This window comes from Nocardia sp. PLKS1-43 (assembly GCF_059510335.1).
Genome location: NZ_JCAJZQ010000015.1, coordinates 172,347 through 213,844, shown reverse-complemented (window position 1 = coordinate 213,844; position 41,498 = coordinate 172,347). Strand labels below are relative to the sequence as shown.

Below are 41,498 nucleotides of genomic sequence, written 5' to 3'. Positions count from 1 at the left end.
GCTGCACAGGTTCAAGGCTTACTTCGGCATGGTTCCGCTCGAGGAGTACGAGGACGACTATGTCGACGACCGCGGGCCGCGGGGGATGGATGATCGGCCCGCGCGCCGGCCACGGGAATTCGCCGAGCCGCGCTACGAGGGCGCCGGGCGTTCGCGTTTCGACGACGACCGCTACGAGCCCGAGCCGAGCTATCCGGAGCCCGCGTACAAGGCGCCGTATCAGCCGGGGTACACCGTGTCCCGCCGCAGCGAGTTCGCCGACGACGCGTATTCCGACGACCGTTACGAGCCGACTCGTCGGCCCACCCGGATCGAGTCCGCGCCATCGGGGCGCTCGCGCGGCCTCGGCGGCGGGCCGTCGATGATCCGCGGTACCACGCACGGCGCGCTGGCGGTCGACCCGGAGGTCGAGCGCAGGATGGAAGAGCGGCGGCTGGAGGAGCGGGCCCGTTTCGAGCCGGCTCCGCGCCGCTCGCCGGTCTTCGAGGACGGAGGCCCGTTGTCCAAGATCACGACGCTGCGGCCGCGCACCTTCACCGAGGCGGCCATCATCGGCGAGCGGTTCCGTGACGGCACTCCGGTGATCATGGACCTGGTGGAGATGAGCAACGCCGACGCGCGGCGTCTGGTCGACTTCGCCGCGGGCCTGGCGTTCGCGCTGCGCGGCTCGTTCGACAAGGTCGCAACCAAGGTGTTCCTGCTCTCACCGGCCGATGTGGACGTATCGGCCGAGGAGCGCCGCCGCATCGCCGAAACCGGCTTCTACAACCAGAAATAACGTTCGAAACGGACGTCGTGCCGCGGCCGTCTTCGGGCCGGCGCGCGACGCGCGGGGGATGCCGCGCCGTCCCGAGACGGCGCGGGGAGTTTGCAGGACACCGAATCTGAGGCAGAGTGGGCGGGTGGCCCTGTTCAGTGTGTTGAACTACCTGCTGTTCGTCTTCTGGTTGCTGCTCATCAGCCGGATCATCGTCGAGTTCATCCGTAGCATCGCTCGGGACTGGCATCCGCGCGGTGCGGTCGCCATCGTGCTCGAGGTGATCTTCACGATCACCGATCCGCCGGTGAAACTGCTGAGGCGGTTGATACCCCCGGTCAACTTGGGGGGAATTCGACTGGATCTGTCGATTATGGTGTTGATATTCATCGTGTTCATCTTGATGACGGTCACGGGCGGGCTCGGGCAGGCGCACGCGCCGGTGTGACAGAATGGGTCGTGAAGAATAGCTTGCAAGATCTACCGCTAGACCTCCGTACGAAGCGTGAAGGGATCCTTCCATGCCGCTGACCCCAGCCGATGTGCACAACGTCGCGTTCAGCAAACCGCCGATCGGGAAGCGCGGCTACAACGAGGACGAGGTCGATGCCTTCCTCGATCTGGTCGAGCAGGAGCTCTCACGTCTGATCGAGGAGAATGCGGATCTGCGCCAGCGGGTTGCCGAGCTGGATGCCGAGCTGTCCGACGCGAAGGCGGCCCCCCGCCCGATGCCGCAAGCGGTGAAACCGGCTCCGCCGCAGCCCGAACCGCCCAAGCCCGCTCCGGTGCCGCCGTCGGCCCCGATGCCGATCGCCGCGCCCGCCGCGATGAAGGACCCGAGCGCCGCGGACGCCAACCTGCAGGCCGCCAAGGTCCTGAGCCTGGCCCAGGAGATGGCCGACCGGCTCACCACCGATGCCAAGGCCGAGGCCGAGACGCTGCTGTCCAACGCCCGAGCGAATTCCGAGCGACTGGTCACCGAGGCCCGCACGCGCTCCGACGGCATGGTCGCCGAGGCCCGGCAGAAGGCCGAGTCCCTGCTGTCCGACGCGCAGAGCCGTTCGGACAACCAGTTGCGCCAGGCCAAGGAGAAGGCCGACGCCCTGCAGGCCGACGCCGAGCGCAAGCACACCGAGATCATGGCCACCATCACCCAGCAGCGCAGCGTACTGGAGAGCCGCATCGAGCAGCTCAAGACGTTCGAGCGCGAGTACCGGGTGCGGTTGAAGTCCTATCTGGAGTCGCAGCTCGAGGAACTCGAGAACCGCGGTTCGGCGGTACCCGTCGATGGTGGTGAGGCCTTCGATGGCGCCAACAACAGCCACGCCTCTGCGTCATTCGCCAAGGGCGGCAAGTAATTTCGCTTCGGCTGCCCGGCGCTCCCGGCAACTCGGGTTCGGTACGCGCAGCCGCGGTCGTGGTCGGAAGTTCGTCGAGCCAGTAGGCCCGCCTAGGGGGTGACCATGCTCGTCCTGACACTTGTTCTCGCGGCTATCGGATTCGGCCTCCTGGTCGCCGCACTGACCACCGGCTCGGTGGTGTGGGCCTGGGGATGCATCGTCGTGTGCGTCATCGGCGCGGTTCTGCTGCTGGTGAGTGCCCTGTCGATGCGCGAGTCCGACGATGACACCCAGACGCGTCCCGGCCGGCACGTGAAACGGTGAGCACCGTAGCCGCTCGATGCGAACCCAACCGCGGTCGGAAATAGTTTTGACCGTAGTGGCTACAATCAAACCTGTAACTACGGCACTGATCCGGCAATCACCGGGGAGCCTTCGGAAGAACGGCCGCGCGGCCTCGAGCCGCGACGCCCAGTAGAACCGAACGGGTGAGCCCGTCACAGCTCGCAACGAGAGGTCCGGCGTTATCGCCCTCACGCCGGGCAAGCGGGGTGGTACCGCGGTTTCGGCGCACCGGCGCCGATATTCGTCCCCGTGCCCACGACTGCGCCACGGCGCATACGGCACGAGGAGAGACGTCCCGACATGGCGGACGAGACAACTTCCCGCAAGGCAGAGCCCAGCGATGTCCGGGACACCTATCCGCGCGTCGATCTGGGCGCCGGGGGACAGGTTTCCTTCCCGGAGCTGGAGCAGCGCGTCCTGGACTACTGGGCCGCCGACGACACCTTCCGCGCCAGCATCGACAACCGTTCGGGCAGTGCGGAGTTCGTCTTCTACGACGGCCCGCCGTTCGCCAACGGTTTGCCACACTACGGCCATCTGCTGACCGGATACGTCAAGGATTTGATCCCGCGTTTTCAGACCATGCGCGGTAAGAAGGTCGATCGGCGATTCGGCTGGGACTGCCACGGGCTGCCCGCGGAACTCGAGGCGGAGAAGCAGCTCGGTATCACGGATAAATCACAGATCGAACGGATGGGCCTCGCGGAATTCAATACCGCGGTCAAATCCTCCGTGCTTCGCTACACCGGTGAGTGGCGCGATTATGTGACCCGTCAGGCACGGTGGGTCGATTTCGACAACGACTACAAAACCCTGGATCTCGACTTCATGGAGTCGGTGATGTGGGCATTCAAAACCTTGTACGACAAGGGGCTGGTGTACCAGGGATTCCGGGTGCTGCCCTACAGCTGGTACGAGCAGACACCGCTGTCCAATCAGGAGACCCGGCTCGACGACGCGTACAAGATGCGTCAGGACCCGGCGGTCACGGTGGACATGCCGCTGCGAGTGCCCGCGGACCACCCGCTGCACGATCTGGACGGCGCCAACGCGCTGATCTGGACCACCACCCCCTGGACACTGCCGTCCAACCTGGCGATCGCGGTCCACCCGGACGTGACCTACGTCCAGGTGCGCGGGCAGCACGGGAAGCGTTATCTGCTGGCCGCCGAACGGGTCTCGCAGTATGCCCGCGAATTCGGCGAGGAACCCGAGGTGCTCGGCGAGTACGCGGGCGCGGCCCTGGCCGATCTGCGGTACGACCCGCCGTTCGACTTCTTCCTCGGCCATCCGAACGCGCACCGCGTGCTGAACGCGGACTACGTCACCACCGAATCCGGTACCGGGATCGTGCATCTCGCGCCCGCGTTCGGTGAGGAGGATATGGACGTGGCCTCCGCGCACGGGATCGAGCTGGTCCAGCCGCTGGATCCGGGCGGGCGGTTCACCTCGATGGTGCCGCCGTACGAGGGCATGATGGTGTTCGACGCCAACCCGGTGATCATCAAGGATCTCAAGGCGTCCGGAAAGCTGCTGCGGCACGAGACGATCGAGCACTCCTACCCGCACAGCTGGCGCTCCGGGCAGCCGCTGATCTACATGGCGGTGCCGTCCTGGTTCGTCGCGGTGACCGAATTCCGGGACCGGATGGTGGAGCTGAATCAGCAGATCACCTGGGTGCCCGAGCACATCCGCGACGGGCAGTTCGGTAAGTGGCTCGAGGGCGCCCGGGACTGGAACATCAGCCGGAACCGCTACTGGGGCAGCCCGATCCCGGTGTGGCTGTCGGACGATCCGGCCTATCCGCGCATCGACGTCTACGGTTCGCTGGACGAACTCGAGCGGGACTTCGGCGTGCGCCCGGATGATCTGCACCGGCCCGGCATCGACCAGCTGACCCGGCCCAATCCGGACGACCCGACCGGCAAGTCCACGATGCGCCGGGTGCCGGAGGTGCTGGACTGCTGGTTCGACTCCGGATCGATGCCGTTCGCGCAGGTGCACTACCCGTTCGAGAACAAGGAATGGTTCGACGGCACGGCCGGTGAGCTGGGCCACAACCCGGCCGACTTCATCGTCGAGTACATCGGTCAGACCCGCGGCTGGTTCTACCAGATGCACGTGCTCGCGACCGCGCTGTTCGACCGGCCGGCGTTCAAAACCGTTGCCGCGCACGGCATCGTGCTGGGCGACGACGGCCTGAAGATGTCCAAGTCCAAGGGAAACTACCCGAACGTCAACGAGGTGTTCGACCGCGACGGCTCCGATGCCATGCGCTGGTTCCTGATGAGTTCGCCGATCCTGCGCGGCGGCAATCTCATCGTCACCGAGCGCGGCATCCGCGAGGGCGTGAGCCATGCGCTGCGGCCGCTGTGGAACGCCTGGACGTTCCTGCAGCTGTACGCCTCCAAGCCGGGCGCCTGGCGCACCGATTCGCCGCACGTGCTGGATCGGTACATCCTGGCCAAGTTGGCGCGCACCCGCGACGTGATCACCGAGGCGCTGGACGTCTACGACATCGCCGGGGCTTGTGACGAGTTGCGCGCCTTCGCCGACGCGCTCACCAACTGGTATGTGCGCCGCTCGCGTTCGCGGTTCTGGGAAGAGGACAACGACGCCATCGACACGCTGCACACGGTGCTCGAGGTGACCACTCGCCTGGCCGCCCCGCTGCTGCCGCTGGTGTCCGAGGTGATCTGGCGCGGCCTGACCGGCGGCCGCTCGGTGCATCTGACCGACTGGCCCGAGGCCGGGGATCTGCCCGCGGATGCCGAGCTGGTCTCGGCGATGGACGAGGTGCGGACGGTGTGTTCGACGGTGCTGAGCCTGCGCAAGGCGCAGAACCTGCGGGTGCGGCTGCCGCTGTCCGAGTTGACCATCGCGGCCGCGGACGCGGAGCGGCTGCGGCCGTTCACCGATATCGTCGCCGACGAGGTGAACGTCAAGCGGGTCGACCTGACCGCCGACGTCGCCGCGCACGGCCGGTTCGAACTCGTGGTCAACGCTCGCGCCGCCGGTCCGCGCCTGGGCAAGCAGGTGCAGACGGTGATCAAGGCGGTCAAGGCCGGTGACTGGTCCGAGGACGAAAGCGGAGTGGTCACCGCCGCCGGTGTGGAGCTGCTCCCCGAGGAGTACACCCAGCGCCTGGTCGCCGCCGAGCCCGAATCCACCGCCGCCCTGCCCGGCAATGCGGGTCTGGTGGTGCTGAATTCGGAGGTCACCGAGGAACTGGAGGCCGAGGGCTGGGCCCGCGACCTCATCCGCGATCTGCAGGAAACCCGCAAATCGCTGGGCCTGGACGTCTCGGACCGCATTACCGTCGTCCTCGAGGTTCCCGCCGACCACGCCGCCTGGGCCCGGACCCACCGCGACCTGATCGCCGGTGAAATCCTCGCCACCACACTCACTTTCGGAGAGGCGGGTCCCGACGCCGCCGAGGTCGTCGGCGGAGTCCGGGTGTCGGTCACCAAGGCCTGAGCGCCGCGACCGGGGCCGGTGCGTCCGTAGGGGTCCTGAGATCCTTACGGGCGCAGCGGGTTGCGGTGTCGTCGCCAACATGCGACCGATCCCCTTCGGTGCGGCGGTACGCCTCCGAATGGGCGCTCTCGGCATCGTCGCGTCGTGTCGGCACGAAATGCCCGGCAGCCGTGGGTCCACGCCCACTGCGGCATGCCGAGCGCGCTCGGTCGGTCCGTGCTCCGGCCGCGTCGACCGCTCACGGGTTCAGGCGGTTGTTCGCGCTGCCGGTGCCGATACAGCTGGTGCCGGCAGTCTTGTGATGGAGAGATTTCGTCGCTGCGGGCACCGGCATCCGCGTCGGTCGAATTGTGAAGCCGCCGTGCGGATACGACCACTCGGCCGAGTCGGTGGGGCGAGGCCGGCCGATGCGGCGGTCCATCGAGGCGGCGGACGTCTCGAGCGGGCGGTTTCGGTGTCGTGGTCCGCATGTGTGCGTGGGAGCTACCCGGCGGCTTGGGGCGGTTTCGGTGTCGTGGTGCTCATCCGGCGCGGTCTCGAGCGGGCCGGGCGAGGGAGTCGGTGGCGGGCGACGGGACGTCCGAAACAGGATCACGCGGAACGCGGGTACTCGGTTCGTCGGAAAACCGCTGGTCGGCGCGCATGGAGATGAGTAGCCTGCGGGTATGGACGATCGGCTGCTCAATGTCGTGGATGTGGAGGCCACGTGCTGGGCGGGAGCGAGTCCCGGCGGGCAGCCGAACGAGATCATCGAGATCGGGGTGTGCGTACTGGATCTGGGGACGCTCGAACGAGTGGGGCGGGACAGCATCCTGGTGCGGCCCGAGCGGTCCTCGGTGAGTGAATTCTGTACGCGGCTCACCACACTCACGGCGGAACAGGTTGCGCAGGGGGTCGATTTCGCGACCGCCTGTGCGCTGCTGGGATCGCGCCATCGCGCTGCGGAGCGGCCGTGGGCGAGTTGGGGAGATTACGACCGCAGGCAGTTCGAACGGCAGTGTGCCGCGAGCGGTGTGGCGTATCCGTTCGGTGACCGGCATACCAACGCCAAGCGGGCGTTCTCCGAATCTCGTGATACCACAGAGCGTTCGGGATGGATGCGGCGTTGCGGGTCGCGGGTCTGCCGCTGGAGGGCACGCATCACCGTGGCGATGACGACGCGTGGAATATCGCCGCGCTCATCATCGATATGTCCCGGCGCCGGCGGTGGCCGGCGAGCGGCGGATGACCGCGTTCGCCGGCGGCTCAGTCCCGTATTCCGGCCGGGGACGCGCCGGACCACCGGTGCACCGCGAGCTGGATCTCGAGCAGAAGCCGGTCGGGGGCCGAGTCCAGGTCCAGGCCCAGCAATTGGGTGGCTCGGCGGACGCGGTAGCGCAGCGTGTTGGGATGGATGCTGAGATCCGTTGCGGCCGTGCGGAAATCGCCACGGCGGGTCAGGTAGGCGTCCAGGCTCGCGAGCAGATCGGCGGAGTACTTCGCGTCGTACTCCATCAGCGTGTCCAGCCGCGGATCGCGCAGCTGGGGCTGATCGGCGATCAGGGTGAGGATCTCGGCGAGCAGGACCGTCGTGCGCGAGCCGGCCAGGGTGGTGACCGCATCCGCGCCGGGCAGATCGGCGGTCCGGTCCAGGACCCGGTCGACCTCGGCGCGGGCGCGGGCAGCGTCGGCGAGTCCGTCCACGGGGGAGGCGATGGCCGCGCGCAGGCGCAGCCCGGATCGCTCGGCGAGCTGCTCGATCACCTGTCTGGTCCACGACGTCACCCGATCGGCCGAATGGTGTTCGGGGAATAGCACATACAGTCGTTCGCCGATCACCGTGGTGACACAGTCCTGCCGAAAGGCGCTGGCGTGCAGCCGAAGTGCCGCCGCGCCGCGGTGCACGGCCTCCAGCGCGCGCTGGGTGTGCTCCTGCTCGTCGGCGTGCCGGGCGAAACCGACGACGGCCGCGTGCCCGGCCACCGCGACGCCGAACGTCTCGGCGAACGCGGACACGTCGACGTCGCCGCCGTGCGCACCGAGCAGACGCTGAACCAGTAGCGCATCGGTGGTGGGTGCGTGCCGGGTGCGCCAGATGACCCGGGCGGCAATGGCAGCCGCGCCGCGCAACACCCGCGGACTGTCCGACCGCAGCGGCTCCGCGCCCTCCTGCACCCAGATCGTGCCCAGTACCGTGCGCGGCCGGATACCCGGCGCGCCCGGCTCTCGAATGCCGATGGCGATGCGGCGCTTGGTCTCCCATTCCCGCTGCGCCGGAACCTCCACGGTGTCACCGGTATTGCGCAGCCGATCGAAGATGCCCTCGCGTTGGAGCCAGTGCAGATATCCCGGCGGCCCCTGCCGGCCCAGCACCGACAGCCGCCGCACCGCGTCGGCGCAGGCGCTGCTGTCCGCCGAATAGGCCAGCACTCGGGACTGGTCGTCCTCGATGGTGACCAGCCCGTGCGTGGACTCGGCCACCGATGCCGCGAGTCCGAACAGATCGGTGTCCAGCGCGGGAGCCGACGTCGCGGCCAGCGGTCCGCCGCCCTGTCCGATCAGCCGCCCGACGAGCGCGTGCACCATCTCCCAGCGCGCGTGCGGATGCACCGCCACCAGCGCGAGCCCCGCCTCGGAAGCGGCCTCGCGCAGCTCCTCGGCGCCCTTGGAGAACACCACGCGCGGGCGATACCGCGCCGGACAGTGCCGGGCGAGTTCGCGCAGCCAGTGCGCCGCATCCGTGTTCGAGACGCCGACCTGCAGATACAGCTCCGGCAGGCGCTGGGCGGGCGTTGTTTCCGGGCCCGGATCGTCCGGGTCCAGGAAGGCCACCGACCCGATGACCACATCCTCGCCCTCGGGCGCGTCCACCAGCGTGACAACCGAGCTGGTCAGCGCCGACAACAGTTCGGGCAGTGGTATGAGCTGGTTCACACTCTTCATTCAATCCGACCAAAAAGTATCTGGCAATTCGTCCGATCGGACAACGGAGAGTCGGTCCTTCCGGTGTTTATTTCCAGCTATGGACGCGATCACCACGGTCCCCGCACCGACCAACGAACCCGTGCACTCCTATGCGCCCGGCACCCCCGAGCGCACCCGTCTGCGCGCCGCCCTGAACGAGCTGGCCGCGAATCCCACCGAGATCTGCCACGTGATCGACGGCAGGCACCGCGCCGGTACCGGAGCCGCGGTGAATGTGGTTCAGCCGCACCGGCACGCGGCGGTGCTGGGCACACTGCACCTGGCCGAGGCGGCCGAGGCGCATGATGCGGTGGCCGCCGCGACCGATGCCGCATCCGATTGGCGCGCAATGCCTTTCGACGAACGCGCCGCGGTCTTCCTGCGCGCGGCCGACCTGCTCGCCGGTCCCTGGCGCGAACATATCGCGGCGGCGACGATGCTCGGTCAATCCAAGACCTGCTACCAGGCCGAGATCGACGCCCCGTGTGAGCTGGTCGACTTCTGGCGCTTCAACGTGCATTTCGCCCGGGAGATCCTGGCCGGTCAGCCGGCCTCCTCGCCCGGGGTGTGGAACCGTACCGACTACCGCCCGCTGGAGGGCTTCGTCTACGCGATCACCCCGTTCAACTTCAGCGCGATCGCGGGCAACCTGCCCACCGCCCCCGCGCTGATGGGTAATACCGTGATCTGGAAGCCCTCGCCGACCCAGGCCGTGGCGGCCTATCACACGATGCGGCTGCTCGAGGCGGCCGGACTGCCGCCCGGTGTGATCAACCTGGTGCACGGGTACGGGCCCGAGATATCCGATGTGCTGCTGGCCGACTCCCGCCTGGCGGGCATCCATTTCACCGGATCCACGCGTACCTTCCAGCATCTGTGGCGGGAGGTGGGCAGCCGGATCGATCGCTATCGCGGCTACCCGCGACTGGTCGGCGAGACCGGCGGCAAGGATTTCGTGCTCGCGCATTCCTCGGCCGATCCGGATGTGCTGACCACGGCGCTGATCCGCGGCGCGTTCGAGTACCAGGGGCAGAAGTGCTCGGCGGCCGCACGGGCATTCGTGCCCCGTTCGGTATGGGCGCGGATGGGGGCGGAGCTGATCGACAAGGTGAGCGCGCTGCGCTACGGCGACGTCACCGATTTCGCGAACTTCGGTGGCGCGGTGATCGATCGGCGGGCGTTCGACCGGCTCGCGGGCGTGCTGGATCGGGCGAAGTCGACCCCGAGCCTGACCGTCGCGGCGGGCGGTACCTGTGACGACAGCGTCGGCTACTTCGTCGCACCGACCCTGTTGCTCGGCGACGACCCGGCTGACGAGGCGTTCCGCACCGAGTATTTCGGCCCGATCCTGGCGGTGCACGTCTACGACGACACGCGTCCCGGCGCGTTCGAGGACGTACTGGATCTGGTCGATTCGGGTTCGCCGTACGCGCTGACCGGAGCGGTCATCGCCCAGGATCGGCGTGCGATCGAAAAGGCCGGTGCCGCATTGCGTTTCACGGCCGGGAACTTCTACGTCAACGACAAGCCGACCGGCGCCGTGGTCGGCCAGCAGCCGTTCGGCGGGGCGCGCGCCTCGGGAACGGACGACAAGGCCGGCTCCGCGCTCAACCTGTTGCGGTGGGCGTCGCCGCGCTCGCTGAAGGAGACCTTCGTTCCCGCCACGACACACGAATATCCGCACCAGGCCGCCGAATCCGAGGAATCGAGATGAATACCCTGTTCACCCGATCCGCCGACGCCGCGAGTCCCGGGGCGCAGCACACCTCGCTGGCGTTCGGCAATCCCCTGCGGCCCGTCCTGCTGGCCGCGGCCCGGTCGGCCCGCGCCGAGTGGGGGATCACCCGGATGCCGGTCACCAAGCGGATCGTGGACCGGTTCGTCGCGGGCGAGTCCCGGGATGCGGCGCTGGAGACGGTGCGAGAGCTGTTGCGGCAGAACCGCTTCGTCACGATCGACTATCTCGGCGAGGACACCGTCGATCCCGGACGGGCCGAGCAGGTCGTGCGGGAGTACGTGCTGCTGCTCGACGCGCTGGCGCAACTTCCGCGGGGCAGTGCGGATATGCCGAGGCCGCTGGAGATTTCGGTGAAACTGTCCGCACTGGGGCAGGCGCTCGGCGACGACGGCCACGCCGTGGCGCTGCGCAACGCCCGCACCATCGCCGAAGCCGCTGCGGCAGCGGGGATCTGGATGACGGTGGACGCCGAGGACCATGCCGCCACCGATTCCCGGCTCGCTATCGTGCGCGCGCTGCGGCACGAACATCCCGAGACGGTGGGCACCGTACTGCAGGCCTATCTGCGCCGGACCGAGGCCGACTGCGAGGCGTTCGCGCGCGAGGGCGCCCGGATCCGGCTCTGCAAAGGGGCTTACGACGAGCCCGGGCCGGTGGCCTTCCGGCGCAAGCGCGAGGTCGACGCGTCCTATCTGCGCTGTCTGCGTATCCTCATGCGGGGCAAGGGATATCCCATGGTCGCCACGCACGATCCGGCGCTGATCGAGGCCGCCGCGCTGCTGGCGACGGCCGCCTCGCGCGGGTGCGCGGACTTCGAGTTCCAGATGTTGTACGGAATCCGCCCCGCCGAACAGGAGCGGCTGACCGGGCTCGGACAGCATGTGCGGGTGTACGTCCCGTTCGGCGATCAGTGGTACGGGTACTTCGTCCGCAGGCTGGCCGAGCGGCCGGCGAATCTGCTGTTCTTCCTGCGTTCCGCCATGCCGGAGGCTCGCGGCAATATTACTGGACCGTTAAATGGTGGTATGTACCACTAAAAGATGGCATATGGTGATACAGTTCATGTCGAGGTAAGGAACGCTGGGTCGGCTCCCATGAGGGGGGAGCCGAACCGGCGGCCTCGAAGGTCTTCCCCGGTCCGATCGGCGGGGAAGTGTAATGCCGCTCGGCGGGTGTTTCCCCTAGTGACGCCAACTGGTCGCACCCCCGAGCGGCGCACCCAACCGCATTCCGGCTGCTCCGGGGCGTTCGCGTACCATGACGCGGTTCGACCGATGTGATGAGGGAAGACCGTGACCGATCCAGCGCCCGCCGCCTCGCGGCCGTCCGGCGAGAGCGCAGCTCCCGCTGTTCCATCCGCCGCGCCGCAGGCCGATTCTCCGGGAGCCGCTCCGGCGGGTTCGGGCCGGACCATCGCGATCGCCAGCTTCATCGGCACCGCGATCGAGTTCTACGACTACTACATCTACGGCACCGCCGCGGCGCTGGTGCTGAACAAGTTGTTCTTCCCCGCACTCTCACCGGTCGCGGGCACGCTGGCCTCGTTGGCCACCTTCGCCATCGGATTCATCGCCCGGCCGGTGGGTGCGATCGTGTTCGGGCACTTCGGGGATCGCATCGGCCGCAAGGCCACGCTGGTGGTCTCGCTCCTGCTGATGGGCCTGTCCACGGCCTGTGTCGGACTGCTGCCCGGATATTCCGGCATCGGCGTGGCGGCGCCGATCCTGCTGGTCGTGCTGCGGGTGCTGCAGGGAATCGGCCTCGGTGGCGAATGGGGCGGCGCCGCACTGCTTTCCACCGAGTACGCGCCGAAGGGACGGCGCGGGCTGTACGCCGCAGCTCCCCAGATGGGCTCACCCATCGGCTTCTTCGCCGCGACCTCGGTGTATTGGGCACTGTCGGAATGGCTTCCGAAGGGCGCGTTCGAATCCTGGGGCTGGCGGGTGCCGTTCCTGCTGTCCTTCGTGCTGGTGGCGGTCGGGCTGCGAATTCGATTGCGGGTGGCCGAGACTCCGGCGTTCGCCAAGTTCCTGGCGACCGAGCATGCGGTGCGGGTGCCGACGCTCGAGGTGATCCGGCGATATCCGAAACAGCTGCTGCTGGGCGCGGGCGCCATCGTGGTGGTGTACGTGATGTTCTATACCGCCTCCACCTACTGCCTTACCTACACCACGAAAACCCTTGGCATACCGCGCAATACGATGCTCGGCCTGACGTTGATCGCGGTCACGGCGCTCGGCGTGGCCACGTTCGCGGTGGCCCGGCAGTCCGATCTGCTCGGACGGCGCAGGTTGCTGCTGGGCGGTGCGGTCTTCAGCCTGGTGTGGAGTCTGGTGATGTTCCCGCTGCTGAACACGCGCAATCCCATCCTCATCGCGATCAGCCTGTCCGGTGCGCTGCTGTGCATGGGTATCGGGTGGGGACCGCTGGGCGCCTACCTGCCCGAACTGTTCGGCACCGATGTGCGGTATTCCGGTGCCGGGATCGCCTACAACCTCGGTGGGGTGCTGGGCGGTGGTGCGGCTCCGCTGATCGTCGCGCAGCTCGGCCAGACGCACGGCACTACCGCCGTCGGCTTCTTCATGGCCGCCATGGCGGTGATCTCGTTGCTGTCGTTGCTGGCATTGCCCGAGACGCGGCACCGGAACCTGAGCGAAGTGTAATCCCAGCGAACTTCCATTCGGACCTTCGTATGCGGACGAGTCGTTGGCTGGTACCCGCATTTCCGCAGCTGAAACCGTTTCGGATCGAAAACGCCGAAGGTCGTTACGAGGGAGACCTTGTGTGATGGATGGGACATACGGTACAACAGCTATGTCAGGGCAACCTTGATGCTCTAGTTGAGCTTCGTGTTCCACCCGATCTTCTCCTGTTCGACCCCCAGCTGAGAACCATGCACTGCCAGGCACGTGGTCCCGGCCGAGATGCCCGTGGGGAAGCGGTCATCCGACAGCTCTTCGTCTGTGCCGATCGGTCGCCGGGGCACTGGCCTCGGTGGTGTCTGCACACCGAAGGGCGAGACCATGACAAGTAAGGCAACGCGTGGCAGATTCAACCGCCTGCTGACCAGCGCATTGATGGGATTGCTGGTCGCGGGCGCGGTAACCGAGACCGTTCCGGCCGGGGTAGCCGGCGCGGATACGGGCATACCCATCGTCGCGAACAGCGGCAGCTCCGAAACCGGCAGCGCCTCGGACCCGGTCGCGGGCGGAACGGGCAGCGCCTCGTCCGGTTCCGGGACCGGCTCGGGCTCCGGCAGCGCCAGTGGTTCGGCGAATCTGCCGCTGGCCAGCCCGCGGGCGATGGCGGCGCTGGCATTCGCCAAGTCCCAGGCCGGTAAGCCGTACCAGTGGGGCGCGACCGGCCCGAACGCCTACGACTGCTCGGGCCTGGTGCAGTGGGCGTACCGCTGGGTCGGCATCTTCCTGCCCCGCACGACCTGGCAACAGGCGCGCGCGGGCAGCCCGGTGCCGCTCGCGGCGATTCAGCCGGGCGATGTCGTCGTGCTCAACGCCGACGGCTCTCACGAGGGCCTCTACGTCGGCAACGGCGCCGTGCTGAACGCCTACGACTACGGCGTCGGCGTGGTGTACTCGCCGTTGAGCCAGTTCAAGATCTACGCGATCCGGCGATTCTTCTGAGTCGGTGAGCGGCGGGTGGCCGGGCCCGCCGCCCTCACTCGGTGACGAGCTGACGCAGCAGCGGGCCGTACTGCGGGTGGTTCAGCGCGGTGGCGAACTGGGCGGTGAGGTAGTCCGCGGGATTGCCGGTGTCGTACCAGCGGCCGCGAATCACCTGGCCGTAGGCGGCATTCGCGCCGGCGAAGGCGTTGATCGCATCGGTGAGGTACACCTCGCCGGTGCGGTGCGTGTACCACTCCGCCACCTGCTTGTCGAGCTCCTCGATGATGCCCGGGGTGACCACGTACCCGCCGACGGCGGCGAACGCCGACGGCGCGTCCTCGGGTTTGGGCTTCTCCACCAGTCCGGTGATGCGCATCAGCCCGTTGTCGAAGGTCTCCTCGACCACCGGAACGCCGTAGCGGACCGAATCTCCCGCTTCCATCGGCATCAGCGCCAGGACCGGGGATTTGGTCTTGTTGTAGGCGTCGATCAACTGCTGAGCGCGGGGCACCTCGGCCACGAACACGTCGTCGGGCCACAGCACCAGCATCGGCTCCTCACCCAGATTGCGGGCGGCGTTCAGCACCGGGGTGCCGTTGCCGTAGGGCCCGTGCTGGTCCAGATAGGTGATGTGGCCGAGGCGGCCCAACTCGCCGACCTCCTCCACCGCGTCCGCGTAGGCGGACTTGCCGTCGGCGCGCAACTGGGCCACCAATGCCGCGTTGGGGCGAAAGTGGTCCTGTATCAACGACTTTCCGGCACTCACCACGATGGTGATATCGGTGATACCGGAAGCCACCAGCTCACGCACGGTGTGTTCGATCACCGGCTTGTCGCCGACCGGGAGCATCTCCTTGGGGATCGCCTTCGTCAGCGGCAACAGGCGCGAGCCGATGCCGGCGGCGGGGATCACGGCCTTGCGGATAGTCATTGTTCGATCATCACATACTCCGCACGCCCGAACATGTCGGTAGCCGCGCGTAGATTTCCGGGTATGACCCCCGACCCCGATCCGGCTATGGCACGGCTCTTGCCAGGTCAACCGGTATCTTCCGGGGTCGCCGGAATACCCGGCGGGCGGGGCGGCCCGGCAGCATCGTTGCAGGAATCGCCGAGCAATCTCGCGGGCACGCCGGATTCCGAGCCGGTCGCGCGGCGCTGGGTGCTGCACATCGATATGGATGCGTTCTTCGCCTCGGTCGAGCAGCTCACCCGGCCCACGCTGCGGGGGCGCCCGGTCCTGGTCGGCGGAACCGGTGCGCGCGGCGTGGTCGCCGGAGCCAGTTACGAGGCGCGGGTTTTCGGGGCGCGCTCGGCGATGCCGATGCATCAGGCGCGGCGGCTGGTCGGGGTGACCGCGGTGGTGGTGCCGCCGCGCGGGGTGGTGTACGGCGAGGTGAGCGGACAGGTCTTCGAGACGTTGCGTTCCCGTATCCCGGTGCTCGAGACGCTGTCCTTCGACGAGGCGTTCGGTGAGCCCGCCGAACTCGCCGGTACCGGCGCGGGGGCGGTACGGGAGTTCTGCGAGTCGCTGCGGGCCCTGGTCCGCGAGCGCACCGGACTCGTCGCCTCGGTCGGCGCGGGCACCGGTAAGCAGCTCGCCAAGATCGCCTCGGGTCTGGCCAAACCCGATGGCGTGCGGGTCATTTCGCCACGTGAGCAGGGGGAGCTGCTGGCCGCGCTGCCGGTGCGCAAGCTGTGGGGGGTGGGGCCGGTGGCGCAGAGCCGGTTGCGGTCGGTCGGTATCGAGACGGTCGGCGCCTTCGCGGCGCTGCCGGAGTCGGAGGCGGTCTCGCTGCTCGGCGGCAGTGTGGGCGCGGCGCTGCACCGGCTCGCGCGCGGCCTGGACGACCGCCCGGTCGCCGAGCGGGCCGAGGCCAAACAGATCAGCGCCGAGACCACCTACGAGAGCGATATCGCCACCCTCGGGCAGTTGCGTCCGGCGATCGAGGAGATGGCCGCGGCCGCACACCGACGCCTGATCCGCGACGGCCGGGCCGCGCGAACCGTGGTGCTCAAACTCAAGAAGGCCGATATGAGCATCGTGACGCGCTCGTTCACGCTGCCGTACGCGACCGAGGATCCGGCCACGCTCACCGCCGCCGCACTGCGTTCGGCGCTCGACCCGGCCCGGATCGGGCCGATCCGCCTGGTCGGCGTCGGTTTCGGCGGCCTGTCCGCGGTGCGGCAGGAGTCGCTTTTCCCGGAGTTGGATCAAGCGACCGAGCCGCGCGAGACCGCCGAACTGGACGAATTCGTCGCACCCGAGCCGACGGTCACCCTGGCCGCCGATGTTCCGGCCACCGCCGAAGCGCCGGTGCCGCCCGCGACTCGTTCGTACACCACCGAATATTTCTATCCCGGGCGCGATGTGACCCATCGCGCACACGGCCACGGCTGGGTGCAGGGCAGCGGGCACGGCCGGGTCACGGTGCGTTTCGAGACCCGCTCGACCGGGCCGGGTCCGGCGCGCACCTTCGCCGCCGACGATCCGGATCTCGGCCCGGCCGATCCGCTCCTTAGTCTTCTTTGAAAGTCTGCGGGTAGCGTGAGGCCACTCGTGCAACCACGCCGGTGTGGTGGTAGTTGTCACAGAGCACGCAAGAGACCAACTCGAAGGTAAAGGACGAGCATTGAAGCTTCAGAGGACTGGACGCGTCGCGGTTGCCGCACTGGCCGTGGTGGCCGCGCTCGGCATGTCGGCCTGCGGTAGCGGTGACAAGCACTCGAGCTCCAAGGCAAAGACGACGACCGCTGCGGCGGCGACCAGCAGCAACTATCCCCCGGTGCCCACGGTGGCGCAGCTGAACCAGGAGCTGTCCCAGACGCTGGACCCGAGCGTGCCCTCCGCGCAGAAGACGCAGTACCTGGAGGACGGCACGACGGCGCTGCAGAAGGACCCGGAGATGATCAACAAGCTCATCACGGCCTACAAGCAGAACAACGCCAAGATCGCCGTGACCTCGGTCAGCTATCTCGGCGGCCCCACCCTGACCGCGAACGCGAACTTCTCGGTCAACGGCGGTCAGAACAACGTGGCCACCGTGCCGTTCGTCGCGCAGGACGGCAAGTGGAAGCTGCAGAAGCAGTGGGCGTGCACCGGTCTGCAGAACCTGAACCAGACCTCGCCCGCCTGCAGCTGAGCGGAGGCGTCCGATTCGAGGCCGGTATCCGCACGGATGCCGGCCTCGGTCGTCGGTGGGCGCGGATTCTAAGCGCAGACTGAGAATCGTGAAGTGATTTCGTCGGTTACGAAGCGGTCACGCTAACATCTGCCTCCGTGACAGACACGATGGTGCGGGCGGATGAGGCGCCCGCGGCCCCCGAGCAACCCGGCAGCACCGCGAGATCCGGCAGGCAGTGGGCCAAGCCGGTGGCCTTCATCGCAGGTCTGCTCGGCGCGTTGTTCGCCATCGCCGTACCGCTGCTGCCGGTACGGGTGGATCACACCATTGTGTCTTGGCCACAACAGGATTCGCCGCGCGGTATCACCGCGCCGCTGGTCGGCTACGCGCCGCTGACGTTCGATGCGTCGATTCCCTGCGGCGCCACAAGGCAGTTGGCCGCCCACGGGGGCGTACTCAGCTCGACCCTCCCCGGCGGTGCGCCCGATCTGAATCGTTACGGCTTTGTCGCACGGGTGAATCCGGCCCACGCCGGGCAGCCCGCGCAGTTCGATGCGGTGCTGCGCGACCAATCGCTGCTGAGCGTTCCGCTGAACCGGCTGGGTGACTGCACCTTCACCGTGCACGCCGACATGTCTTCGGCCACAGCGGCTCTCGTCGGGTCGACGGTGAATCCCGTTACTCTGAGCGGTGATTGGCGCCCGCAGCTGGTCGGGATCTTCAGCGATCTGAAGACCACCGCGGGCGTGCGGGTCACCGCGCAGGTGGACAGCCGGTTCTCGGTCGAGCCGACCTTGCTCAAGCGGTCCGCGACGATCCTGGCGATCGTGTGCACGCTGGCCGCACTGGTGGCGCTCTACCGGCTCGACACGCTGGACGGACGCCGGATCCGCCGGGTGCTCGCCCAGCGGTGGCGCACGTTCGGCCTGGTGGACGGTGTCGTCTTCGCGACGTTGGGCATCTGGTACTTCATCGGGTCGACCACCTCCGATGACGGGTATCAGTTCGGAATGGCCCGGGTCTCGCTGGTGTCGGGCTATATGGCCAACTACTTCCGCTATTGGGGCGTGCCCGAAACGCCGGTCGGCACACCGTGGTTCGATCTGCTGGCGCGCATGTCCGAGCTGAGCACGGCGAGTCCGTGGATGCGGCTGCCGACGCTGCTGGCCGGAATCCTGTCCTGGTTGCTGATCAGCCGGGAGGTGATTCCGCGCTTCGGCGCGGCCGTGCGGCGCGATCGCGTGGTGCGCTGGACCGGTGCGCTGGGCTTCCTGGCGGTCTGGCTGCCGTTCAACAACGGCTTGCGTCCGGAACCCGTTGTGGCGGTGAGTGTTCTGCTCACCTGGTGTCTGGTGGAGCGGTCCATCGCCGTGCGGCGGTTGTTGCCCTACGCCCTGGCGATCATCGTCGCGTCGTTCGCGTGCACCGCGAACCCGTCGGGCCTGATCTGTTTCGCGCCGCTGCTGGCCGGGCTGCGGCCGGTGTGGCGTCTCGGGGTGGCGCGGGCTCGTGCACTGGCCGGCGCCCGCGACGGGGAAAAGGTCACGCCTTGGGCGTGGATCCGTGCCTACGGCGCGCTGCTGGCGCCGCTGGCCGGTGCCGGAACGCTGATCGTCGCGGTGGCCTTCTCGGTGCTGCCGCTGTCGGACATGTTCGAAACCAATCGGGTGCACCAGATCGCCGGGCCCGCCTCGCCCTGGTACGACGAATACCTGAGCTACCAGTGGCTGTTCATGCCCAATGCCGACGGGTCGATCGGGCGCCGCTTCGGCATCGTCGCGATGTGGCTGGGTCTGCTCGTGTGCGCATTCGTATTGTCGCGCAAGGGCGGACGGATTCCGTTCACCACCGCCGGTCCGACCAAGCGGCTGCTGGGCCTGACCTTCGGCGCGATGCTGCTGCTGGCCCTGTCGCCGACGAAGTTCACCCACCACGACGGCGTGTACGCCGGACTCGCCGGATCGGTCGCGGCGCTCACCGCTGTGGCGGTCGGCCCGCGGGTGCTGCGCTCGCCGCGGAATCGGGCGTTGTTCGCCGCGGTGGTGGCTTTGATCCTGGCGCAGGTTTTCACCAGCATCAATCAGTGGTGGTACGTCTCCAGTTTCGGAATTCCCTGGAACGACAAGTCGCCGTCGGTGCACGGCTTCCTGATCGAGAAGGTGTTCGTCGCGGTCGCGGCGGTGTGTCTGCTGCTCGCGGCGTGGTGGCATGTGCGGGCGCCGGAACCCGGTATCCCGCATCGGATTTCGCCACGGGCCTGGAAGTTGGCGAAGGTTCCCCCGCTGACCGTGGCGGCGGCGATCCTGGTGCTGTTCGAGGTGGCCTCCTTCGCCAAGGGCGCGGTGGCTCAGTACCCGGGTTTCTCCCTGGCCGCCTCGAATGCGAACGCGGTGCTGGGCAAGCCGTGCGGCCTGGCCGACCACGTGCTGGTCGAGCCGGATCCCAACGCCTCGCTGCTGAGCCCGATGTCGGGGAACCCGTTCCGCGCGTTCGCGAACGGCGCCACCGGATTCGTGCCGAACGGGATCGGCGACCTGAGTCCGGACGGCCGGGCCGCCGCGGCGAGCAGCATCGCCAGCACGAATACCTTCAACGCCAAGCCCGGTGGCGACATGGGCACTCAAACCGGCGGTGCGCCACTGCCTTTCGGGCTCGACTCGGCCACCACACCCGAGCTGGGCACCTCCGGGCAGACCGGGCCGTCGGACCTGACCACCGGCTGGTACCGCCTGCCCGCCGCGGGCGACCGCAGCGGCATCATCGCCATCGCCGCGGCCGGGCGGATCCGCTCGGTCGACAAGGACGGCGTGGTCACGCCAGGGGAACCGGTGGAGGTGGAATACGGTACGAGCGATTCGGCCACGAGCGCGCATCCGCTCGGGCGGCTGACACCGATCGATATCGGGCCCGCGCCGTCGTGGCGCAACCTGCGAGTGCCGATGGACCGGATTCCCGCACAGGCCGACGTGATTCGCGTGGTTGCGAGTGTGCACAGCCTCGATCCGAACCAGTGGATCGCGCTGACCCCGCCGCGGGCGCCGCGCACGACCACCCTGAACGATCTGATCGGGTCCTCGCAGCCGGTGCTGCTGGACTGGGCGGTGGGCCTGCAGTTCCCGTGCCAGCGTCCGTACGACCACAAGGACGGCATCGCCCAGGTCCCCGGCTGGCGCATCCTGCCCGATCGCGGCGGTGCGCACGATACCAACCTGTGGGAGAGCCACGATGGCGGCGGCCCGCTCGGCTGGAGCCAGCAGTTGCAACGCTCCAGCACCCTGGCCACCTATCTGAAGGACGGCTGGCGCGAGGATTGGGGCGAGTTGCAGCGGCTGACGCCGATCGACCCGTCCGCGGTCCCGGCCACGCCGACGGTCACCAAGGACACCCACACCGGCATGTGGACTCCCGGGCACATCAATACGGCCTGGTGAGGTCCGGTTCGATGCCGCACTCGCGCGGGCGGTCGCCGATGTGGCGAACCGGCCCGCGCGGGCGCGTCGCCGCGGCTCAGCCGCGGCGGTAGTTGTTGTGCTTGCGCGCGGGCGGGGTGTTCTGTGCCCCGCGAGCGGGGATCTTCTTTCCAGCGACCGGCTGTTGCCCGGCGCGCCCGCCGCGACGCTCGCGCCGCGACATCGGCACCGGGGTGGCCGGATCGGATTGGGGGACAGGGGATTGCGCGGGCATGGCGCCTCCTGGTGATTCGTGGCCGACTCATCGCACGACGGACCGCCGGCCGGAATGAATGCCGGACTGCGACAGAACTTGCGCCCGGGGCCGGAACGGCGCGGGCACGAGCGAGAACACGCTCAGGAGAACAGTGCGAACCACATGCCGACGACGGTAACAACCAACCGCCCCGGCGCGCATCCGATTTATCGCGCCGGTTCCTACCGGCCGGAAACGCCCTGCAGACGCCGGATCTGGGTGTCGGTGATCGAGCGCAGCGCCGCGGGGTCGACCGCCTTCTGACCGGCGCGTGCGATCTGGACGACCGTGCTGCCGACCACGGCGACCGTGGCCGCGGAGTACAGCGTGAGCCCCTGGCTGGTCGTGCGCACCTGAAAGGAGACCGAGGCGTCCCCGGCGCGGGGTTCGTCCAGGCCGCCGACCTGGTAGCCGACCGCGGTGCCGTCGGCGTCGGTACCCGAATAGGAACCGCACCGGCGCAGCAGATCCTGCACCGATGCGAACGCCTGCGCCGCGCCGTTGCCCGGATAACTGGCCGCATCGATATCGATGCTGTCGAAGTCGGCCGACGAATAGTGCACCGCCGCATGGGCACTCGCGCCGGGCACCTGATCGTTCACCGCGTCGAGCACCTTCGCGCAGGCGGCCGGATCGGTGTGCGATCGGTCCGGCGGGGTCGGGCCGTTGCCGCCCGAACTGTCGTCCAGCGCCTCGAATTCGGGCGGAATATCGGTCCCGGACAACAGTTCGGCCCGCAACGCCGCCGAATCGGTGAGCGGCGCCGCGGTCACCTTCGAGGGGGCGGGTGCCGGACTCACCGGCGGTAGTGAGGAGCCGCTGTGGTGTGAGCCGCATCCGGCGGCGAATACCGCCACGGCCGCGATCAGGGCGGGCACGGTCCATTTGCCTCGGACGTCGAGCATCGCGTCGATTCCGCTCACCGATCCCACTGCACCTGCGTGCTGATGTTCTGGTGCAGCAGGATCGCGCTGTGCGGGTCCCGGTAGGACTGCCGGCCCGCGACCGTGACCGAACCCGAAACCGGCAGTGGCAGACCGAGATCCACGGTGATGGTGCCGGCGCCGTGCATGGCGTAGTCGACGATGTCCAGACTGCCCGCATTACTCGGCAGCGACCACACCTTGGCCTTGGGCGTCTGGGTCACGTCCAGCTGGATGGTGAGCAGATCGCCCTCACGCTTGGTGAGAGTCGCGGTCGTCACCTGATCCAGGGGGACGCCGCTGGTCAGCTGCTGGTGCACGGTCCACACCGCGCCCACGCCGACCGGGTCGACAGGGAATGCGATCGACTGGTAGACGGCCTGATAGAAGGCCTGTTCCAGGGCGGCGCTGGCGGCATCGGGGGTATCGGGCTTGGGCACCATGCGCAGCGAGGTGATCGCGCCCACATCGCTCATCTCGAAACCGGCGTGCGACCCGTCCGCCGACTGCAGCTGTTCGGCCAGGCGCGGATCGGAGGAGGTGGCGTTGCCGAGGGTCAGGTCGACCCCGTCTCGTCCGGTCTGCGCCGTGAGCGGGATGGTGACTGTCGGCTGGGAGAAATCATGCGGGGCCTGGTCGTTCATCTGCTGTTCGATGTGGTGGACCGTGTGCAGGGTGACCTGCTGGGTGTTACCCACCGCGAACGAGCGCCGCAGCAGCGAGTGCGGTTGCTCACCCGGTTTGACCACCGTGGTCACCACCGCCGCGATCGGCATGGTGACCTCCTTGTCCATGGCGGGCGGCTCGATCTCGGCCTCGCTGCGGGTCTCGGTGACGTCGCTGCAACCGACGCCCATTGCCGACAGCGCGACCGCGAGCACCATGAACAACACACCCGGACGGGCGGACCGCACGGTCGTGCGAGAGTGAGAAGACAACACCGTCACGCCTGACAGGTTACGACCGGTACCTGAAAATCTGCTTTGACGCCGCCACGATCCGCGCTGCCCTGCCGAGCGAGAGGTCCGCGATCGCCATAGGGAATGATGGGTGGTGTGAGTATCGACCGGCCGCGCGAGCAGCACACCGACGAGCACGAGGAGCCACCCCGGGAGATCGCCGCCGAGGGCGGCACGCCGGTGACCGCGGGGGGTGCGGAGCCGACCCGTGCGACCGAGTCCGCGGCGGAGTCCGACTCCGCCGCGGCCGAGTCGCCCGAGGAGGACATCGCCGCGCTGCCGGGACGCACACTCCCGGTATTGCTGGCGATCGCGGCCGTTGCGCTGCTGCTGGACCTGGGGACCAAGGCGCTGGTCGTCGCGAAAATGAAGCCGGGCGAACCGATCTCGATAATCGGTGACATCGTGCGGCTGACCCTGGTGCGCAATCCCGGGGCCGCGTTCTCGATGGCCACCGGTATGACCTGGCTGCTGACGCTGATAGCCGCGGCCGTGGTGATCGGGGTGATCCGGATCGGCCGGTCGCTGCGGTCGGTGGGCTGGGCGATCGGGCTGGGCCTGGTCCTGGGCGGCGCGATCGGCAATCTGATCGATCGGCTGTTCCGCGCGCCCGGTCCGCTGCAGGGCCATGTGGTCGACTTCATCTCGGTCACCCGCTGGTGGCCGGTGTTCAACGTGGCCGACTCCTCGATCGTGTGCGGGGCGATTCTGCTGGTCGCGCTGACCGTGTTCGGATTCGAACCGGACGGCAGCCGATCGCACCGCGATCAGGACGGTGACCGCGCATGAGGGAGACGCGCGCGATGCCGGTGCCGGACGGCCTGGACGGCCTGCGGGTCGACGCCGGTCTGTCCCGGCTGCTGGGACTGTCCCGCACGGCCGTGGCCTCGCTCGCCGAGGAGGGCGCGGTGCAGATCGACGGCTCGCCCGCGGGTAAATCCGATCGGCTGGCCGGCGGCGCCTGGCTCGAGGTGGAGTTCCCCGAGCCCAAACGGGAGCTGACGGTGGAGGCGGCGCCGGTGGAGGGGATGAAGATCCTCTACGCCGACGACGACGTCGTCGCGGTCGACAAGCCGGTCGGGGTGGCCGCGCACACCGGGGTCGGCTGGTCCGGGCCGACGGTGGTCGGCGGGCTCGCCGCGATGGGTTACCGGATCTCCACCTCCGGCGCGCACGAGCGGCAGGGCATCGTGCACCGCCTGGACGTGGGCACGTCCGGGGTGATGGTGGTGGCCCAGTCCGAACACGCGTACACCGTGTTGAAGCGGGCGTTCAAACAGCGCACCGTCGACAAGCGCTATCACGCACTGGTACAGGGGCATCCGGATCCCTCCAGCGGGACCATCGATGCGCCGATCGGCCGGGCGCGCGGGAACGACTGGAAGTTCGCGGTCACCGCGGACGGGCGGCCGAGCGTCACGCACTACGACACCGTCGAGGCGTTCCAGGCGGCGAGCCTGCTCGACATCCACCTGGAAACCGGTCGTACACACCAGATCCGGGTGCACTTCTCGGCCATCCGGCATCCGTGCTGCGGTGATCTGACCTATGGCGCGGACCCGCGCCTGGCACAGCGGCTGGGGCTGGAACGTCAATGGCTGCACGCGCGTTCGCTCGGTTTCGCCCATCCCGCCGACGGCCGCTGGGTGGAGATCACCAGCGAGTATCCGGCCGATCTGGAGCATGCGCTGGACGTCCTGCGCCATGCGTGAGCGCCTGCGCGTCGCCGGATTCGGCGGTGCCGCAGCCGCTCTGGTTGTTCTCATCCTGGTACTGGGCTGGGCGAATCCACCTCGGGTCTCGGTCATCGGAACCGACCGTCTGGGGCCGGATTCGGGTGAGGCGGTCGCGGATTACCTTGCCGCAGCTCATGATTCACTGCGGGGCGACGACGTCGACGAGCACTGGGCCCTGGTGGCGTTGACCACCGGCATCGTTCCGGCCGATATTCCGGAAACGGCTGCGGGGCTGCGAGTTTCGCAGGTTATCTATCACGTCCCGATTGATCGTGTCTACACTCCGGCGATCACCGTGCCCACTCCGGCGAACGACGCGGCGGTCATCGATTCGGCCCGCGCCGCCGCAGGCGTCCTGGACAACTCGCGATCTTCCGACCCCCGCACCACCCGGATCATCACGGTCATGGCCGCTCGTCTGCACGCTCCCTGCCCCTGCGCGGTCAACCTGGTCGTCCGGGGGCACCTGGACCAACTGCGCAAACTCAGCGGCCGCCACGGTATCCGGACGGTTCAGGCCCTTCCCCCAGACGCCTCCGCCGGAGCTTTCGCGGTCATGCCCCTGCTCCCCGAACAAACCGACACCGCCGTCCCGGGCCCCGACGACGGCCCGATCCCGGTCAACTGACGGCCATCCCGTTCCCGATCGGCATGATGGCCCTCCCTCGCTCCGGATGTCTTCCGTATTCCGCCCTGTCCGCTGACCACGGCCCCGGCCCACCGGTAAACGGCTCCGTGCTCGGGACCAGCGCGATGACAGTTTCCTGGAGTTGCGCTGACCAACAGCCGACCAGGAGAAGCGCCATGCCGCACATGGCGTGATGCTCGGCGAACCAGGGTAATGCGGAGGTTGCCGGCCGGCGAACGAGACGACCGACCGCTATGTCCCGTCGGCAATGACCGCGGTCCGTCTGCCGGCACGGACGCAAGTGGTTGCTGGGATTGCCGGGCCGCGGGCGGCCTGGTTGGTTCCGGGCCCACGGCGAAGGTCGTCGCCCAGGGTGGTGAAAAATGTTGCAGCGCTATGTATTTCCGCGGCGTGCTGTGAGCGCATCGACATCGATGGTCAGCGGGAACGGGGTGTCCACCTTGACCGTGCCCGTGGCACGCGGGGTGATCCGGTAGTTGCCTTCGGTGTCCAGAGTGAAGATTGTCAGGCCCGGTGCGTCGGAATCGAGGATATCGATCACCCAGTAGTGTGCGATGCCGTTCGCGGCGTACTCGCCGGCCTTGATCGCATAATCGCGCACTGCGGACTCGCCCGACGTAGCGATCTCGATGGCGAGCGCGATCTGATCGCTCCGAATGCGAGCCTGTTCGTCGACCTCTACCGGAGCAATCACGACATCAGGCACTCGTCGCGGTGAGTGCCCGTCCAGTTCGGCTTCGAGTTCGGAGAACGGCTCCAATCCCTCGGGCACTTGGGCATCGAGTTGGAGCATCAAACGGAAGATCGCACGGCTGTGCGGCGGTGCTGGCCGCGCGTTCACGAGCAAGAATCCATTCTCGATTTCGTAACGATGGTCCGTGTCGACAGGCAGGGCGTCGAACTCTTCCACACTGATCGCACGCCCATACGGGGTCGGCGCCGTCTCGACCGTCATCGTCCGCCTCCGGTAGTTGTCGCAAGTATCGTGGCACATCGGTACGACATGTCATTGCGCCCGAGCGAGACCCATTATCGCAGCACAGTGCATCGCGCCGCACGGACGCGGTGCCCCGAGGGGCGGCATGCGCCCGGCTGACCCGCCCCGGCTGACTCGGCTGGTTGGTCGCCCGGAGCTTCGCGCAGCATCCGGCAACCTCACAGCTTCCGGAGCTGGGCCGGTCGGCGCTCTAGGCTGATGCGCATGGCGAGCACCGAGCGGGCGGTTCGTAACAGCGGGTTGAGCAGGGCTGAGGTCGAGCAGCGGGTTCGCGTGGGGCAGACGAACGATCTGCCGGACCGGACCGGGCGGTCTGTTGCCGACATTGTGCGGGCCAACGTCCTCACGCGGATCAACGCGATCCTGTGCGTGCTGTTCCTGCTGGTGCTGGCTACCGGCTCGCTCATCGACGGGATGTTCGGGCTGTTGATCGTGGCCAACAGTGTGGTGGGCATCGTGCAGGAACTGCGGGCCAAGCGGACGCTCGACAAGTTGGCGATCGTGGGGCAGGCCCAGCCGGTGGTGCGGCGAGACGGGGTGGCGCACACGGTCGCGCCGGGTGAGGTGGTCCTGGACGACCTGATCGAGCTCGGGCCGGGGGATCAGATCGTCGTGGACGGTGAGGTGCGGGAGTCCGAGCATCTGGAGATCGACGAGTCGCTGCTGACCGGTGAGGCGGACGCGATCGGCAAGCTCGTGGGTGATCGGGTGCTGTCGGGCAGTTTCGTGGCGTCCGGCTCGGGGGCGTACCGGGCGACCAAGGTCGGCCGCGACGCCTACGCCGCGCAGCTGGCGGCTGAGGCCAGCAAGTTCACGCTGGTGAACTCCGAACTGCGCAACGGGATCAACACCATTCTGAAAGTCATTACCTACCTGCTGATTCCGGCGGGCCTGGTGACGATCTACAACCAGCTGTTCGCCAGTCACGGCGAGTCCTGGCGCGCGGCGCTCAACGGCATGGTCGCCGCACTGGTGCCGATGGTGCCCGAGGGGCTGGTGCTGATGACATCGATCGCGTTCGCGGTCGGGGTGGTCCGGCTCGGGCAGCGCAACTGCCTGGTGCAGGAGTTGCCCGCGATCGAGGGACTGGCCCGGGTGGACGTGGTGTGCGCCGACAAGACCGGAACCCTCACCGAGAACGGTATGCGCCTGGCCGAGATCCGCGCGCTGGACGATGCGTCGCCCGAGCGCCTGCGCACGGCGCTCGCGGCGATGGCCGCCGATGATCCGAGGCCCAATGCCAGTGTGGCGGCCATCGCCGAGGGCTGCCCGGACGCGCCGGGCTGGCCGCAGAGCGCGGTCGCGCCGTTCTCCTCGGCCAAGAAGTGGAGCGGCAGTTCCTATGGCGAGCACGGCAATTGGCTGCTCGGCGCACCCGACGTCCTGCTGGTCGCCGACTCCGCGGCCGCGGCCACCGCGCAGGAGATCGGGTCGACGGGGCTGCGGGTACTGCTGCTGGCGCAGAGCGATCGCCCGGTGGACGCGCCCGACGCGCCGGGGACGGTCACTCCGCGAGCGCTGGTGATTCTCGAGCAGAAGGTGCGTCCCGATGCCCACGAGACGCTGGAATACTTTGCGAGTCAGGGTGTTTCGATCAAAGTGATCTCCGGTGACAACGCGGTGTCGGTGGGCGCGGTCGCCACCTCGCTGGGGCTGCCCGGCGGTGCGGATCCGGTCGATGCCCGCGAATTGCCCACGCGCCGCGACGATGTGGCAGACATCGTGGAACAGCGCACCACCTTCGGCCGGGTGCGGCCGGATCAGAAGCGGGCCATGGTCTCGGCCCTGCAGTCGCGCGGACATACCGTGGCGATGACCGGCGACGGCGTCAACGACGTGCTCGCGCTCAAGGACGCCGATATCGGCGTCGCGATGGGGGCGGGCAGCCCGGCCACCCGCGCGGTGGCACAGATCGTCTTGCTGGACAACAAGTTCTCCACGTTGCCGTATGTGGTGGCGGAGGGACGCCGGGTGATCGGCAACATCGAGCGGGTCTCGAATCTGTTCCTCACCAAGACGGTCTACTCGGTCCTGCTCGCCTTCCTGGTCGGCGTGGCCGGAATCGGCTCGCAGATATTCCATTACGACCCGCTGCCGTATCCGTTCCTGCCGCGGCACGTCACCATCGCGGCCTGGTTCACCATCGGAATTCCCGCCTTCATCCTGTCATTGGCTCCCAACAATGAAAGGGCGCGAACGGGTTTCGTGCCGCGGGTGCTGCGCCTGGCGGTGCCGTCCGGCTCGGTGATCGGCGTGATGACCTTCATCGCCTACCTGATCTCGTATCGGGGGGCGGGGCAGACCGAGACGCAGCAGGTGCACGCGAGCACCACCGCGTTGATCACCTTGCTGATCATCGCGGTGTGGGTGCTCGCGATCGTGGCCCGGCCGTGGGCGTGGTGGAAGGTCGTGTTGATCGCCGGATCCGTTGCGGGCTACCTGATTCTGTTCACGGTGCCGTTCACCCGGCACTTCTTCGAACTCGACCCGTCCGATTACGCGCTGACCGGCGCCGCGGTGGCGTGCGGTCTGGTCGGCATCGTGCTGGTCGAATTCGCCTGGTGGTTCGGCTCCGCGCCGACCGGGGTGGCCGGCCGGCTCCTTGCGCGCCGAGACGACCAGAAGGACTGAGCCGCAACGGCTTTCGCCTCCCGATCGGCGATCGATCCGGTGTGCGCCGAGCCCGGATCGGTTGCCCGCTCCGGCGCGTCGTGGATCGAATCGTGTCGCCCGGGGATTCGACGCGGGTACCTTCGGCTGTATGGAGGTGCTGCTGCATCAGATCGACGCGTTCGCCGACGCACCGTTCACGGGCAACCCCGCGGCGGTGATGCCGCTGCTCGACTGGTTGCCCGACGAGTTGCTGCAACAGCTCGCCGAGGAGAACAATCTCGCCGAAACCGCTTTCTACACTTCGGCTCTGCCGCCCGAGGCCGCCGAGCCGCCGGGTGCCGGACCCGCCTACCACCTGCGCTGGTTCACCCCCGGCACGGAGGTGGCCATGTGCGGTCACGCGACGCTGGCCACCGCGGCGCATCTGCTCGAGGACATCCACCCGGGTGCGGACCGGGTGCAGTTCTTCACCCGCAGCGGGTGGTTGGCGGTGGACCGCACCGACGACGACGAATTGGTGCTGGACCTGCCCGCGGTCGAATCCCTGGACGTGGTGCCGGATCCCGAACTCGTGACCGCGCTGGGCGTCCGCCCGGTGCGCGCGCTCAGCGGTCAGGACGAGGTGATCGTGGTGGCGACCGAACGCGAGGTGCGCGAGGCGCGGCCGAATTTCGGGGCGTTCCCGGAACTCGCACGCGCCGCGGTGCTCACCGCCCGTGGTGATTCGGCCGACTTCGTCTCGCGGGTGTTCGCCCCGGGCGTCGGCATCCCCGAGGATCCGGTCACCGGATCCGCGCACGCCCAGCTCACCCCGCTGTGGGCCGCCGAACTCGCGCGCACGACGTTGACCGCGCGGCAGCTTTCCCGCCGCGGCGGTGCGCTGCGCTGCCGGCTGGACGGCGATCGCGTCCAGCTCGCCGGGCGATGCCGCCGATATCTGGACGGCGTGGTGCGGCTGCCGGAGTGAGCTGTCGCGGCTCAGTCCTGCGGTGCGATCGCGGGGAGCCGCACGACCTGCCCGGCGTAGGCCAGGCCGGCGCCGAAGCCCAGCAGCAGCGCGATGCCGCCCGGCTTCGCCTCGCCCGACCGCAGCAGCTGTTCCATCGCCATCGGAATGGACGCGGCGCTGGTGTTCCCGGTCTCGGCGATGTCCCGGGCGACCGCGACGCTCTCGGGCATGCCCAGCGCCTTGACCAGCGCGTCGGTGATGCGACTGTTGGCCTGGTGCGGGACGAAGGCGTCCAGATCCTCGACGGTGACTCCGGCGTTGTTCAGCGCGTCGCGGCACGCCTTGTCCAGGAAGGTGACCGCCCACCGGAACACCGCGGTGCCGTTCATCCGGATATAGGGCCGCTGCGAGGTGCCGCCGCTGGCCTCCGCGGCCGCGACCTCGGCGAAGTACTCCTGAAAGTCCTTGTCCTGCTTGATCGCCGCGGTCTGGCTGCCGTCCGAGCCCCAGGCCACCGGACCGATGCCCTCGGTCTCGGCGGGACCGACCACGACCGCGCCGGCACCGTCGGCGAAGATGAACGCGCAGGTGCGGTCGGTGGGATCGAGCAGGTCCGACAGGCGTTCGACGCCGATCACCAGCACGTTGCGGGCCTGGCCCGCGCGCACCAGATTCGCCGCGTTGGCCAGGGCGTAGCAGAATCCGGCACACCCGGCGGAGACGTCGAATGCGGCGGCGTTGTGCATACCCAGTTCGGTGGCGACCACCGCGCCCGCCGACGGGCCCAGCACCATCTGGGAGGACGTCGCGAGGACGACCGCGTCCACCTGGTCGGCGGACAGATCCGCGGCCTCCAGCGCCCGCCGTGCCGCGATGGTGCTCATGGACACGATGGTCTCGTCGGGTTCGGCCCAGTGCCGGGCGGCGATACCGGATCGGGATCGGATCCATTCGTCGGACGAGTCGATGCGGTCGACGATCTCGGCATTGGGGACGATCCGGCGCGGCCGGTAGACGCCGATGCCCAGGGGTGCGGCATGGGCGTTCGGTGCGGCGGTGGCGATGAGCGCGGGCATGCGGATCCTTACTCTCGGTGAACCAAACGGTCCATGCAGAAAAGGTCTAACATGAACCGATCGGTTCAGGCAAGGGTAGGAGGGAGATCCTTATGGCAGCGGGACCGCGCGCTCGGTTGATCGCCAGCACCATCTCGACGGTGCAGGAGCACGGCGTGCACGCCGCGGGCCTGAGCGAGCTACTCAAACGCAGCAACGCCTCGCGCAACTCCCTCTACCAGCATTTTCCGGAGGGCAAGGGGGAACTGGTCGAGGCCGCGGCGAGAATCGTTGCGCGCGTGGTCTATTCGCACGTGGCGAAGATGGCCGACGCATTGGCGTCCGCCCCCTCGGCCGAACGCTGGCTCGACGACCTGGTCGCGTTCTGGCGGGCTCCGCTCGAAGCCAGCGACTACCGCGCCGGATCGTTCATGATGGCCGCCGCGCTCGACGAGATGAATCCCGCCGTGCAGTCCACCGCCGGGCAGGCCTTCGCCGAGTGGACCGCCCGGCTCGCGGACGGAATGGTGGCCGCGGGAATGGAGCAGGCCACCGCCTGCTCGGTCGCGGGCATGGTCCTGTCCACGATCGAGGGCGCCATCGTGCAGAGCCGCGCCCTCAAGTCCAGCCACCCCTTCGACGAGGTCCGCACCCAGCTGTCCATCCTGCTCCGGCACCATTTGAGCTGATTGCCGTGTTTCGGCCGCGGTCGGTGGCGGGGCGGACAGCGAGAAGGGCCGCGGGTCGGGGCTTTCGTCCCTGATTCGCGGCCCTGGGATGTATTTCCCTGCTCGGGCACTCGTGTCGTGCCTGCGGCCTCCGCTTCGCTCCGCTTCGTGAATGGTCGGGGGCTGTGCCGATCGGGTTGCCCGGAGGATCAGGCGGTAGCCGCGTCGGAGGCGATGTCGTCCGCCAGGGGAGCGACGGCGCCGATGATCTGGGCGACGATGTCGTCCGGTACGCCCGCGGCCTTCAGGGAATCGGTCAGATGGCCGGCAACCAGGTTGAAATGCTTCATCATGATGCCGCGGCCCTGGTGTACCTGCTTCATCGGCGCGCCGGTGTAGGGTTCGGGGCCGCCCAGGGCGGCGGCGAAGAATTCGACCTGACGGCCCTTGAGCCTGGACATGTTCGTGCCGGTGAAGAAACCCTTCAGCTCGTCGTCGGCGAGCACTCGGACGTAGAAGTCCTCGACAACAGTCTCGAGCGCCTCGTGCCCGCCGATCTTGTCGTAGATGGCCGGTTCCGGTGTGGTGGTCTTGGATTTGAAGAGTGAGGGAATTCGCATGTTCCAAGCACATCAGCGAGCTGTTGCCACTCGGTTAGTCCGCTGTCGCGGGCCGATTACCGTGCATGGCAGGCGAATTGCCGCGGTCTCACCGGTGCCGGCCCCGGATTGTGAGGCCCGGGCGCGACGGCGGAAATGCGCTCGACACTATTACCGTACGGAAGTACCGTTCTGGCGTGCGTGTGCGACGGTCCGAGACGGCGGTGGAGTTCGAATCCGAAGGTTCCGGTGGTCGGCGAGCACGGTGGGGGAGCGGTGGCGCCGTGTTCGGGGCCGCCGCCTACATCCTGTGGGGATCGTTCCCGGCGTTCTTCGGACTGCTGGAGTTCACCAACCCGGTCGAGATCCTGGTCGAACGGATCCTGTGGACGCTGGTGGTGGTGTTGATCGTCCTGACGGTGGCGGGACGGATCCGCGAACTGCTCGCGATCGATCGGCGGACCTGGCAGCTCGCTGCCGTGGCGGCGGTGGCGATCGCGCTCAACTGGGGTGTGTACGTGTACGGCGTCACTTCCGGGCACGTCGTCGAGTGCGCACTCGGCTACTTCATCAACCCGCTGGTGACCGTGTTGTTCGGAGTGGTGCTCTTTCGTGAGCGGCTGGTCTGGCCGCAGTGGATCGCCCTCGCGCTGGGCGTGCTGGCGGTGCTGGTGCTGACCGTCGACTACGGTCGCCCGCCGGTGATCGCGCTCGTCCTGGCCTGCTCGTTCGCCACCTACGGCCTGGTCAAAAAGGTGATCCGGCTGGACCCGCTGCGCAGTGTCGCCGCCGAGGGGCTGGTGTCCGCGCCGTTCGCGGTGGCGGCCGTGGTCGTGCTCGGCGTCACCGGTCATGCGGCCTTCGGTCACGGCGTGGGGCATTCGGCGCTGCTCGTCGCGGCGGGTCCGGTCACCTTGATCCCGCTGCTGCTGTTCGCGCTCGCCGCCTCCCGGACGCCGCTGTCGACGATGGGAATCCTGCAATACCTCACTCCCGCACTGCAAATGGCCTGGGGCGTCCTGGTCGGCCACGAGCCGATGCCCGCCTCGCGGTGGGCCGGATTCGGACTGATCTGGCTGGCGCTGGTGGTCTTCACCGGCGACGCCCTGCGCAGACGTCGCGGGAAGGGCGACGCGCCGGTGGCGGCCCCGGATGCCGCCTCGTTGCGGGGGGCCGGTGATCGAGGCTAGGTTCGAAGTCGACGATGCTCCCGTAGGCCGACTCGTACCGGTCCGGGGCCGGCGTCGTCACTTTCCAGGGGAGCGATCTTGTCCATTCACTTCAACCACACCATCGTCGCCAGTCACGACCCCGCCGCGAGCGCCCGGTTCTGGGCGGACATGCTGGGGCTCGAGGTCGGTGCGCAATACGGCCCGTTCATACCGGTCACGGTCGACAACGGGGTCACCTTCGACTTCGCCCAGGTTCCGTCCACGGTGACCGATATCCCGGTGGCGCACTACGCGTTCCTGGTCTCCGAGCAGGACTTCGACGCGGGGTTCGCGCGAATCCAGGAGCGAGGGCTGCGGTATTGGGCCGATCCGCACGGGCAGCACGAGGGTGAGATCAACCACAACGACGGCGGCCGGGGCGTGTACTTCTTCGACCCCAGCGGCCACGCCCTCGAACTGCTGACCGTCCCGTACGGCGGTTGGCCCGAATCGTAGCCGAGATTCACCGCGGCACACCGTGATTCGAATGCGGTACGGGCCGCGCCACCCCTCATCCGTGGTGCGGCCCGTACCGGTCACGGCGTGCCCGGAGGCACCCGTCGGGCGAAGTCGTTGGTGTAGGTCTTCGCCGGATCGATGCGGTCGTGCACCGGCCGCACATTGGCCGAGTACCTGCCGAGAATCTTCAGGACGTTCTGCGCGCCTTCGGATTTCATCAGACCGTCGCCGTTGAACATGCCGATCGAATCGCGGATGGACCGGACGTACAGATCCCTGCCGCCCGCGGCGTACTGCGGTGGCATCCGGGCCGCGATCTGCTCCGGGGTATGCGTCTTGATCCAGCGCAGGGCCTGGACGAAGGCGTTGACCAGCTTCTGCACGATCTCCGGATGTGACTGCACGGTGTCGCAGCGCATATACAGCGACGAGGCCGGGTACAACCCGCCCAGCGCCGCCCGGGTCCCGGCCTCGGTGCGCATGTCGAGCATGACCCGGGCGGTCCCGGCCTGCACCATCTGCGCGACCGTCGGATCGGTGGTCATGCCCGCGTCGATGCCGCCGTGGTTCATGCCGGCGATGAACGTCTGTCCCGCACCGACTTTCACGCGGTCGTACTGTGAGGTCCCGAGCCCGGCCTGTCCGGCCAGGGCCTGGGTGATGAAGTCGGTGGACGAGCCCAGCGAGGTGATGCCCAGCTTCTTGCCCGCGAAATCCGCGGGCGAGTTGATCTTCTCGCTCTGCGCCTTCGAGACGAGTTCGACCTCGCCCGGGACGTCGGAGAGCTGCGCCACCGTGCGCAGGCACTGATCCTTGGACTGCAGGTCGATGGTGTGGTCGTAGAAGCCGACCACAGCCTGCACGTCCCCGGTCAGCAGGGTCGTCTCCGCGGTGGCGCCGGACTGCTGGTCCAGCAGCCGCACGTCGATGTCGTTGTCCGCGAAGTAGTTCAGCCGCTGGGCCAGCATCGCGGGCAGGTAGATCACCTTGTCGATGCCGCCGATCATGATGGTGATCTGCGGCCGCCCGTTCTTGGTGGGGATGACCCGGGAATCACGGCATCCGGTCACCAGCAGCAGTGAGCATACGGCGAGCATCGCCACCGCGATGTGCTTGCGATATCTCATCTCTCACACCTCGCGCGCCGACTGAGCCTGCGACGGGCGCCATTTGAGCAATCTGCTCTCGGCGAATCCGATCGCCCACTCGGCCACCAGCGCCACCACGGTGATGATGATCATGCCCGCGTAGATGCCCGCGGCGTCGAAGGTGTTCTGCGCGTTGGAGATCAGCAGCCCGAGACCCTTGCTCGCGCCCGCGTATTCGCCGACCACCGCACCGATCAGCGCGAAGCCGAAGGCGGTGTGCAGACTGGACAGAATCCAGGTGGTCGCGCTGGGCAGCACGATCTGCGACAGCACCTGCCGGCGGCTCGCGCCGAGGATGCGGGCGTTGTCGATGACGTTGCCGTCCACCTCGCGCGCACCGGTGAAGGCGTTGAAGAACACCGCGAAGAAGGTCAGCACGACGACCGTGGCCACCTTCGACTCCAGCCCCAGCCCGAACCAGATGATGAACAGCGAAGCCAGCACGATGCGCGGAACGGCGTTGAGCGCCTTGATGAACGGCGCGGCGACCTCGGCCCAGTACCGGCTGCGGCCGAGCAGCACGCCCAGCACCACACCGGCGACCGCGCCGATCACGAAGCCGACCACGGCCTCCTGGACGGTGGTCAGGATCTGTATCCAGATCGATCCGAACTGCGTTCCGCTGCCGAACCATTCGACCAGCCGATCCCAGATCAGCGACGGTTTGGAGTAGAAGAACGGGTCGATCCACAGCGTGGCGGTCAACTGCCAGGCCCCCAGCCACAGCACGATGATCGCGACCCGCAGGCCCCACGTGCGCGCCCGGGACGCCAGCGCGCGGCGGCGGGCGGCGGCGAGGATCTGTTCCTCGGACTCGGCCTCGAATTCCTCTGCCGCCGAGCCGGTTTCGGTGATATCAAGCGACACGACCGGCTCCCTTCGCGCGGGCGGCCTCGACCTGATCGCGCAACGTGCCCCAGATTTCGGTGTACAGCGTGCGGAAGGCGTCGGTCAGGCGCACCTCCTCGACATTGCGCGGGCGCTCGAGATCGACCCGGAAGTCGCCGCAGACCGTCGCGGGGCTCGCCGTCATCACCACCACCCGGTCGGCCAGTGCGATGGCCTCCTCCAGATCGTGAGTCACGAATATGACGGCCGCACCGGTGCCGGACCATACCCGCAGCAGTTCGTCCTGCATGAGTTGGCGGGTCTGCACGTCCAGGGCGCTGAACGGCTCGTCCATGAGGATGATCTCGGGATCGTTCACCAGGGTCTGGGCCAGTGCGACGCGCTTGCGCATTCCGCCGGAAAGCTGGTGTGGGTAGTACTTCTCGAATCCGGCCAGCCCGACCGTGCGGACCCACTGCGAAGCTTGTTCGCGCGCCCGAGCTTTCGGCGCGCCGCGCAGTCGCGGCCCGAACGCGACGTTGTCCAGGACCGTGCGCCACGGCAGTACCGCGTCCTGCTGGAACATGTACCCGATGCCCTCGGGAATTCCGTCGACGTCCTTGCCGCGCACCAGCGTTCGTCCCGCCGAGGTGCGCTCGAGCCCGGACACCAGCGACAACGTGGTCGACTTGCCGCAGCCGGTCGGTCCGACCACGGCGACGAATTCGCCCGGGTCCACGGTGAAGCGCAGATTGCGCACCGCCGTGTGGATACCACCGCCGGTTCCGGGAAAGCGCTTGGTCGCGCCCCGGAACTCGATGACAGGGTTGGTCATGGCCGTACTCCTGAACACTCTCGCCGCACCTCACGTGCGACCGCTGCCTGACCATAAAGTGCTCCGGGTCACATCCACCCCGTTGTGCGCACAATCCGCCTAACCGGCAATCTCCGCATTCTGCTCATTGTGCTCAGCGGTATGGCCGGTCGACGCCGCGCATCCCGTTCGGTCGAGCTGCGGGTGAGCCGACTCGCTGTGCTGATCGTGAGTTGGCCGGTCGGAGCCGGGCGTTATCCGTGGGCGAACCGCGGATCGGGTGACCGCGGATCTTGTGCTCGTTTTGCTCAGAGTGGTATGACATGGGCGATGTTCGTGTTCGGCCGCGGTGTGCGGTTGCGGACGCAGATCGTGTTACTGCAAGTGGTGCTCGTCGCGCTGACGCTCGGTATCGCGTTCGGCGTATTCGCGTATGTGAGTGATCAGCGGCTGTCCGGTGAGTACGGACAGCGGGCGCTGGCGATCGCGCGTACCGTGGCGGCGGACCCCGCGGTCCGGGACGAGGTGAGCAGTTATTCGACGGCTACCGTGCCGCACGGCCCGGAAACCGATGGCGAACTGGCCGCAGGCCGGCTCGAGCGGATCGCGGAGGAGACCCGGACTCGAACCGGTGCGTTGTACGTGGTGGTCACCGACGACAAGGGGATCCGGTTGGCGCATCCGACCCGAGACCGGCTGGGGGAGATGGTGAGCACCGATCCCTCGGCGGCACTGGGCGGCGTCGAGGTGGTGATCCGGGAACGCGGCACGCTCGGCGAGTCGGTGCGGGCGAAAGTGCCTGTGCTGCAACCCGCGGCGAACAAGGTCGTCGGGGAGGTGAGCGTCGGCATCTCCACCGCCGCCGTGCACGATCAGTTGCTGTGGGATCTGCGGCGCGCGGGTCTGCTCGCGGGGGTGGCGCTGTTCGCGGGCGTCATCGGGTCGGTGCTGCTGGCCCGGCGGTGGCACGAGCTGACCTTGGGGCTGCAACCGGCCGAACTCGCGGAGCTTGTGCGCGAGCAGACGGCGGTGCTGCACGGTATCGGTGAGGGCGTGGTCGCGGTCGATTCCGGTTGGCGCACAACGGTTGTCAACGACGAGGCGCGGCGGCTGCTCGGTATCGACGGCGCCCCCGGGGTGAGTGTGGACCAGATCGGGTTGACACCGCGCATCGTCGAGGTGTTCCGGGCGGCTCAGGCCCGTCCGGTGCCCGCGGCGGTCGGGGACCGGCTACTCGTCGTCACCGCTCGCACCGTGAGCCGTGAGGGACGGGAACTGGGCGCGGTACTGAGCGTACGCGACCGCACCGATGTCGAATCGCTGACCAGGCAACTCGACGCGGTGCGGTCGATGAGTACGGTGCTGCGGGCCCAGCGTCACGAATTCGCCAATCGCCTGCATCTGCTCAGCGGTCTGCTGCACGGCGGTCGCCCGGAGGAGGCGACCCAGTACCTCGAGGAGTTGCTCGGCTCGGGACCGCTCGGCGCGGCGCTCCCGGGGATGGACGCCCTGCGCGACCCCTATCTGCAGGCATTCCTGGCCGCGAAGGCGGCCCACGCTCGCGAGAGCGGGGTCGGTCTGCGGCTGGGACCCAATACCTGGGTCGATGCGAATCTCGCTGTGCCCGTGGATGTCACGACGATTCTGGGCAATCTGCTCGACAACGCCATCGAGGCGGCGCGGGCGGGCATCGCCGCCACGGGGGACCGCACCGCGACGCGGCGCACGGCGGGACTTCACCTCTTCGAGGCGTCCGGGGCGGGGCAGGCGCGGCCGGTCCCGCAGGGCGCCTCCGGCCCAGCGGTCGTGGATCGTCCGATGCCGGACAGCGCCGTGACGGATTTCGATGCGGATGCACCGCCCGCGCCGAGTCAGGTCGAGGTCGAACTCGTGCAGGAGGGCTCGACGTTGCACATCACCGTCGCCGACAGTGGTGCGGGGGTGCCACTGGACATGGTGGATTCGATTTTCACCGAAGGCGTTTCGACTCGGCCGGACAACGGTGCGCCCGGCGGGCGCGGCGTGGGGTTGGCGTTGTCGCGGCAGGTGGCGCGGGCGCTCGGCGGGGACGTGGTGCTGGCGAGCCCGGGCGGCGGCGAGGGCGCCCTGCCCGGTGCGGAATTCATCGCCCGGTTGCCCGGGGTGCTGGAGGAGGCAGGAGGGGTATGAGTACGGAATTTCGGGTCCTGGTCGTCGACGACGATTTCCGGGTCGCCAATCTGCATGCCGGAATCGTCTCGGCGCTACCGGGTTTCACGGTCGGCGATACGGTGCACACTCTGGCGGCGGCCCGGTCGGCGCTCGCGGCTTCGCAGTACGACCTGACGCTGGTCGACGTGTATCTGCCCGATGGTTCCGGTGTCGATCTGGTGCGTGAGATCTCCTGTGACGCAATGATGCTCACCGCGGCTACCGAATCCGACACCGTCCGCGCGGCGCTGTCCGCGGGAGTGCTGGCCTATCTGGTGAAACCGTTCGACCATGCGGCCTTGGCCGCGAGATTGGCCGGATACGCGCGATACCGCAAGCTGCTGTCCGTACCCGTTGTCACGCCCCGGGACATCGAGGCGGCCCTGGAGGCGTTACGTCCCACCGGCCCGCCGGGTCCGTCCTCTTCCGGAGTATCGGCCGTTTCCCCTTCTCCGACAAAGGATCTGGTGCTGCGAGCAGTGCGGGACGCACCGGAACCCCTGTCCGCGGCGGAGGTCTCGGCCGCGACCGGCGTCTCCCGGGCCACCGCCCAGCGCTATCTGGCCACACTCGTGGGCGCCGGCGCACTGCGCATGCAGTTGCGATACGGCAGTACCGGCCGCCCGGAACAGGAGTACGTCGCGGTCGGCGGATCTGTCGGGGAGGTGCGGGCGTGAGCCGGTTCGAGGTGTGGGCGCCGGCGGCGGAGCGGGTGCGGGCCGAGGTGGACGGGGTGGTCCATCCGATGCGCGCCGATGCCGGGGGATGGTGGTCGGCCGAGGTGGATGCCGGCCCTGAGGCGCGGTACGGCTTCCTGCTGGACCATGATCCGACGGTGTTGCCGGATCCGCGATCGCCGCGGCAGCCCGACGGCGTGCACGGCCGCTCGGCCCGGCACGCCCTCGACCCGGCGGGCTGGACCGACTCCGGCTGGCCGGGAAGGCAATTGGCCGGATCGGTGTTCTACGAACTGCACATCGGGACGTTCACCCCGCAGGGTACGTTCGACGCGGCGATCGAGCGCTTGGATCACCTGGTCGGCCTCGGGGTGACAACGGTCGAGCTGATGCCGGTCAACGCCTTCAACGGGGTGTGGAACTGGGGGTACGACGGTGTGCTCTGGTATGCGGTGCACGAACCGTACGGCGGTCCGGACGGGCTGCAACGTTTCGTGAACGCCTGCCACAGCGCGGGTCTGGCGGTCGCGCTGGACGTCGTCTACAACCATCTCGGTCCGTCGGGCAACTACCTGCCCAGGTTCGGGGCCTACCTCGGCCGGGAGTCGAACACCTGGGGGCAGCGCCTGAATCTGGACGGCCCCGATTCGGACGAGGTGCGCCGCTACATCATCGAGAACGCGCTGCGCTGGTTCGCCGAATTCCACATCGACGCACTGCGTTTGGACGCCGTGCACGCCCTCGTGGACCACCGGGCCATCGGACTGCTCGAGGAGCTGGCCACCGAGACCGCCGCGTTGTCCGCGCGGCTGGGTCGCCCGCTGACCCTGATCGCGGAGAGCGATCTGAACGACCCGCGCCTGATAACTCCCTGTGCGGCAGGCGGTTTCGGACTGCACGGGCAGTGGAACGACGATCTGCACCACGCCGTGCACGCCGCGGTATCGGGCGAACGGCACGGCTACTACACCGATTTCGGCTCGATGCGTTGTTTGTCAGACACTCTGCGTAACGGATTCTTCCACGCCGCAACGTATTCCAGCTTCCGCGGCAGAACCCATGGACGCCCCCTGGACACACGCACCGTACCCGGCAGTGCCCTGCTGGGCTACACCTGCACCCACGACCAGATCGGAAATCGGGCTCGCGGTGACCGTCCGTCGGCCTATCTCACCGACGGTCAGCTCGCGGTGAAAGCGGCGCTGATCCTCACCTCGCCGTACACCCCGATGCTGTTCATGGGCGAGGAGTGGGGTGCTCGAACTCCGTTCCAGTTCTTCACCTCTCACCCCGAACCGGAGCTGGCGGCGGCGGTCGCGGAAGGTCGCAGCGCCGAATTCGCCGACCACGGCTGGCCCGCCACCGATATTCCCGATCCGCAGGACCCGGCCACCTTCTACCGCTCGAAACTCGACTGGTCCGAGCCGGGGAGCCTCGCGAACGCTCGCCTGTTGAACTGCTACCGCACACTGCTGGCGCTGCGACGCACCCATCCCGAGCTGGCGGATCCCCGCCTCGATCGCCTCACCATCGAACACGACGAAGCCGAACGATGGATAATCGTGCACCGCAACGGCATCCAGCTCGCCTGCAACCTGTCCGCGAATCCGGTTCGGCTGCCGATCACGGGTGACCCGCTGCTGGTCTGGGATCCCATCCACCGAACCGGCTCACACACAACACTTCCCGGGCACTCGTTCGCTCTTCTGACCGATACCGGAAGTGGGCGTCCGGCTGGGAGTGATGCGGCATCCGCTCACAGTCAGGCGATACCCGGAACTGAGCGCCTTCCGGGAAGGTAAGGGACGCAAGGGAATTGCGCGGCTGTCGGGTGAGTTCCCGCGGCCGCGAGCCCGATGACGCGCGGGCGGGTTGGCCGTTATCGCTGTGCTGTTCCCGGCGGTACCTGTTGGTGCAGCCAGCCGGTCAGGTAGTCGAGCACCTCCGGCGCGATGGTGGTCCGGATCTGC

At 68.2% G+C, this 41,498-nt stretch carries 36 protein-coding genes and 1 pseudogene (1 of these 37 only partly in view); 25 read left to right on the top strand and 12 right to left on the bottom strand.

What is annotated here, in order from left to right; all coding sequences use genetic code 11:
- Position 1 precedes the first annotated feature (1 nt).
- The 7 genes and pseudogenes from AC5WS7_RS35585 to AC5WS7_RS35555 all read left to right on the top strand — a co-directional run bounded on the left by AC5WS7_RS35585 (position 2) and on the right by AC5WS7_RS35555 (position 7,147).
- Positions 2-778: a cell division protein SepF gene (locus AC5WS7_RS35585; RefSeq protein WP_495959019.1), complete on the top strand. Its 777-nt coding sequence runs from the start codon at positions 2-4 to the stop codon at positions 776-778.
- Positions 779-902: 124 nt separating this feature from the next.
- Entirely contained in the window at positions 903-1,205 is a 303-nt protein-coding gene (locus AC5WS7_RS35580; protein ID WP_067675067.1) for a YggT family protein, read from the top strand.
- 73 nt (positions 1,206-1,278) lie between these two features.
- Positions 1,279-2,115, top strand: coding sequence for a DivIVA-like cell division protein Wag31 (wag31, locus tag AC5WS7_RS35575; RefSeq protein WP_495959018.1), 837 nt, complete (start codon positions 1,279-1,281; stop codon positions 2,113-2,115).
- A 105-nt stretch (positions 2,116-2,220) separates the two neighbouring features.
- Positions 2,221-2,421: a hypothetical protein gene (locus tag AC5WS7_RS35570; RefSeq protein ID WP_495959017.1), complete on the top strand. Its 201-nt coding sequence runs from the start codon at positions 2,221-2,223 to the stop codon at positions 2,419-2,421.
- 321 nt (positions 2,422-2,742) lie between these two features.
- Positions 2,743-5,919 (top strand): isoleucine--tRNA ligase, encoded by a 3,177-nt coding sequence (gene ileS, locus AC5WS7_RS35565; RefSeq protein WP_495959016.1) that lies wholly within the window; start codon positions 2,743-2,745, stop codon positions 5,917-5,919.
- A 665-nt stretch (positions 5,920-6,584) separates the two neighbouring features.
- Positions 6,585-6,767 (top strand): annotated as a pseudogene (locus AC5WS7_RS35560) (DNA polymerase III); the annotation flags it as partial.
- Positions 6,768-7,012: 245 nt separating this feature from the next.
- Entirely contained in the window at positions 7,013-7,147 is a 135-nt protein-coding gene (locus tag AC5WS7_RS35555; protein WP_495959036.1) for a hypothetical protein, read from the top strand.
- 17 nt (positions 7,148-7,164) lie between these two features.
- Here the strand turns inward: AC5WS7_RS35555 and AC5WS7_RS35550 are convergent, their stop codons facing one another.
- Positions 7,165-8,832 (bottom strand): PucR family transcriptional regulator, encoded by a 1,668-nt coding sequence (locus AC5WS7_RS35550; RefSeq protein WP_495959015.1) that lies wholly within the window; start codon positions 8,830-8,832, stop codon positions 7,165-7,167.
- A gap of 88 nt (positions 8,833-8,920) precedes the next feature.
- Between AC5WS7_RS35550 and pruA the strand changes: the two genes are divergently transcribed.
- The 4 genes from pruA (at position 8,921) to AC5WS7_RS35530 (ending at position 14,241) form a co-directional block, all read left to right on the top strand.
- Entirely contained in the window at positions 8,921-10,576 is a 1,656-nt protein-coding gene (pruA, locus tag AC5WS7_RS35545) for an L-glutamate gamma-semialdehyde dehydrogenase (RefSeq protein ID WP_495959014.1), read from the top strand.
- The gene (locus AC5WS7_RS35540; RefSeq protein ID WP_495959013.1) at positions 10,573-11,637 is read left to right on the top strand and encodes a proline dehydrogenase family protein; all 1,065 of its coding nucleotides are present in this window, start codon (positions 10,573-10,575) and stop codon (positions 11,635-11,637) included. Before pruA ends, AC5WS7_RS35540 begins: the two co-directional genes overlap by 4 nt.
- A 255-nt stretch (positions 11,638-11,892) precedes the next feature.
- Positions 11,893-13,263, top strand: coding sequence for an MFS transporter (locus tag AC5WS7_RS35535; RefSeq protein ID WP_495959012.1), 1,371 nt, complete (start codon positions 11,893-11,895; stop codon positions 13,261-13,263).
- Positions 13,264-13,623: 360 nt separating this feature from the next.
- The gene (locus AC5WS7_RS35530; RefSeq protein WP_495959011.1) at positions 13,624-14,241 is read left to right on the top strand and encodes a C40 family peptidase; all 618 of its coding nucleotides are present in this window, start codon (positions 13,624-13,626) and stop codon (positions 14,239-14,241) included.
- 34 nt (positions 14,242-14,275) lie between these two features.
- Here AC5WS7_RS35530 and AC5WS7_RS35525 read toward each other — a convergent pair whose 3' ends face one another.
- On the bottom strand, positions 14,276-15,154 hold the full coding sequence (locus AC5WS7_RS35525; protein WP_495959010.1) for a UTP--glucose-1-phosphate uridylyltransferase: 879 nt from the start codon (positions 15,152-15,154) through the stop codon (positions 14,276-14,278).
- A 246-nt stretch (positions 15,155-15,400) separates the two neighbouring features.
- Between AC5WS7_RS35525 and AC5WS7_RS35520 the strand changes: the two genes are divergently transcribed.
- From AC5WS7_RS35520 to AC5WS7_RS35510, 3 genes are all read left to right on the top strand, one after another.
- Positions 15,401-16,756, top strand: coding sequence for a DNA polymerase IV (locus AC5WS7_RS35520; RefSeq protein WP_495959035.1), 1,356 nt, complete (start codon positions 15,401-15,403; stop codon positions 16,754-16,756).
- Between the two features lie 100 nt (positions 16,757-16,856).
- Complete coding sequence (locus tag AC5WS7_RS35515) at positions 16,857-17,366, top strand: WKL family lipoprotein (protein ID WP_495959009.1); 510 nt, start codon at positions 16,857-16,859, stop codon at positions 17,364-17,366.
- Positions 17,367-17,515: 149 nt separating this feature from the next.
- Positions 17,516-20,779 carry an arabinosyltransferase domain-containing protein gene (locus tag AC5WS7_RS35510; protein WP_495959034.1) on the top strand — a complete coding sequence of 1,088 codons (3,264 nt, stop codon included), beginning with the start codon at positions 17,516-17,518 and terminating at the stop codon, positions 20,777-20,779.
- A gap of 76 nt (positions 20,780-20,855) precedes the next feature.
- On the opposite strand, the gene AC5WS7_RS35505 is transcribed toward AC5WS7_RS35510, so the two are convergent.
- The 3 genes from AC5WS7_RS35505 to AC5WS7_RS35495 all read right to left on the bottom strand — a co-directional run bounded on the left by AC5WS7_RS35505 (position 20,856) and on the right by AC5WS7_RS35495 (position 22,923).
- Positions 20,856-21,032, bottom strand: a complete 177-nt coding sequence (locus AC5WS7_RS35505) for a hypothetical protein (protein WP_495959008.1) — start codon at positions 21,030-21,032, stop codon at positions 20,856-20,858.
- Between the two features lie 203 nt (positions 21,033-21,235).
- Positions 21,236-21,976 carry a sensor domain-containing protein gene (locus tag AC5WS7_RS35500; protein WP_495959007.1) on the bottom strand — a complete coding sequence of 247 codons (741 nt, stop codon included), beginning with the start codon at positions 21,974-21,976 and terminating at the stop codon, positions 21,236-21,238.
- A complete protein-coding gene (locus AC5WS7_RS35495; protein WP_495959006.1) occupies positions 21,973-22,923 on the bottom strand; it encodes a hypothetical protein in 951 nt (316 codons plus the stop codon). Before AC5WS7_RS35495 ends, AC5WS7_RS35500 begins: the two co-directional genes overlap by 4 nt.
- A gap of 99 nt (positions 22,924-23,022) precedes the next feature.
- On the opposite strand from AC5WS7_RS35495, the gene lspA reads away from it, so the two are divergent.
- From lspA to AC5WS7_RS35480, 3 genes are read left to right on the top strand one after another with little or no spacing between them, the layout of a single operon-like run.
- The gene (lspA, locus tag AC5WS7_RS35490; protein ID WP_495959005.1) at positions 23,023-23,724 is read left to right on the top strand and encodes a signal peptidase II; all 702 of its coding nucleotides are present in this window, start codon (positions 23,023-23,025) and stop codon (positions 23,722-23,724) included.
- Positions 23,721-24,647, top strand: coding sequence for an RluA family pseudouridine synthase (locus tag AC5WS7_RS35485; protein WP_495959004.1), 927 nt, complete (start codon positions 23,721-23,723; stop codon positions 24,645-24,647). Before lspA ends, AC5WS7_RS35485 begins: the two co-directional genes overlap by 4 nt.
- A complete protein-coding gene (locus tag AC5WS7_RS35480) occupies positions 24,619-25,299 on the top strand; it encodes a hypothetical protein (protein ID WP_495959003.1) in 681 nt (226 codons plus the stop codon). Before AC5WS7_RS35485 ends, AC5WS7_RS35480 begins: the two co-directional genes overlap by 29 nt.
- 394 nt (positions 25,300-25,693) lie before the next feature.
- Here AC5WS7_RS35480 and AC5WS7_RS35475 read toward each other — a convergent pair whose 3' ends face one another.
- Positions 25,694-26,275: a Uma2 family endonuclease gene (locus AC5WS7_RS35475; RefSeq protein ID WP_495959002.1), complete on the bottom strand. Its 582-nt coding sequence runs from the start codon at positions 26,273-26,275 to the stop codon at positions 25,694-25,696.
- Positions 26,276-26,521: 246 nt separating this feature from the next.
- Between AC5WS7_RS35475 and AC5WS7_RS35470 the strand changes: the two genes are divergently transcribed.
- Both AC5WS7_RS35470 and AC5WS7_RS35465 read left to right on the top strand, forming a co-directional pair.
- Positions 26,522-28,948, top strand: coding sequence for an HAD-IC family P-type ATPase (locus AC5WS7_RS35470; RefSeq protein WP_495959001.1), 2,427 nt, complete (start codon positions 26,522-26,524; stop codon positions 28,946-28,948).
- Positions 28,949-29,078: 130 nt separating this feature from the next.
- Complete coding sequence (locus tag AC5WS7_RS35465; protein WP_495959000.1) at positions 29,079-29,897, top strand: PhzF family phenazine biosynthesis protein; 819 nt, start codon at positions 29,079-29,081, stop codon at positions 29,895-29,897.
- A gap of 11 nt (positions 29,898-29,908) precedes the next feature.
- On the opposite strand, the gene AC5WS7_RS35460 is transcribed toward AC5WS7_RS35465, so the two are convergent.
- A complete protein-coding gene (locus AC5WS7_RS35460; protein WP_495958999.1) occupies positions 29,909-30,955 on the bottom strand; it encodes a beta-ketoacyl-ACP synthase III in 1,047 nt (348 codons plus the stop codon).
- A 92-nt stretch (positions 30,956-31,047) separates the two neighbouring features.
- Between AC5WS7_RS35460 and AC5WS7_RS35455 the strand changes: the two genes are divergently transcribed.
- Positions 31,048-31,623, top strand: coding sequence for a TetR/AcrR family transcriptional regulator (locus tag AC5WS7_RS35455; protein WP_495958998.1), 576 nt, complete (start codon positions 31,048-31,050; stop codon positions 31,621-31,623).
- 188 nt (positions 31,624-31,811) lie between these two features.
- On the opposite strand, the gene AC5WS7_RS35450 is transcribed toward AC5WS7_RS35455, so the two are convergent.
- The gene (locus AC5WS7_RS35450) at positions 31,812-32,222 is read right to left on the bottom strand and encodes a group I truncated hemoglobin (RefSeq protein ID WP_495958997.1); all 411 of its coding nucleotides are present in this window, start codon (positions 32,220-32,222) and stop codon (positions 31,812-31,814) included.
- Between the two features lie 203 nt (positions 32,223-32,425).
- Here AC5WS7_RS35450 and rarD point away from each other — a divergent pair, with 203 nt between their 5' ends.
- Together rarD and AC5WS7_RS35440 are read left to right on the top strand one after the other, a co-directional pair.
- Positions 32,426-33,391, top strand: a complete 966-nt coding sequence (gene rarD / locus AC5WS7_RS35445) for an EamA family transporter RarD (RefSeq protein WP_495959033.1) — start codon at positions 32,426-32,428, stop codon at positions 33,389-33,391.
- Between the two features lie 78 nt (positions 33,392-33,469).
- On the top strand, positions 33,470-33,868 hold the full coding sequence (locus AC5WS7_RS35440; protein ID WP_495958996.1) for a VOC family protein: 399 nt from the start codon (positions 33,470-33,472) through the stop codon (positions 33,866-33,868).
- Between the two features lie 80 nt (positions 33,869-33,948).
- Here AC5WS7_RS35440 and AC5WS7_RS35435 read toward each other — a convergent pair whose 3' ends face one another.
- From AC5WS7_RS35435 to AC5WS7_RS35425, 3 genes are read right to left on the bottom strand one after another with little or no spacing between them, the layout of a single operon-like run.
- Positions 33,949-34,998: an ABC transporter substrate-binding protein gene (locus AC5WS7_RS35435; protein WP_495958995.1), complete on the bottom strand. Its 1,050-nt coding sequence runs from the start codon at positions 34,996-34,998 to the stop codon at positions 33,949-33,951.
- A 3-nt stretch (positions 34,999-35,001) separates the two neighbouring features.
- Complete coding sequence (locus AC5WS7_RS35430; RefSeq protein WP_495958994.1) at positions 35,002-35,886, bottom strand: ABC transporter permease; 885 nt, start codon at positions 35,884-35,886, stop codon at positions 35,002-35,004.
- Entirely contained in the window at positions 35,876-36,682 is an 807-nt protein-coding gene (locus AC5WS7_RS35425; protein ID WP_495958993.1) for an ABC transporter ATP-binding protein, read from the bottom strand. Before AC5WS7_RS35425 ends, AC5WS7_RS35430 begins: the two co-directional genes overlap by 11 nt.
- 297 nt (positions 36,683-36,979) lie before the next feature.
- Between AC5WS7_RS35425 and AC5WS7_RS35420 the strand changes: the two genes are divergently transcribed.
- The 3 genes from AC5WS7_RS35420 to treZ are packed head-to-tail and all read left to right on the top strand — an operon-like array spanning position 36,980 to position 41,330.
- Positions 36,980-38,830 (top strand): sensor histidine kinase, encoded by a 1,851-nt coding sequence (locus AC5WS7_RS35420; RefSeq protein ID WP_495958992.1) that lies wholly within the window; start codon positions 36,980-36,982, stop codon positions 38,828-38,830.
- A complete protein-coding gene (locus AC5WS7_RS35415; protein ID WP_495958991.1) occupies positions 38,827-39,528 on the top strand; it encodes a response regulator in 702 nt (233 codons plus the stop codon). Before AC5WS7_RS35420 ends, AC5WS7_RS35415 begins: the two co-directional genes overlap by 4 nt.
- The gene (gene treZ / locus AC5WS7_RS35410) at positions 39,525-41,330 is read left to right on the top strand and encodes a malto-oligosyltrehalose trehalohydrolase (protein WP_495958990.1); all 1,806 of its coding nucleotides are present in this window, start codon (positions 39,525-39,527) and stop codon (positions 41,328-41,330) included. The genes AC5WS7_RS35415 and treZ overlap by 4 nt, the downstream gene beginning before the upstream one ends.
- 77 nt (positions 41,331-41,407) lie before the next feature.
- Here treZ and AC5WS7_RS35405 read toward each other — a convergent pair whose 3' ends face one another.
- A protein-coding gene (locus tag AC5WS7_RS35405) for an alpha/beta hydrolase family protein (RefSeq protein WP_495958989.1) crosses the window boundary here: on the bottom strand, positions 41,408-41,498 show its end. 1,307 nt of this gene lie beyond the right edge of the window; 91 of the gene's 1,398 nt are visible here — the last part of the coding sequence; the start codon falls outside the window, past its right edge — the gene reads right to left on this strand; it ends in the stop codon at positions 41,408-41,410.

Coding starts and splice junctions, on each gene's coding strand:
- wag31 (WP_495959018.1), top strand. CDS start 1,279: ATGCCGCTGACCCCAGCCGATGTGCACAACGTCGCGTTCAGCAAACCG.
- AC5WS7_RS35570 (WP_495959017.1), top strand. CDS start 2,221: ATGCTCGTCCTGACACTTGTTCTCGCGGCTATCGGATTCGGCCTCCTG.
- ileS (WP_495959016.1), top strand. CDS start 2,743: ATGGCGGACGAGACAACTTCCCGCAAGGCAGAGCCCAGCGATGTCCGG.
- AC5WS7_RS35555 (WP_495959036.1), top strand. CDS start 7,013: ATGGATGCGGCGTTGCGGGTCGCGGGTCTGCCGCTGGAGGGCACGCAT.
- pruA (WP_495959014.1), top strand. CDS start 8,921: ATGGACGCGATCACCACGGTCCCCGCACCGACCAACGAACCCGTGCAC.
- AC5WS7_RS35540 (WP_495959013.1), top strand. CDS start 10,573: ATGAATACCCTGTTCACCCGATCCGCCGACGCCGCGAGTCCCGGGGCG.
- AC5WS7_RS35530 (WP_495959011.1), top strand. CDS start 13,624: ATGACAAGTAAGGCAACGCGTGGCAGATTCAACCGCCTGCTGACCAGC.
- AC5WS7_RS35525 (WP_495959010.1), bottom strand. CDS start 15,154: ATGACTATCCGCAAGGCCGTGATCCCCGCCGCCGGCATCGGCTCGCGC.
- AC5WS7_RS35520 (WP_495959035.1), top strand. CDS start 15,401: ATGGATGCGTTCTTCGCCTCGGTCGAGCAGCTCACCCGGCCCACGCTG.
- AC5WS7_RS35510 (WP_495959034.1), top strand. CDS start 17,516: ATGGTGCGGGCGGATGAGGCGCCCGCGGCCCCCGAGCAACCCGGCAGC.
- AC5WS7_RS35505 (WP_495959008.1), bottom strand. CDS start 21,032: ATGCCCGCGCAATCCCCTGTCCCCCAATCCGATCCGGCCACCCCGGTG.
- lspA (WP_495959005.1), top strand. CDS start 23,023: ATGGGTGGTGTGAGTATCGACCGGCCGCGCGAGCAGCACACCGACGAG.
- AC5WS7_RS35485 (WP_495959004.1), top strand. CDS start 23,721: ATGAGGGAGACGCGCGCGATGCCGGTGCCGGACGGCCTGGACGGCCTG.
- AC5WS7_RS35480 (WP_495959003.1), top strand. CDS start 24,619: ATGCGCTGGACGTCCTGCGCCATGCGTGAGCGCCTGCGCGTCGCCGGA.
- AC5WS7_RS35475 (WP_495959002.1), bottom strand. CDS start 26,275: ATGACGGTCGAGACGGCGCCGACCCCGTATGGGCGTGCGATCAGTGTG.
- AC5WS7_RS35470 (WP_495959001.1), top strand. CDS start 26,522: ATGGCGAGCACCGAGCGGGCGGTTCGTAACAGCGGGTTGAGCAGGGCT.
- AC5WS7_RS35465 (WP_495959000.1), top strand. CDS start 29,079: ATGGAGGTGCTGCTGCATCAGATCGACGCGTTCGCCGACGCACCGTTC.
- AC5WS7_RS35460 (WP_495958999.1), bottom strand. CDS start 30,955: ATGCCCGCGCTCATCGCCACCGCCGCACCGAACGCCCATGCCGCACCC.
- AC5WS7_RS35455 (WP_495958998.1), top strand. CDS start 31,048: ATGGCAGCGGGACCGCGCGCTCGGTTGATCGCCAGCACCATCTCGACG.
- AC5WS7_RS35450 (WP_495958997.1), bottom strand. CDS start 32,222: ATGCGAATTCCCTCACTCTTCAAATCCAAGACCACCACACCGGAACCG.
- AC5WS7_RS35435 (WP_495958995.1), bottom strand. CDS start 34,998: ATGAGATATCGCAAGCACATCGCGGTGGCGATGCTCGCCGTATGCTCA.
- AC5WS7_RS35425 (WP_495958993.1), bottom strand. CDS start 36,682: ATGACCAACCCTGTCATCGAGTTCCGGGGCGCGACCAAGCGCTTTCCC.
- AC5WS7_RS35420 (WP_495958992.1), top strand. CDS start 36,980: ATGACATGGGCGATGTTCGTGTTCGGCCGCGGTGTGCGGTTGCGGACG.
- AC5WS7_RS35415 (WP_495958991.1), top strand. CDS start 38,827: ATGAGTACGGAATTTCGGGTCCTGGTCGTCGACGACGATTTCCGGGTC.